Annotated in this window: 43 protein-coding genes and 1 pseudogene (1 of these 44 running past the window's edge); 15 read left to right on the plus strand and 29 right to left on the minus strand. The window is 56.7% G+C overall.

The annotated features are described in order from the left end of the window. The 5 genes in view from ACYVB2_RS08750 to ACYVB2_RS08770 are tightly spaced (at most 43 nt apart) and all read left to right on the plus strand, a layout consistent with a single transcriptional unit that may run on beyond the window. A protein-coding gene (locus tag ACYVB2_RS08750; protein WP_382431867.1) for an AAA family ATPase crosses the window boundary here: on the plus strand, positions 1 to 206 show its 3' end. It extends 946 nt beyond the left edge of the window; 206 of the gene's 1,152 nt are visible here — the last part of the coding sequence; the start codon falls outside the window, past its left edge; the stop codon is at positions 204 to 206. Further along, entirely contained in the window at positions 203 to 820 is a 618-nt protein-coding gene (locus tag ACYVB2_RS08755; RefSeq protein ID WP_382431865.1) for a hypothetical protein, read from the plus strand. The genes ACYVB2_RS08750 and ACYVB2_RS08755 overlap by 4 nt, the downstream gene beginning before the upstream one ends. Beyond that, on the plus strand, positions 817 to 1,371 hold the full coding sequence (locus ACYVB2_RS08760) for an RBBP9/YdeN family alpha/beta hydrolase (protein WP_382431863.1): 555 nt from the start codon (positions 817 to 819) through the stop codon (positions 1,369 to 1,371). Before ACYVB2_RS08755 ends, ACYVB2_RS08760 begins: the two co-directional genes overlap by 4 nt. Beyond that, the gene (locus ACYVB2_RS08765; protein ID WP_382431861.1) at positions 1,371 to 2,291 is read left to right on the plus strand and encodes a ParB/RepB/Spo0J family partition protein; all 921 of its coding nucleotides are present in this window, start codon (positions 1,371 to 1,373) and stop codon (positions 2,289 to 2,291) included. Before ACYVB2_RS08760 ends, ACYVB2_RS08765 begins: the two co-directional genes overlap by 1 nt. A gap of 43 nt (positions 2,292 to 2,334) precedes the next feature. Then, positions 2,335 to 3,072 carry a class I SAM-dependent methyltransferase gene (locus tag ACYVB2_RS08770; RefSeq protein WP_382431859.1) on the plus strand — a complete coding sequence of 246 codons (738 nt, stop codon included), beginning with the start codon at positions 2,335 to 2,337 and terminating at the stop codon, positions 3,070 to 3,072. Positions 3,073 to 3,186: 114 nt separating this feature from the next. Here the strand turns inward: ACYVB2_RS08770 and ACYVB2_RS08775 are convergent, their stop codons facing one another. Next, positions 3,187 to 3,888, minus strand: a complete 702-nt coding sequence (locus ACYVB2_RS08775; protein ID WP_382431857.1) for a response regulator transcription factor — start codon at positions 3,886 to 3,888, stop codon at positions 3,187 to 3,189. Next, positions 3,879 to 5,750, minus strand: a complete 1,872-nt coding sequence (locus ACYVB2_RS08780; RefSeq protein ID WP_382431855.1) for a sensor histidine kinase — start codon at positions 5,748 to 5,750, stop codon at positions 3,879 to 3,881. The genes ACYVB2_RS08775 and ACYVB2_RS08780 overlap by 10 nt, the downstream gene beginning before the upstream one ends. Before the next feature lie 372 nt (positions 5,751 to 6,122). On the opposite strand from ACYVB2_RS08780, the gene ACYVB2_RS08785 reads away from it, so the two are divergent. Then, positions 6,123 to 6,989 (plus strand): hypothetical protein, encoded by an 867-nt coding sequence (locus tag ACYVB2_RS08785; RefSeq protein ID WP_382431853.1) that lies wholly within the window; start codon positions 6,123 to 6,125, stop codon positions 6,987 to 6,989. Positions 6,990 to 7,126: 137 nt separating this feature from the next. On the opposite strand, the gene dinG is transcribed toward ACYVB2_RS08785, so the two are convergent. Further along, positions 7,127 to 9,319: an ATP-dependent DNA helicase DinG gene (dinG, locus tag ACYVB2_RS08790; protein ID WP_382431851.1), complete on the minus strand. Its 2,193-nt coding sequence runs from the start codon at positions 9,317 to 9,319 to the stop codon at positions 7,127 to 7,129. 75 nt (positions 9,320 to 9,394) lie between these two features. Between dinG and chrA the strand changes: the two genes are divergently transcribed. Both chrA and ACYVB2_RS08800 read left to right on the plus strand, forming a co-directional pair. Next, a complete protein-coding gene (chrA, locus tag ACYVB2_RS08795) occupies positions 9,395 to 10,597 on the plus strand; it encodes a chromate efflux transporter (protein WP_382431849.1) in 1,203 nt (400 codons plus the stop codon). 152 nt (positions 10,598 to 10,749) lie between these two features. Next, complete coding sequence (locus ACYVB2_RS08800) at positions 10,750 to 11,286, plus strand: phasin family protein (RefSeq protein ID WP_382431847.1); 537 nt, start codon at positions 10,750 to 10,752, stop codon at positions 11,284 to 11,286. Positions 11,287 to 11,350: 64 nt separating this feature from the next. Here the strand turns inward: ACYVB2_RS08800 and ACYVB2_RS08805 are convergent, their stop codons facing one another. The 3 genes from ACYVB2_RS08805 to ACYVB2_RS08815 are packed head-to-tail and all read right to left on the minus strand — an operon-like array spanning position 11,351 to position 14,552. Continuing rightward, a complete protein-coding gene (locus tag ACYVB2_RS08805; protein ID WP_382431845.1) occupies positions 11,351 to 11,893 on the minus strand; it encodes a hypothetical protein in 543 nt (180 codons plus the stop codon). Between the two features lie 24 nt (positions 11,894 to 11,917). Then, positions 11,918 to 13,120 (minus strand): hypothetical protein, encoded by a 1,203-nt coding sequence (locus ACYVB2_RS08810; RefSeq protein WP_382431843.1) that lies wholly within the window; start codon positions 13,118 to 13,120, stop codon positions 11,918 to 11,920. 10 nt (positions 13,121 to 13,130) lie between these two features. After that, positions 13,131 to 14,552, minus strand: a complete 1,422-nt coding sequence (locus ACYVB2_RS08815) for a sensor domain-containing diguanylate cyclase (RefSeq protein ID WP_382431841.1) — start codon at positions 14,550 to 14,552, stop codon at positions 13,131 to 13,133. Between the two features lie 1,132 nt (positions 14,553 to 15,684). Here ACYVB2_RS08815 and ttcA point away from each other — a divergent pair. Together ttcA and trhP are read left to right on the plus strand one after the other, a co-directional pair. Further along, a complete protein-coding gene (gene ttcA / locus ACYVB2_RS08820; RefSeq protein WP_382431839.1) occupies positions 15,685 to 16,599 on the plus strand; it encodes a tRNA 2-thiocytidine(32) synthetase TtcA in 915 nt (304 codons plus the stop codon). Between the two features lie 233 nt (positions 16,600 to 16,832). Then, the gene (trhP, locus tag ACYVB2_RS08825) at positions 16,833 to 18,230 is read left to right on the plus strand and encodes a prephenate-dependent tRNA uridine(34) hydroxylase TrhP (protein ID WP_382432158.1); all 1,398 of its coding nucleotides are present in this window, start codon (positions 16,833 to 16,835) and stop codon (positions 18,228 to 18,230) included. Here the strand turns inward: trhP and ACYVB2_RS08830 are convergent. Next, a complete protein-coding gene (locus tag ACYVB2_RS08830; protein WP_382431837.1) occupies positions 18,227 to 19,051 on the minus strand; it encodes a pyridoxamine 5'-phosphate oxidase family protein in 825 nt (274 codons plus the stop codon). The genes trhP and ACYVB2_RS08830 overlap by 4 nt on opposite strands. Positions 19,052 to 19,187: 136 nt before the next feature. Between ACYVB2_RS08830 and otnI the strand changes: the two genes are divergently transcribed. The 3 genes from otnI to ACYVB2_RS08845 are packed head-to-tail and all read left to right on the plus strand — an operon-like array spanning position 19,188 to position 23,611. Then, a complete protein-coding gene (gene otnI, locus ACYVB2_RS08835; protein WP_382431835.1) occupies positions 19,188 to 20,009 on the plus strand; it encodes a 2-oxo-tetronate isomerase in 822 nt (273 codons plus the stop codon). A gap of 42 nt (positions 20,010 to 20,051) precedes the next feature. Beyond that, the gene (locus tag ACYVB2_RS08840) at positions 20,052 to 21,587 is read left to right on the plus strand and encodes a methyl-accepting chemotaxis protein (RefSeq protein WP_382431833.1); all 1,536 of its coding nucleotides are present in this window, start codon (positions 20,052 to 20,054) and stop codon (positions 21,585 to 21,587) included. Positions 21,588 to 21,640: 53 nt separating this feature from the next. Beyond that, positions 21,641 to 23,611 carry a methyl-accepting chemotaxis protein gene (locus ACYVB2_RS08845; protein WP_382431831.1) on the plus strand — a complete coding sequence of 657 codons (1,971 nt, stop codon included), beginning with the start codon at positions 21,641 to 21,643 and terminating at the stop codon, positions 23,609 to 23,611. 64 nt (positions 23,612 to 23,675) lie between these two features. On the opposite strand, the gene exaC is transcribed toward ACYVB2_RS08845, so the two are convergent. Next, complete coding sequence (gene exaC / locus ACYVB2_RS08850; protein ID WP_382431829.1) at positions 23,676 to 25,196, minus strand: acetaldehyde dehydrogenase ExaC; 1,521 nt, start codon at positions 25,194 to 25,196, stop codon at positions 23,676 to 23,678. A 361-nt stretch (positions 25,197 to 25,557) separates the two neighbouring features. On the opposite strand from exaC, the gene ACYVB2_RS08855 reads away from it, so the two are divergent. Further along, positions 25,558 to 27,486, plus strand: a complete 1,929-nt coding sequence (locus tag ACYVB2_RS08855; protein WP_382431827.1) for a sigma-54-dependent Fis family transcriptional regulator — start codon at positions 25,558 to 25,560, stop codon at positions 27,484 to 27,486. Between the two features lie 9 nt (positions 27,487 to 27,495). Here ACYVB2_RS08855 and ACYVB2_RS08860 read toward each other — a convergent pair whose 3' ends face one another. From ACYVB2_RS08860 to ACYVB2_RS08890, 7 genes and pseudogenes are all read right to left on the minus strand, one after another. Beyond that, positions 27,496 to 28,311, minus strand: coding sequence for a hypothetical protein (locus ACYVB2_RS08860; RefSeq protein ID WP_382431825.1), 816 nt, complete (start codon positions 28,309 to 28,311; stop codon positions 27,496 to 27,498). Positions 28,312 to 28,398: 87 nt separating this feature from the next. Then, positions 28,399 to 29,463: a homocysteine S-methyltransferase family protein gene (locus tag ACYVB2_RS08865; RefSeq protein WP_382431823.1), complete on the minus strand. Its 1,065-nt coding sequence runs from the start codon at positions 29,461 to 29,463 to the stop codon at positions 28,399 to 28,401. 103 nt (positions 29,464 to 29,566) lie between these two features. Continuing rightward, complete coding sequence (locus ACYVB2_RS08870; RefSeq protein WP_382431821.1) at positions 29,567 to 31,129, minus strand: methyl-accepting chemotaxis protein; 1,563 nt, start codon at positions 31,127 to 31,129, stop codon at positions 29,567 to 29,569. A 204-nt stretch (positions 31,130 to 31,333) separates the two neighbouring features. Continuing rightward, positions 31,334 to 32,899 carry a methyl-accepting chemotaxis protein gene (locus ACYVB2_RS08875; RefSeq protein WP_382431819.1) on the minus strand — a complete coding sequence of 522 codons (1,566 nt, stop codon included), beginning with the start codon at positions 32,897 to 32,899 and terminating at the stop codon, positions 31,334 to 31,336. A gap of 107 nt (positions 32,900 to 33,006) precedes the next feature. After that, complete coding sequence (locus ACYVB2_RS08880; protein ID WP_460536196.1) at positions 33,007 to 34,410, minus strand: sensor histidine kinase; 1,404 nt, start codon at positions 34,408 to 34,410, stop codon at positions 33,007 to 33,009. 18 nt (positions 34,411 to 34,428) lie between these two features. After that, complete coding sequence (locus tag ACYVB2_RS08885) at positions 34,429 to 35,046, minus strand: response regulator transcription factor (RefSeq protein ID WP_382431815.1); 618 nt, start codon at positions 35,044 to 35,046, stop codon at positions 34,429 to 34,431. Then, positions 35,046 to 35,678 (minus strand): annotated as a pseudogene (locus ACYVB2_RS08890) (MarC family protein). The gene ACYVB2_RS08885 and the pseudogene ACYVB2_RS08890 overlap by 1 nt, the downstream one beginning before the upstream one ends. A 174-nt stretch (positions 35,679 to 35,852) precedes the next feature. Between ACYVB2_RS08890 and ACYVB2_RS08895 the strand changes: the two are divergent. Continuing rightward, the gene (locus ACYVB2_RS08895; RefSeq protein ID WP_382431811.1) at positions 35,853 to 36,545 is read left to right on the plus strand and encodes a dienelactone hydrolase family protein; all 693 of its coding nucleotides are present in this window, start codon (positions 35,853 to 35,855) and stop codon (positions 36,543 to 36,545) included. Between the two features lie 27 nt (positions 36,546 to 36,572). On the opposite strand, the gene ACYVB2_RS08900 is transcribed toward ACYVB2_RS08895, so the two are convergent. The 14 genes from ACYVB2_RS08900 to ACYVB2_RS08965 all read right to left on the minus strand — a co-directional run. After that, on the minus strand, positions 36,573 to 37,724 hold the full coding sequence (locus tag ACYVB2_RS08900) for a magnesium transporter CorA family protein (RefSeq protein WP_382431809.1): 1,152 nt from the start codon (positions 37,722 to 37,724) through the stop codon (positions 36,573 to 36,575). Positions 37,725 to 37,838: 114 nt separating this feature from the next. Further along, positions 37,839 to 38,345: a peroxiredoxin gene (locus ACYVB2_RS08905; protein ID WP_382431807.1), complete on the minus strand. Its 507-nt coding sequence runs from the start codon at positions 38,343 to 38,345 to the stop codon at positions 37,839 to 37,841. Between the two features lie 76 nt (positions 38,346 to 38,421). Then, the gene (gene rpsQ, locus ACYVB2_RS08910) at positions 38,422 to 38,691 is read right to left on the minus strand and encodes a 30S ribosomal protein S17 (RefSeq protein WP_382431805.1); all 270 of its coding nucleotides are present in this window, start codon (positions 38,689 to 38,691) and stop codon (positions 38,422 to 38,424) included. Between the two features lie 9 nt (positions 38,692 to 38,700). After that, positions 38,701 to 38,895: a 50S ribosomal protein L29 gene (rpmC, locus tag ACYVB2_RS08915; protein WP_382431803.1), complete on the minus strand. Its 195-nt coding sequence runs from the start codon at positions 38,893 to 38,895 to the stop codon at positions 38,701 to 38,703. A 17-nt stretch (positions 38,896 to 38,912) separates the two neighbouring features. After that, positions 38,913 to 39,329: a 50S ribosomal protein L16 gene (gene rplP / locus ACYVB2_RS08920; protein WP_382431801.1), complete on the minus strand. Its 417-nt coding sequence runs from the start codon at positions 39,327 to 39,329 to the stop codon at positions 38,913 to 38,915. Between the two features lie 3 nt (positions 39,330 to 39,332). Next, positions 39,333 to 40,205, minus strand: coding sequence for a 30S ribosomal protein S3 (gene rpsC / locus ACYVB2_RS08925; RefSeq protein ID WP_382431800.1), 873 nt, complete (start codon positions 40,203 to 40,205; stop codon positions 39,333 to 39,335). Between the two features lie 14 nt (positions 40,206 to 40,219). Then, complete coding sequence (gene rplV, locus ACYVB2_RS08930) at positions 40,220 to 40,552, minus strand: 50S ribosomal protein L22 (RefSeq protein ID WP_005796970.1); 333 nt, start codon at positions 40,550 to 40,552, stop codon at positions 40,220 to 40,222. A gap of 9 nt (positions 40,553 to 40,561) precedes the next feature. Next, positions 40,562 to 40,840, minus strand: a complete 279-nt coding sequence (gene rpsS / locus ACYVB2_RS08935; protein WP_024813777.1) for a 30S ribosomal protein S19 — start codon at positions 40,838 to 40,840, stop codon at positions 40,562 to 40,564. A gap of 10 nt (positions 40,841 to 40,850) precedes the next feature. Continuing rightward, entirely contained in the window at positions 40,851 to 41,675 is an 825-nt protein-coding gene (gene rplB / locus ACYVB2_RS08940) for a 50S ribosomal protein L2 (protein WP_382431796.1), read from the minus strand. 2 nt (positions 41,676 to 41,677) lie between these two features. Next, complete coding sequence (rplW, locus tag ACYVB2_RS08945; RefSeq protein ID WP_382431794.1) at positions 41,678 to 41,992, minus strand: 50S ribosomal protein L23; 315 nt, start codon at positions 41,990 to 41,992, stop codon at positions 41,678 to 41,680. Continuing rightward, on the minus strand, positions 41,989 to 42,609 hold the full coding sequence (rplD, locus tag ACYVB2_RS08950; protein ID WP_382431792.1) for a 50S ribosomal protein L4: 621 nt from the start codon (positions 42,607 to 42,609) through the stop codon (positions 41,989 to 41,991). Before rplD ends, rplW begins: the two co-directional genes overlap by 4 nt. Then, on the minus strand, positions 42,609 to 43,283 hold the full coding sequence (rplC, locus tag ACYVB2_RS08955; RefSeq protein ID WP_382431791.1) for a 50S ribosomal protein L3: 675 nt from the start codon (positions 43,281 to 43,283) through the stop codon (positions 42,609 to 42,611). The genes rplD and rplC overlap by 1 nt, the downstream gene beginning before the upstream one ends. A 199-nt stretch (positions 43,284 to 43,482) precedes the next feature. Further along, entirely contained in the window at positions 43,483 to 43,794 is a 312-nt protein-coding gene (rpsJ, locus tag ACYVB2_RS08960; RefSeq protein ID WP_003059431.1) for a 30S ribosomal protein S10, read from the minus strand. Between the two features lie 26 nt (positions 43,795 to 43,820). Next, positions 43,821 to 43,972 (minus strand): EF-Tu C-terminal domain-related protein (locus tag ACYVB2_RS08965; protein ID WP_460536226.1); only part of this gene is annotated, 152 nt, incomplete at its 5' end.

Raw genomic sequence — 43,972 nt, forward strand, 5'->3', positions numbered from 1 at the left:
TCAGTACCCACAGCGAAGCCTTACTCAGCAACCCTGGGATTGATGGACGCGGGGTGGTGTTGCTGGAATCAGGCCCGCAAGGAAGCACAGCACGTGCCTTGTTGGCAGATGAAGCGCAGATGTTGGAAGCTGGCTTGTCTGTGGCCGAAGTAGTCTTGCCCAAAACGCGCCCGGCACAGGTTAATCAACTGGGCTTGTGGCAATGACGCAGATAGCACTGGCCACTGAGGATATGTTGAGCGAAGCCGTAGGGCTGCAATTGCTTAGAGAAATCAACCTGTCCCCGCCAGATATTCAGTGTTTGCGCAAAGATGGTTTTGGCTATTTGCAATCGAAGATGTCCAACTGGAAAGCCTTAGCAAAAATCAAGCCGGTTTTGTTGATTACAGATCTGGATCAGGTGGCCTGCCCCAGTGAGATGTGTGAGGCTTGGCTGGGCACCACCCCCACACCGTCGGATCTCTTGCTGCGCATTGCTGTGCGTGAAGTGGAGTCTTGGGTGTTAGCAGACCACGACGCTATGCGCCAACTGATGGGCCCCAAAGGCAAGTTACCTATCCATCCGGATGAGTTGCCAGATCCCAAAAGTCATTTGCTGCAACTGGCTAAGCAGGCCAGTAGAGAGGTTCGGCAAGATTTGGTCAAAGAAAAAGGGGCCGTAGCCAGTCAAGGGATTGGTTACAACACACGGCTGGGAAGCATGGTGGCATCTTGTTGGAGCCCCGAACGTGCAGCCTCCCGTTCCCCTAGTCTGGCCCGTACTCGTCTGCGTCTACGCGAGTTGGCTGCGCGCCGTTTTTGGATAGAAGCATCACTGTGAGCATACTCCCCCGCATCCTCACCCTGCCCGGCTGGCAGAACTCCGGCCCCGACCATTGGCAAAGCCGTTGGGAGCACCTGCACGGCTACGAGCGCCTAGAGCAACACGATTGGCAGCGCCCCCTGCGCGGCGACTGGAGCGCCCGATTGCAAGAAGTGGTGGTCGATAGCCCCGGCCCGGTGCTGTTGGTGGCGCACAGCTTGGCTTGTATCTTGGTGGCTTGGTGGGCAGCCCATTCGCCCGATGCCTGCAAGGTACAAGGCGCTTTGTTGGTGGCCCCACCAGACGTGGAGCGCACCGACCTGCGCCAGCCGTTGCCCGGTTGGGCGCCCATCGCCCGCCAGCCTTTGCCCTTCCCTGCCGTGTTGGTCGCCAGCCGCAACGATCCCTATGGCAGCAGCACCCACGCACAGGCATTGGCCGATGCCTGGGGTGCAGGGTATATCGATGTGGGCGAGCGCGGCCACCTCAATGCCGAGTCTGGCTTAGGTGACTGGCCCGAAGGGCTGGCCCTGCTGCACACTCTTATCGCAACGAAAGACAAAGCCTGATGGCAACCAAAAAACCTAAGGGCTTGGGGCGCGGCCTCGAAGCTTTGCTTGGCCCTACCGCTCCTAGCCACCCCGCCTTGAGCAGCACGGCGGAACAAACCCCATCCACATTGCCCCTGACGGAGCTGATACCTGGGCAGTACCAGCCGCGCACGCGCATGGATGAGGGCGCACTGTACGAACTGGCTGAAAGCATACGCGCACAAGGCATCATGCAGCCCATTTTGGTGCGCCGCTTGGGTACTGGCCCGCACGCCGGGTGCCATGAAATCATTGCCGGGGAGCGCCGCTTCCGTGCGGCCAAACTGGCTGGGCTCGACACGGTACCTGTGCTGGTGCGCGATGTGCCCGATGAGGCTGCCGCGGCGATGGCGTTGATCGAAAACATCCAACGCGAAGACCTCAACCCGCTGGAAGAAGCCCAAGGTCTGCAACGCTTAGTGCGCGAGTTTGGCCTCACGCATGAGCAAGCTGCACAGGCTGTGGGCCGTTCGCGCAGCACGGCCAGCAATTTGCTGCGCCTGTTGCAATTGGCCGTGCCAGTGCAAACCATGCTGATGGCGGGTGATTTGGACATGGGCCACGCCCGTGCCTTATTGGCGCTGGACAAAGCCACACAAATCACGGCAGCACAACAAATTGCCGCCAAAAAGCTTTCGGTGCGTGAGGCGGAAGCCTTGGGTAAAAAGCTGGCGGCAAGTGCTGGCAAGACCAGCCCAACAGCCAACATCCGCACCAAACCACGCGATCTGCTGCGCCTAGAAGAAGAACTGTCCGACCTGTTGATGGCTGCCGTAGAAGTGCGTGTCAAAAAGCGTGTACGCCGTGCGGGGCAGTTAGACGATGTGGGAGAGCTGGTAATCCAGTTTGGCTCCACCGAAGCCCTCAATGGCCTGATTGACCGACTGCGCACGGCCTGACCATGTTTCACGTGGAACATTGCCACAGCCACCGGGCCTGCCCATGATTCGTTTACCTTGGCCCTTGCCTGCGGTGCTGGCGTGGTCTTCGGGCTGGCTGTTGTTGCTGTTGCTGCAACGGCTATTGCCGCCGCTGTGGGCACTGGTGCTGGCTACCGTGTGGTGTACGCTGGTCAGCCTGCTGGGCGATAGCTTTTGGCGCAGAGCATTGATTGTGCTGGGCTTTCCGCTCTCACTGGTGCTGACGGGCATGGCGAGTGTGCCGCAATGGGTGTGGCTGCTGCCGTTGGGTTTGTTGTTGGCGGTGTACCCGCTACACGCTTGGCGTGACGCACCACTGTTTCCAACGCCCGCCGATGCCCTCAACGGCTTGCCCGACCATGCTTGGCTGGAGCCGGGCGCGCATGTATTAGACGCTGGTTGTGGCTTGGGCGATGGCCTGCTGGCCCTGCGCCAAGCCTACCCCTTGGCCCACTGGCATGGCTTGGAGTGGAGCCGTCCGCTGCGCTGGCTGTGTGCCCGCCGTTGCCCTTGGGCCGAGGTGCGTCGGGGAGACATTTGGCAAGAGTCTTGGGGGCCGTATGCCTTGGTCTATTTGTTCCAGCGCCCCGAGAGCATGGCGCGTGCTTGGGCCAAAGCCAATGCCGATATGACCCCAGGGGCGTGGTTGGTCAGTTTGGAGTTTACCGTGCCCGACGTGACCCCATTCACCCACTACACCTTAGATGGTGAACGCACTGTGTGGATCTATCAAATTGGGCACATGCCCGCTGATCAGTAGTCTTGTGGGCAGGTGGGGCGCTGTGGCATCAAGCAGCACAGCGCCAACGTCTGCACACAGCCCGGTTGGGAGCGTTGCTTGAGCATGGCAGCACAGATGGTGCAGTATCCTGCATTAACTTTCTTGCAGAGTTATTTTGGTGGTTAACTTATAGCCATAATTACGCACAGCCTTGATGGGGTTGGCAATGCTCAGGCCATCAGATATTTTGGTTCGCAAACGACTGATAATGACAGGCAGATTGTCCCGTGACAAATGTGTTTTGTGTTGCGAGTCAAGGTGATGCAGGAGTATTTCTGTATCTATACATTGTTTGGGAGCCAAGGCCAGTTCGTATAGTAAATTGGCTTCAGTGAGCGTTAAACCAATCGGGGTTTCCATCGAAAATCCGAGTGTTAATTTTGACATATTGAGCTGTAGATTGTTGTGTGTCCACTGCTTAATGCGTCGAGTTAAATTGATCACTACCGCCTCTAATTCGCCAATATTTGTTGGTTTGGTGAGGTAAACATCGGCACCACTTTGGTAGCCTGCAATTTTATCCATGGGAAGCACACGGGCTGTTAATAATACAATTCCTATATCAGGAATGCCAATGCGTAATCTTTGGGCAATGCTCAAGCCATCTTCGCCAGGTAGATTTAAATCAACAATAACGATATTGGCTGGATGTTGATGTAATGCTATATCAAGATTCTCACCGCAATCAACTCCGCGCACATTCCATTCGGGGCGAGTTAAAAATGCAACCAACTCGTCGCGTACGATGTCATGGTCTTCTACTACAATAATATGTACTTTTGAGTCTATTGGCATGGCAGGCGCAGTTCAAATACTACCTTGTCTTCTTGTGCTCGGTAGCTGGCATCACCGCCATAAAGTCGAGCAATACTTTTAACTAAAAACAAACCTAATCCAGAGCCTGTTCGTTGGTGTGCTGCTTGTGCCCGGTAATACTTGGTAAACACCCGGTCTGGATCGGGCCAGCCCACTTTACCCACACTATTGTATATAGCAATCAAAAATTGTGATACAGGGTGGGGTTGTTCTCGTAATTTTACTTGAATGATAGAGTCTGCAGGGGAATAAGCAAGGGCATTATCAATCAGGTTCATGACCATGATTTTCAGTAGGTCTATCTCCACCTGTGCAGATAGATTTTCTGGCAATTCAATCTGAATTCGATGACATAGTCGATGCTCTTGAACCCATTGTGATAAGAGTATCACCACATCGTGTGGGGTTTTCTGAGGCAGCCAATCGCCCTGATCCAGTCTGTCTGCATGGCGGCAACGCTCTAACACAGCATTCATGCCATCCACAGATTCATAAATGTTATTGATGCGAATCAGTTGATCTTTCGGTTGCATGACACGACCACTCATCAATGTTTGTGTGGCAAGACGAATAGAGGCCAATGGATTTTTCAATTCATGCAACAACATGCTCATGAAGCTTGCACTTTCCGCACGGCGCTGTTGCTCCCATAATAATTGCGCTTGTGTTTGCTCAATTTCTTCATGCAATTGAATTTGATTACGCAATTCTAAATAGTCCCGTCTGGTGAGTGTTAAGTATTGCATGATTGAAGCAAATAAATTGAGTGCGATCACTGGATACAAATGCAGCTGGCTCATGGGAGCCCATCCCATGACGGGTAACATCACATATAACAGATAAAGCAGCAAGAAGCTGTAGTTAAAACGAATTAAATAACGAATTATTTTATCTTGAACTTTTATTTTGTAGCTGGCTATAAAGCTTAGTGCTATTAAAAGTAGCACCATTGTTGAGTTCAACTCCATCGCTTGCTGCACGCTATCATTGGCTATTTGCCAAAATAAGAATGGCGTTATAAAAGATAGGCAACCAATGAATATATTATTGATGCGTGGCCCTTGAAATACTGTAAAAAACCTATATGAATAAATAGAGCTGATGAGAAAATGCGAAACTAAAACAATCGATGTACTTTTGTTTGCCAGAGAGGGGTTGTCTGGCAAAGCAAATTTTGCATGAAACCCCATAAACGCAGCGGCCATGACAAGCGTTGTTATTTGAAAGATTCCGTTCAATCCCCATAAATGATCTTTGGTAATGGAAAATCGCTCTAATGAGAGTAATATAAGCACAAACAGGATGCCAACATAAACGCCGCTGCCCAGCATCAATAAGCTATCAAATTGTTCTGCTTCTGTGGTGGGCTGTACGGTCACAAACAAAGCCGTCGTGCTACTGGTTTGGAGGCGCACATATATTGTTGTAGGTTTGTCAGCAGAAGGTTCTATAGAAAAACTGAAGTTTAAATCATGTCGTTCGCGTTGATTAAAGGCAAAAGCATCTCCTTGTTGGCGCATCAGCCACTCTCCTGAGGCTTCAGAAGTATTTTTTGTGCGGCTGTATAAGCGTACGTCATCTAAATAAGCAGGGCGCACTACCACTAACAATTGTGCTAAGGCACTGGAATCTACAACGAGGCGTAACCAAGTAACCGATTCGGTGTAGCCTCGCGATAATACGACAGGTGCTGGTTTGAATTCTAGGGTTTGAACATCTTCAATAGTCAATGTTCCGGTGGGATCTACTAAAAAAGATCGTTCAATTACAAAATCTTTTGCAAAAACTGGTATTTGTAATGATATTAAAAATATAAAAATAATATATAATTTATGGCGCATTTTTAATATATTTATATATCTGCGGACGGCCCCTGTCTCCTGCCGTTGCTTTTGGGGGCTCGCCTGTGTGTCTGGCCGGGGCTGTGCAGCGTTGCGCTCGGTGCCGTTACTGGGCCGATAGAACGCCTGGATGCGCTCTTGCTTGTCCCTTCGCCATACCGGCCTTGGTTGGGCACAATCTTTCGATTGTAGCGGCCTGTTTGTAACAAAATGTATATAAAACAATCGCTCTGCCAAATTGAAATGTTGATTCTTTTTTCAAAAGAATCAACAAGTTACGAGTAAATTCGGCATCGTTGAGTGAGAACGGTTGCTTTTTCACTGCAATAAAAAGCAATGTTTTTCAAGGGTGTTTGTGTAACTTGCGTGTCTATGAGTTTGACTACCCCATTCCAACCTTACCCCCATACCCGCAAGGTGGCTGGTGTGCTGGCGTTCATCTGCACGGTTGTCTGCATTGGCATGGCTTCCAGCGCAGTCATGGAGCGGGCTACAACCCAGACGGAACAGTTGGTGATGCTGGCTACGGCGGTGGCACTGGTGCTCGGCAGCCACCTGCTCCCTGCATTAAGCCGACGCAATGTGGTGACCAAGGTGCTTTTTGTTGTGTGTATCGTGGCAACGGTCTACAACCAAGCCCATTTTTTTGCCAAGGCAACGTATCGTGCCGGTGAGCATCGGGCCAAGTCGGTCGCTGTGACGGGTCACACATTGGCACTGCAACAGGAACTAGACTCCATCACTGCCCGACCGTTGGCTAAAGTGGCAGCCGACTTAGCCAAGGCTACTGCACAGGACGCGGCCACCCAATCGGCACTGGCCCGTTGCCAAGTCAAAAACCCTGATAAATGCACTACGGCACAGGTATTGGCGGTTGGTACGGCGGCCAAGGTGCAGGCGTTACAAGTGGAAAACACCCAAGCCCATCATGCCGCTGATCTTCGCCGTCAGTTGGCTAACGCTGCGGCTGCGCATGATGCGGCACAGGTGTTGCGTGCGGCAGACCCAGTCGATGTTCAACTCGCTGCAATCACGGGATTGAGCGTAGAACACATAGGCACAATCGCAGCCGTACTGCAAAGTTTGCTCTTGGAATTGTTGGGTGCGGCATTGTGGACGGTGGCGCTGTCTGCTCCAGCAGCGGTGGCAGTCACTGCCCCAGCAGCAGAAAAGAGAGAAAGAAACACGACGTCGGTGAAAATTGCAGTGATCGGCAAAAGTAGCGTTGCTACTTCGTGAAAAACAGGGCGCCTTGCTTTTTTCTGAAAAATCATCCTCTTGGGCACGCATTTCTTTTTTGTAGTTGAGCTGCTACCGATAAATTTTCAGTGTTTTGTCAGCCAAGCAAAAACTGTGGCCCCCAATTTTTATTCGGATCAAATGGCTGGCCGCAGAACACGGGTAAAGGGCGGCAAACCCGCTAGTAAACGTTTGCCGTAGCTGGTTTGCGTCAGGCGCCGGTCGTAACAATAGACATGGGCCTGATCTTCTTCGCTGCGGATGGCCCGCCCAGCCCATTGGGCCAGCCGCATGGCGGTGGCGGGCACCACCAGTTCATTGAACGGGTCACGTTCTACGGTGCGCAACCATTCGGCACGGGCTTGGCCCACGGGGTCATCAGGGGGGGCAAAAGGCAACTTGGGGATAAACACGGATTCACACAAGCGCCCTGGCAAGTCCAGTCCCTCGCCAAAAGATTGCATTCCAAAGATGATTGATGCTTGCCCATCGGCCACCCGTTCGCGGTGGCGTTGCAACAATTGGGGGCGTGGCAGGGTGTTTTGCACCAATACCTGTGCTGCCAAAGTGGGTGGGAGTGCCTCTACCGCTTGGCGCATTTGTTCGCGCGAGGTAAAGAGCACCAAGGCACCATAGGGCACTTGGGCCAGATCCTGCAACAGAGCCGTCACCATTTCGGGGGTAAATTGGTCTGCATTTTTGGGATCAGCGTGGGTGGCCACAGCCACTAGCGTACCTTGGCGCGCATAGTCAAAGGGGCTGGGCACTTCTAGTGCCGTAGCGGCCTCGTCGGCATCCAGACCCGATTCGCGCAGGAAAAAATCAAACTGGCCGCAGCTGGTCAGGGTGGCCGAGGTGAGTATGGCTCCGCGCACCTGCTGCCAGAGCTTGTGGCGTAGTGTGGCACCGGGCAACAGTGGGCTGGCATGGGCTTGCAGGGCAATGTATTCCCCATCCATTGTCAGGGTGAACCATTTGGCATGGGGCACGGCCAGCGTATGGGGCGTGGCTGGGGGCTGTTGTAGCAGCAACTGGGTAGTGTCATGCACCGTTTGCAAGCGGGGCACCAACATGCCAATTTGGGCATAGTGGGTAGATAGGCGTTTGGCCTCGTCGGGATGCTCACGAATCTGTGCGCGCAGTGCCTTGGCAATGATGCTCAAACAATGGATAAAGCCCAGAGCTTGCTGGGCCAGTTGCTGCAGCGGCAACAGTAGCACCTCTGGTAGCACGCCACCGGGTAAGCGCACCCGCATGGGCATCTTGTGCTCGGGCCAGCGTTTGCGCCCCGTTGCGTCAGCGGGGGGGCGTAAGGCATCGCCATACAAATCCATCACTAAACGTGCCACATCTTGCAGGCTTTGGCGCAACTGTGAGGCATAGCCGGGGATATCGGCAATTTCAGCCAACTCCATCAGCGTACCGATGCGCGTGGCCCGCTGCGCCAGACGGTCAATCCAGAGCAGGCGGCTCAAATCCATACTGCAAGCAAACTGCTCTAAGGCTGTGGCAGGCAGGTGGTGTGCTTCGTCCAGCACCAGCAGGCAGTTGTCTAGCTCGGGCAACACCCGTCCGCCCAAGGTGGACAACAACAGATCATGGTTGACCACAATCACCTGCGCGGCCACCAGTTCCTTGCGCTTATCAAAGTAGCTGCACTGGCTAAACATGGGGCAATGCTTACCCGTGCAGGAGCCTGCCTCGGCAGCCACGGGGGCCCACAACTCGGGTGCGGGTGGTGTGTCCAGGGTGTCACGGTCTCCATCCCAAGTCTTGGCAGCCAGGCTTTGCGCCAGACTGGTGTAGTAGCGCAGGCGAGCCTCGGTTTCATGGGCGGGGCGGGTGGCACGGGCCGCCGTTTCTTCTTCGTAAAACAGGTCGTCCTCTTCGGGGAGTGCTGGCCCACCGCCAGCCAACTGTGCCAGTTTGAGCTGGCACACATAGCGTCCACGCCCCTTGGCCAGTGCAAACCGAAACGGCTGTGGCATTTGCGCCATCAGAGCGGGCAGGTCTTTATGGATCAATTGCTCTTGCAGTGCCACAGTGGCCGTGGAGATCAGTACCCGTGTGTTGCGTGCCAGTGCGATGGCAATGGCGGGGGCGCAATAGGCCAGCGATTTGCCCACCCCTGTTCCGGCTTGAATGATGGCAATGGCCCGCACCGGCGCTGCTCCTTCTGGCTCTGGACTGCCCAAGGTTGCTACGCTCAAAGTTTGAGCCACCTGCTCTGCCATGCGCCGCTGGCCGGGCCGGCTGCGCAAGCCCGTCTCTGATTGCACCACCTGATCGAAAGCTTGCAGCGCGGCGTCTGCCCATTCTGTAGAAGACATAAGGCAAGTGTGGCACAGAGGATGGGTACGGCGGGCTGGCACGCGTCTCGGTCATGCACAATCCGCCGTATGCGCATGAACGATACCCACCACACCACTGACCGTAGTGTTGGAGCTGTCTTCTTGGTGTTTTTGCGGCTTGGGCTGAGCTGTTTTGGCGGCCCGATTGCCCACCTCGGGTATTTTCGTGAGGAGTTTGTGGTGCGCCGCCAATGGTTGAGCGAGCGCAGTTATGCCGATTTGGTGGCCTTGTGCCAGTTCTTGCCTGGGCCAGCCAGTAGCCAAGTGGGTATGGCACTGGGGCTATTACGCGCTGGTTATGCAGGGGCGTTGGCGGCTTGGGCAGGTTTTACGCTGCCATCGGCTGTCGTCCTCATCTTGTGGGCCTTGGGGATTAGCCAGTATGGTGAGAGCATGCCTACGGGGGTGCTGCATGGCTTGAATGTGGTGGCGGTGGCTGTCGTGGCACAGGCTGTTTGGGGCATGGCCCGCCATCTTTGTCCAGATGTGCCGCGTATTACGCTGATGGCATTGAGCACTTGCACGGTGTTGGTGCTGCCATCTGCCTGGGGGCAAGTGGGCATCATCTTGGTGGGTGCCGTTGTAGGTCTGCTGCTGTTCAAACCGGTGCAGGAGCTGCCACACGATCCACTGCCTATCACCATCAGGCGCCAGACGGGCCTGTTTTGGTTGCTGCTGTTTTTGGTGTTGTTGGTCGGTTTGCCACTGCTGACCGCACTGTTTCCGCATCCGGTGCTGGCGATGGTTGATGCGTTCTACCGTGCTGGGTCTTTGGTGTTTGGTGGTGGGCATGTGGTGCTGCCGTTGTTGCAGGCCGAAGTGGTGCCCAATGGCTGGATCAGTGAGGCGGCTTTTTTGGCAGGGTATGGGGCGGCCCAAGCAGTGCCTGGCCCCTTATTTACTTTTGCTGCTTTTCTGGGGGCCTCCATGCACCAAGCACCCTCGGGTTGGCTGGGCGGCTGGATTGGCCTGTTGAGCATTTTTACCCCCTCGTTTCTGCTGCTGGCGGGAGCCTTGCCGTTTTGGGAACAGCTGCGCCGCCAGCCTCGTACACAGGCGGCACTGTCTGGTATCAATGCCGCCGTGGTGGGCCTGTTGCTCGCTGCCCTGTACCAACCTGTATGGACACATGCCATCTATACGGCGCAGGACTTTGCTTTGGCTTTGCTGGCATGGGTCGCACTCCTGTTTTGGAAAGTAGCCCCCTGGCTGGTGGTGCTGGGCTGTGGCGTGGCTGGCTGGTGCTTGGCCGGTTAAAAAATGTGACTGTGTTGAAAAAATGCTGCACTGCAACATTTTTCCCTTGCAATTTGGCTAAACCGCCTTACCATAAGAGTCATGTTGCGCCGCAACATTTTTCTTCCAGGCTGGGCTTGGGGTGGCGCACGAAACCTGATAGGAGTTTTCACATGCAAACCATCAACGCCCAAACCTTCACTGACGCTGGCAAAAACGCTGCCGCTGATTTTGCTGCTGCTGCCACCACCACCTTTGCTGGTTTTGAAAAGCTGGCTGAGTTGAACCTGGCTACTGCCAAGTCGGTGCTCAACGGTACGCTCAATTCGTTGCAAGCCGTGGCTGCTGCCAAGACCCCTGAAGAAGTGCTGTCGGCCCAGACCAATTTGGTCAAGCCTTTGGCCGAAAAGGCCACTGCCTATGGCCGCAGCGTGTACGAAATTGCTTCGGAAACCAGCTCGGAATTGACCAAGGCATCGAAAGAAAAGATGGCCGAAGCGCAAAAGACTTTCAACACGTCGCTGGAGTCGATGACCAAGAACGCTCCCGCTGGCAGCGAAGCCTTTGTGGCCGCGTTCAAGAACGCTGCTGCTACAGGTCAACAAGTGCTGGATTCGGCCCAAGCCGCTGCCAAGCAAGCCGTGGCCCAAGCCGAAGCCCACGTCACTGATGTGGTAGCCAAGACTGTCAAGAGCACTGCCAAGGCCTAATCCGCTTCGGTATCGGCCCTACATGCCATCCGTGGCCTGCTTTGCAGGTGCCGGATGGCGTTTTTTATGGCTGTGCGGTCACTGCGCGCACCACAGCCCGGCCCAGCGCCCGACAAACCCGAATCTTGCGCGCTAGCGGCCACCAGTCGTACAGAAAAATCTGTAAAGGCCGCCACAGTGCCACCCAGCCCAGAATGGTCAGACCCTCGCGGGCTACCGTAAAGTGTGTGTCTGGAATGATTTGCTTGCTGGCATCGGCAGCCAGCAGGCACACCGTTAAAAAGCTGATACCAATGAGCAAGCTGGTGCGGCCCTCGCGCAGCAGCCGGTGCAGTTCGCCCCGCACCAGTTCAGCCTTGTAGCTGAAGTAGTTGTGAATCGCCTCGGTGATCAAAGCGGCCGGATCACCTTCGGTGGGCCAATGCTGCAAATGCACGGTGATATGCAAATGGCTGTCGGAGGGCAGACCCTGCGCCCAGGTTTCAATAAAGACTTCGGCCTCGCGGTCGAGGTCTTTATTCAAAAAGGGAGAAGGGTCTAGGGAGTTGAATAATTGCCCCAGCTCGCGCACACGCAGTTGCAGGTGGTGGATGGGGCGTTTTTTCATCACCCTTGCGAGGACGCTGCCGCATCAGAAGGGCAAAAAGGACGTGACACGCAAGCCGACAACATGGTTGCGCTTGGCACCATTCCAGCCACCATCTTTGGCCAGCAGTGCATTGCCGTTGCTTTGGTATTTGTCATACGTTACGCCCACCACTATTTGGGGATGTACCTTGTAGTTGAGGGTGATTTCACTGACCAAGGTGATGTCACCCTTGGCACCACGCTGGTATGGCAGGTTATTGCTGGCGACCCTGGTGGCGGATTGGGAGCCTAAAGCGTAGAACCTGCCCATATCGTAGCGTATACCTATCAGGTAGTTGCGATCTTCGATTTGTGCATCGCCCTTGGAATAGCCGACGCGACCAAAGCCCGACCAGTGGGGGTTAAAGCGGTAACTGGCTGTAGCAATGACAGCGTCTACCTTGGGGGCTTTGTGGCCTGGCCCAGGCCAGACGGCATCTTTGTCGTAAAAACGAAAAGCATCTGTATGGTTGAAGGTCAACTGGTAGTGTTGTTGCTGATGCCGAAAATTGAGCTCCAACACATAGGCCAAATCCCCATGCACCAGATTGCGTGCGGCATGGATGGTTTCACGATCACCAAACGCATCCCCGACGATACCGGTGAATGACAGGCCATGGCTGTAGTTCTGTTGCACTACCAAGGCCCATGACGGAAACGGTGGTGCCACCACCCGAGTGGCGGCGTTGCCGTAATCGTTGCCATGCACCAAGTCGCCGCTAAAGAGGGGATTAGAGAGATACCAGTTGGCGGTATCAATCTTGCCCAGCATGACCATCGTGCCATTTTGGCGGTGCGTGATTGCCAATTCTTGCAGACCAGACTTGTCATCTACGCTCCTACGGTGAACACCGATGGTCTCGACCGTGTTGACACCAAAGCCCATGGGGTTGGTGAGCGAGTAGGCGCTGCCACCGCCCAGGGTGCGATTGTCGCTATAAGCGCCGTGAAACATCCAATCACCGTGTTTCAACCGCAGCACCAAAAAGTTGAGTAAACGCCCCCCGGTATTGGTGACGAGAGGTGGGCGAAATGGGCTGGGCCGGTTGCGCAGCGCCTCTTCGGTGCTTTTTTGCAAAGTCACATGGTTGATGAACAAACCACTCCAGCCCGCAGGGGGCTCCTTGGGGGGCTCTTGGGCCTGAACGGAAGCTCCACAAGCGCACAGGCTCGACACCATGAGGCGCAATAGTTGGGTGGTGTGCATGAGGAGAAACTCAAGCAGGGTTTGCAGAGCCGTCCACCAAAGGCCCATGAGGCTCTAACGCGGCTAGGGTGATTTGATTGCGTCCAGCCAGTTTAGATTGGTAGAGCATTTCATCAGCACGGGTCAGCAGTTGGCTGGGACTTTGGCCGTGGTCAGGAAAGATGGCAATCCCAGCCGACAATGTGACGCGAATGTGGAGATTGGCAAAAACAATTGGCATGGCCTCTAGTTGTGTCCGCCACGATTGAACCCGCTCCCATGCCTGCTGCGCAGACATGTTTGGCATGATGGCCACAAACTCCTCTCCTCCATAGCGGGCGATCAAGTCACTTTCACGGGCACCTTGCCGCAGTAACTGTGCCAGTGCCTTGAGCACTTCATCACCTGCTGCATGGCCGTATTGATCGTTCACCTGTTTGAAATGGTCCAGATCCAGCATGACAACGGCCAGCGGTTGCTCCTCGCGTCTGGAGCGCGCAAGCTCGCGTAGAAAAGTGGCATCTAGGTAGCGGCGGTTGTAGAGTCCTGTCAGGGGGTCACGGGTGGCCAGTTCTTGCAATGCCGTTTTCTCTTGTGCCGCTTGGTGCAGTTGATTCTCTAATTGCTGCTGCGACTGTAACAACTGGGCTTCGTGTCGTTTGCGCTCACTGATATCTCGGCCTATGCCTTGATAGCCTTTGATGTTGCCATCACTGCCATAGATGGGCACAGATGACACTTCGATCCAGACTTGGCCGCCATTTTTATGGCGCATGGGCAACTCGTACTGAAAAGCCACGCATGGCGGTGCCGCCATTTTGATGGCACGACGGTCTTTGAGTTTGGTGTCCAGAATGGCTTGTCCTTGCGGTGTCAAACTCTCTTGCACAGCCGTGCCAATCACTTCTTCACGAGAGAAACCCCGTGTCTGTTGATCGGCCCTGTTGATATAAGTAAAATTTAACAGTGCATCTGTGCGCCAGACGATGTCGGCCATATTTTCGGCCAGCATGCGAAAATGCTCCTCACTGGAGTGCAACTCTTCTTTCTGGCGAAGAATGGTCCACTGGTGCCGAGCCGAAATACCTGCCAACAGCAGCAGAAAAAAATAGCCTACCGTTAGCTCTATGGTGCGCCATTGCCATTGCTCAAGCATGCGGGATTGGTCAATGCCATACGCTACGATCAACGGAAAATTTCCGGTTTTGCTAAACCCCAACAAACGTTCATGCCCATCTATATCTGATTGGGCCACATTGCTTGCTTCTGCGGTTGGAGCATGCAAAACGGCTGGAATTTGGAAGTTGGCAATGTGATTATCCGAGACCTTGGGTATCTGTGGGTGACGGGCAAGGATGGTGCGAGATTCGTCTAGCAGCGCCACAGAATCGCCCGGACTCAGACTGAGTGAGTTGAGCCAATTTTGTGCAATTTGAAGTTCGATCACTCCCATGACACCACCTTGGAAATCACCTGTTGGTGATCTGAGGTGTCGAGACAACACCAGCACAGGTTGTCCTGAAGCAGACTTTGTGCCTGGAACATAGCTGACCATAGGGCCAGAGCCGTGGTGCCTTTTGCGGGCCTCACAAACCTCTGGTTTTGATCGGACGCCGGTATTTTTTCCGGTGACTGTGGCAGTAAAAGTGCAATTGCTATCAAAAATAACAATGCTAAAGAAATCAGGAACGGTATCGGCTTTTTCCTTCAAAAGCTGTGTCAATTTTTGAAAATGGCTTTTGCTGGGATCAGGATAAATAATGTCTTCTTTTTCTAATCTTCCAAGAACATCCCGCAAGACATAATCGGTTGCCATGATTTTTGAGCTAAAGGACTGGCTAATAATTTGGCTGCGTTGCATAGCGCGATAGGCAGCATTTGACAAGACTTTGTCGTATTCTTTCTTTAAATCTATGAGTAGCCAAATGCCAGATAATGCAAGAAATGCCAATAATGTGCCATAGACCCAGAAAAATGGCGAACGAACCCGCAGTTGCCCAAATGCTGGTGCCAGTATGCCCAACGCCTGAAAAATTTTTGCCATCAACTTTTTAATCTATTAACACCCTGAAAAAGCCGTCACCAACCTGCAAAAAATCTCCTAACACCACCAAACCATGTTCTATGTCTATCTGGTCTGCTACTCTACACCCAGTAACAAAAAAATGCTTCCTTGTGGTGTGGGGGTGTTGAGAGCGGTTGGCGGTTGCCAATATCTGCATGGCGATACCAACAGCCTGACAGCCTGTGTTTGTCCGCAACCGTGGTGCCGTCTTTTAGGCCCAAGTCGATACTTGCCAACGCCTACGGCTGTTTTTACTGAACGAATCGCCCCGCAGGGCGTAATCGGCCCAACCGTAGCTGTCCCTAAGGCTGAATTTTTGGCCCACAAACTGAAGTGGCTCTGCCTTGTCTGGGGTATGCACACCCTTGAATGGAATCCAACCCAACAAATAACGGGACGATTGGGGGTTGCACGCATACCAATGCCGCTGTGTTGAATGGTGCCATCGCATGGGTGGAGCCCCGAACCTCGGACAATAGGCGCTTGACTCTTCTATCCATTCTCAAGCCCCTGCCCCCCGATGAACGCCTCTTCTGATTCCTTGGCCCCCGATAGCACCAGCACTGTCCACGAGCAGCAACGGCTAGAAAAACGACTGTACCGCCAAGTGCGCCAAGCGGTGGATGATTTTGGCCTGATTGAAGACGGCGACCGCATCATGGTGTGCCTGTCGGGCGGCAAAGACAGTTATGGTTTGTTGGATTTTTTGTGCAAGCTGCAACGCCGGGGCGCACCACGCTTTGAGATTGTGGCGGTGAACCTCGACCAAAAGCAGCCCGGTTTTCCGGCCCATGTGCTGCCGGAGTACCTGACACGTATTGGTGTGCCCTTCCATATCGAAACGCAAGACACCTACAGCGTGGTGAAAAAGCATATCCCCGAAGGCAAAACCATGTGCAGCTTGTGCTCGCGCTTGCGTCGGGGCATTTTGTACCGCTTGGCCGATGAGCTAGGCTGCAAAAAGATAGCTCTGGGCCACCACCGCGACGATATGCTGCAAACCTTCTTCTTGAATATGTTTTTTGGCGGCAAGCTCAAGGGGATGCCACCCAAGGTGGTGAGTGACCGGGGCGACCATTTGGTGATTCGCCCATTGGCCTACGTGGCCGAGGCCGACTTGGCCCGCTGGGCTGAGTTGCGCGCGTTTCCAATTATTCCCTGCACCCTGTGTGGTAGCCAAGACAATTTGCAACGCCAGCAAATCGGCCAAATGCTGCGCGACTGGAAAACCCAGTATCCCGGGCGCATCGAGAACATGGCCGTGGCGTTACAAAACTTGGTACCTTCGCATTTCATGGACAGCCGCCAGTTTGACTTTAAGGTGCTACAAGCCACTGGCGTGGCCGACCCGGCGGGCGATAAGGCTTTTGACCCAGAAGAGTTTCCGGCCTTTGCGCCCAGTGCTTTTGTGGGCGTGCCCGTTGTGCCGCAGTAAGCAGCGGTGGCCAGAGTGTTTTTGCCGGGGCATCGCAGGCGCTCTGGTGCGGGTGCAGAGAAATAATTCGACGCTGCTGTCAGGGTTTTGCTGTGGATACAGTGGCTCTTCGCATAGCCTGCATAGAAAAATTGGCAATGGGGTCTTTGGCAATGGCCCTGCGCACAGCCGCACGAACCTCGGACAATAGCGCCTTGTTGCCCCTTTCCTCTTTGACCGTGCTGCCCCCCCCAATGACCCTCAAAAGCCCTGAACTGCTGCTGCCTGCTGGCTCACTCGACAAAATGCGCGCTGCCTACGATTTTGGCGCCGATGCCGTCTATGCGGGCCAGCCGCGCTACAGCCTGCGCGCCCGTAACAATGAATTCCGCTTAGAGCAAATCGCCCAAGGCATTGCCGAGGCGCACCAGCGTGGCAAAAAGTTCTTTGTTACCAGTAACCTGATTGCGCACAACGACAAGGTGCGCACCTACCTGCGCGATATTGAGCCGGTGATTGCTTTGCGCCCAGACGCCCTCATCATGGCCGACCCCGGCCTGATCATGATGGTGAAAGAGAAATGGCCTGAACAGGCGATTCACCTGTCGGTGCAGGCCAACACCACCAACTGGGCGACCGTCAAGTTTTGGCAAAAGATGGGCGTGGAGCGCATCATTCTGTCGCGTGAGCTGAGCTTGGATGAGATTGAGAAAATCCGCCAAGAATGCCCCGACATGGAATTGGAAGTGTTTGTGCATGGCGCGCTGTGCATTGCCTACTCGGGCCGCTGCCTGCTGTCGGGCTACTTTAACCGCCGCGATCCCAACCAAGGCACTTGCACCAATGCTTGCCGTTGGGAATACAAAACCCACGATGCCGCCCTGGACTCCAGCACCGGCGAGGCCATTGCCACACGCATGGAGGGCGACTTTAACTTTGCTGCCGCCCAACAAGAGGCCGAGCAGGCTTTCTCCTCCTGCGGCGACGGCCAGCGCCATCCCGCGGCTGACAAGGTGTACCTGATCGAAGAGATTGGCCGCCCCGGTGAGCTGATGCCCATCATGGAAGACGAGCACGGCACCTACATCATGAACAGCAAAGACCTGCGTGCCATTGAGCATGTGGCCCGGTTGACGCAGATTGGTGTCGATTCTTTGAAGATTGAAGGCCGCACCAAGAGCCTGTATTACGTGGCCCGCACGGCGCAGGTGTACCGCCGCGCGATTGACGACGCTGTTGCGGGCCGCCCGTTCAACCCCGAATTATTGTTGGAGCTGGAGGGTTTGGCCAATCGGGGCTATACCGGTGGCTTGTTGGAGCGCCGTCCTAGCCAAGATTACCAAAACTACATCACCGGCCACTCTATTGCCCACCGCAGCCAGTTTGTGGGTGAAGTGCATGCGGTGCAAGATGGTTGGGCCGAGGTGGAAACCAAAAACCGCTTTGCGGTGGGCGATCTGATCGAGATCATCCACCCCAGTGGTAATGTGCAGTTGCGCTTGGAGCACATGCGCAATGCCGAAGGCCAGCCACTGCTGGTGGCCGCGGGCAATCCGTTGCGGGTTTGGATTCCGCTGGAAGAGCGTTATGCGGGTGCGCTGCTGGCACGCGTGTTTGAAGCGGCTCCTGCGGCAGAGGCTGTTAGCGCCTAACCTCCACTGAACGGGCGGGCTTGCCCTGAACAGACCAGCCCCGCCCGTTGCAGGTGAAACATCTCCAGTACCGGACTCAAGAAGAAGCCCACTTCCCACGGGTTTTTGAGGATAAAGGAGCGGCGCACCTGCTCAAACAGGGGGCTGTGGGCCGGTATTTGGTGCGCTCGCATTTCCATGATGGTGTAGTTCCATTCGATGGATTGCTCAAAGGTGAATTTGGCGCGCTCGTCAATAGTGAAAAAGCAATGTGGGTTGCGGCGCAGTTGCTTTGCCTTGAAGCTGTCGGGCATGGAGATCAGAAACACATCGTCTTCTGCACTGGACAGAAACGCCAACACTGTCGTGTGGGGCTGGCCTAGGGCCAAGGTGGTGAGCACACCCACCTTGTTATCGTTGTCTTTGGCCTCTACCGGCGGAATGCCCTGCAAAGGGCTGGGCGGTAGTGGGTGTTCTGGGCGGGCATCGGCAGGAAAGGTGTAGCCCGGTGCCGTCAGGCTGTCTACCACCTGCACGCCGTGGATCAGGGTGTATTCCAGCGGCTCCAGCACCAGCCAGTTGTCTTCAGCAGCTTGTACACGGCCTTTGTACGAGGTGCGATACACGCGCAGTTCTGCATCGAGTTCATCCACGCCAGTGCGGTTATCCAGGTGGACGGTGACCAATGATCCCACCGCCAGTTGGTGTCCACGCGGAATGAAGATATGCAGTGCATTGTTGCGCCGGGGGTAGACCACACCGATGTGGTGAACCACCCCAGTGGACTGGTAGCTGGCCAAAATGCCCAGCAGTTGTTCGTTCAGGTAGTCACGCAAGGCCATGGGGCTCTCCGGTAATGGAAATGGGTGCAAATAATTTGCTTAAAAGGCTTTGTTGCTATATAAATAATAGCAAATGATTGCTGCCAGATAATCAATATAAGCCGATTGAATTGCCCCTTCCTTGCCATTGTTTGTTATGTCCCAGTTTGCCGCCAACCTCAGTTGGCTCTATCCCCATCTTCCTTTTCTCGACCGTTTTGAAGCTGCCGCCCGTGATGGCTTCACTGCCGTGGAATACCTGGCTCCCTATGGTTGGGAGGCTGGTGAGCTTGCCGCCCGCTTGCGCACCAATGGCCTGCGCCAAGTGCTATTCAATGCCCCCGCTGCTGGGTTGACGCCACCCGAGATGGCTGCTGCATGGCAAAGTGGTGCCCGTGGCACAGCGGCTTTGCCGGGGCAAGAGGCGGCCTTTCGTGCTGGTGTGCAAGAGGCACTGCGTTATGCAGCGGTGTTGGACTGTCCACGCATCCATGTGATGAGTGGCATGGTGCCGGTGGGGGCTGATGTAGCAGCCATGCAAACCACATTGATCGACAACCTGCGGTGGGCTTGCATGCAGGCAGCCGCCCAAGGCTGCCAATTGCTGATTGAGCCGATCAACGCACGCGACATGCCGGGCTATTTTTTGCAGCGCCAAGCCCAAGCCCATGCTGTGCTGGATGCGGTGGATTCGCCCCACCTCAAGGTGCTCATGGATCTCTACCACTGCCAAGTAGCCGAGGGCGATGTAGCCAGCAAGCTGCGCCAGTATTTGCCTACAGGCCGGGTTGCACATATACAGATTGCCGGAGTGCCCGAGCGCCAAGAGCCTGATATAGGCGAGCTGCACTACCCTTATCTGTTCGATGTGCTGGATGCTTTGGGCTACGCTGGCTGGATAGGCTGCGAATACCGGCCCGCTGGCGATACCTCTAGCGGCTTGGGTTGGCGCCCGCGTGACAGCACCCCTCGGCCCTGACTGGCCCCCAATTTTCTTCTCGACTTTTTCTTGATCGCTTTGATGACTATGCGCTTTACCACCCGGTTGATTCTTTACACCGCTGCACCGGCCCTGTTGTTTGTGCTGGCTTTGGCTGCCAGCTGGTGGGGGCTGATGCGCACGCAAAACGATTTCAATCGCTACATTGGCACCGAGCAGGCCATTGTCTCGGGGCTAGAGGAGCTGTATGCCCAAGGCTTGCAGGGGGGGCAGGCATTGCGCAACATTGTGCTCAATCCGAGCAACAAAAATGCTTACGACAACGTGCGTGCTGCCGCAGAGGCCTATACCCAAGCCTACGACAACACCCTGCGCTATGCACAGGGCACGCCGTTTGAGACACCCTTGCGTGCGCTGGCACAGCAACGCAGCCAACAGGTAGCCCTGCAAAACCAAATCATGGAGTTGGCCCGCAGTGATGCCAGCGCCGCTGCCGCCGCCATCAATCAGCAAGAGATTCCGGCGTGGCGGGCCATGCGTGCCACTCTGATGGAGCAAATCAGTGCCGCCCGCAAAACCGCAGCACAGGCCCATGCCCAGACCCAAGCGCGCGCCGACCGTATTCAGATGGTTGTTTTGGTGCTGGCCTTCACAGCCGTGTTGGTGGCTGTGGTGTTGGGCGTGCTCATGGCCCGCACCTTGCAGCGTGAATTGGGCGGCGATCTGGCCCAAGCCCGCCAAGCACTGTGCCAGATGGCCCAAGGCCATCTGAGCAGCAATGTGTCGTGGCAGGGGCAGCCTACAGGGCTGATGGCCGATTTGCAAGCGGTGCAAACCTATTTGCGCCAGTTGGTGGGCCAAGTGCGCAACACCACCATGCACATCACCAGTGCTGCCACCGACATCGCCCAAGGCAACCATGACCTCTCGGCCCGCACCGAACAGCAAGCCTCGGCCATTGAGCACACGGCCACCATCATGGGGCAGCTCACCTCTATCGTGCGCCAAAATGCCGACAACGCCCACCGTGCCAACTCGCTGGCCGTCAATGCCTCCACTGTGGCGGTGCAGGGTGGGCAGGTGGTCGAGCAGGTGGTGCACACCATGGGCGAGATCAACCAAGCATCGCGCCAGATTGCCGACATCATTGGTGTGATTGATGGCATTGCCTTCCAGACCAACATTCTGGCGCTCAATGCAGCAGTAGAGGCCGCACGGGCGGGTGAGCAAGGCCGGGGCTTTGCCGTAGTGGCCTCTGAAGTGCGCAGTCTGGCTGGACGCAGCGCAGAAGCTGCCAAAGAGATCAAGACGCTGATTCAGACCAGTGTAGACCGAGTGGCCCAAGGCAGCCAATTGGTGGATCAAGCGGGCGAGACCATGACCGATGTGGTCTCTGCCATCCAGCAAGTCAGCGCCATTGTGGGGGAGATCAGTAACGCCAGCAATGAGCAAAACACGGGCGTGGCACAGGTAGGGCAAGCCATCGTACAACTGGATCAGGCTACGCAGCAAAATGCACTGCGGGTGCAGCAAAGCACAGCCACAGCCGATGGACTGCAACAGCAGTCCGAGCAATTGTTGCAAGCGGTGGCCGTGTTCCGGCTAGACCCGACCTGACGACCAATAAATAGCCACTGGCTTTATCCCTCAAAAAAACAGGAGACAACCCTATGCCCACCCCATCCACTGACCAATCCCTGGCGCGCAGGGTGACACTTCTAGCGATTGGCATGATAGGGCTGGTGCTGGTGTTGGTGGCCCTGACCATCTCTATCCTGACTGAGCGTGAAACCCGTCAGCAGGTCTATCACACAGTACAAGACCGGGTAGACAACTTGGTGCAGGCGCTGGATGCGGTGGAGGAGACCAGCCGTGAAACCGTGGTGCGTGCCTTTCGCACCTTTCGCCAGTCCTTTCAACCCACCATGCGGTTGGTCGAGTCCAGTGGCGAGCTGCAAAGCTTTGGCGTGGCTGTCAACAACGATTTTGGTTTGTTAGACAAGTTCAGCCAAGACACTGGCGGTGTGGCAACCCTGTTTGCCCGCAAGGGGCAAGATTTTGTCCGTGTCACCACTTCGTTAAAGAACGACAAAGGCGAACGCGACCTGGGCACCTTGCTCGATCGTGCCAGCCCCGCCTATGCGCGTGCGCTGGCGGGGCAAGATTACACAGGCCGTGTCACACTGTTTGATAAGCCCTACATGACGCACTATTCCCCGGTCAAAGACGATTCGGGGGCTGTGGTGGGCATTGTCTTTGTCGGGCTGGATATTTCGGCGTTTCACCAGAATCTGGTCAAGGAAGTGCAGGACACCCACTTTTTTGACAATGGCGGTGTGTATGTAGTGCAGCCCGGCAAAACGGCAGAAGAAGCCCGCTTTGTCATTCACCCCACAGCCAGTGGCAAACCCGTCACTCAAGTCTATGCGCAAGCGGCGCCTTTTCTCCAGGCGCTCTCCCAAGCGCCACAACAACCATTGCATGAAGGCGTTTTGCCATTGCGCGGTGTAGAGCTAGACGACCCTTGGGTGCTGATGCGCCCAACCCAAACCCACGGCTGGTGGGTGGTGGCCGAAGTCTCTGATGTCCAGGCAATGGCTAGCCATCGCAAAGTGGTCTGGTTGGTTTGGCTGGTGTTGGCGCTGGCGGTGGCTGCATTGGGTCTGGGGTTGTTCTTTCTGCTGCGCCGCAGCATCAGCCATCCCCTGCAAGAGCTGGCCCACACCATTACTCTGGTGGCCCAAGGCGATCTGACCCACCCTTTTCGCAGCAGCCGCACCGATGAAATTGGTACGTTGGTGTATGAGATTGAAGGCATGCGCCAGCGGTATTTGCACATGCTGCAACAGGTGCGCCAGGCCGTCGACAGCATCTCTACCGCCAGTGCCGAAATTGCCAGCGGCAACCACGACCTCTCTCACCGTACGGAGCAAGCGGCCAGCAGCTTGCAACAGACGGCACAAAGCATGGAAGAGATCACTGCCACGGTGCGCCAGTCGGCCGATGCCGCACAACATGCCAATCAGATGGCTAGCTCGGCAGCTGTGGTCGCCACGCGCGGCGGTCAGGCCGTGGGCGAGGTGGTCTCTACCATGCACGATATTCACACCAGCTCACGTCAAATTGCCGATATTGTGGGCGTGATCGATGGCATAGCCTTTCAGACCAACATTTTGGCCCTCAATGCAGCGGTGGAAGCCGCCCGGGCTGGTGAGCAGGGCCGCGGGTTTGCCGTGGTGGCTTCGGAGGTGCGCAGTTTGGCCGGTCGCTCTGCCGAGGCGGCTAAGCAAATCAAGACCCTGATCGATACATCGGTGCAAAAAGTGGAGTCTGGCACCCGGCTGGTGCAACATGCAGGCAACACCATGCAGGAGATTGTGGACGCGGTACACCGTATGGGGGACACCATGGGCGAAATCAGCAGTGCTGCCGGTGAGCAGTCTGATGGTATTGCCCAGGTCAATATTGCGGTCAGTCAGCTTGACCAGATGACCCAACAAAACGCCTCGTTGGTGCAGGAGTCAGCCACAGCGGCCCACAGTCTGCGAGAGCAGGCACACCGCCTGCGTGATGCGGTGCAGGTGTTCAAACTGACTGAACAGTCGTCCCTGCCAGCCCTGCAAGCACCCAGCAGAGCCTGAGCAGGGTAGTGAGCGGCACGCCTTGGTGGGGGGTAAGACCACAGGCGGCCACTCAGGCCCGCTCTTAGAAGAAGCCCAGTTTCTTCTCGCTATAGCTCACCAGCAGGTTTTTGGTTTGTTGGTAGTGGTCTAGCATGACCTTGTGGGTCTCACGGCCAATGCCCGACTCCTTGTAGCCCCCAAAAGCGGCATGGGCGGGGTAGGCGTGGTAGCAGTTCGTCCACACGCGGCCCGCTTGAATGGCACGGCCCATGCGGTAGGCCAGATTGCCATTGCGCGTCCAAACGCCAGCGCCCAAACCGTAGGGGGTATCGTTGGCAATGGCGAGCGCCTCGGCTTCGTCCTTGAAGGTCGTGACGGCCAGCACCGGGCCAAAAATTTCTTCTTGGAAGATGCGCATCTTGTTGTGGCCCTTGAACAGCGTGGGCTGGATGTAGTAGCCACCGGCCAAGTCGCCTTCAAGCTCGGCGCGGGCACCACCGATCAGGCATTCGGCCCCTTCTTGGCGGCCAATTTCCAAATAAGACTGGATTTTTTCCATCTGCACCTGTGAGGCCTGCGCACCCATCATCGAGTTGGTATCGAGCGGGCTGCCTTGCTGGATAGCGGCCACGCGCTGCAATACGCGCTCCATAAAGCGGTCGTAGATGGATTCTTGAATCAGCGCCCGGCTGGGGCAGGTACACACTTCACCTTGGTTGAAGGCAAACAGCACCAAGCCTTCGATGGCCTTGTCCAGAAAATCATCGTCTTTGTCCATGATGTCGGCAAAGAAGATGTTGGGCGATTTGCCGCCCAGCTCCAGCGTGGCTGGAATCAGGTTTTGCGCGGCGGCTTGGGCAATCACACGGCCCGTGGCGGTCGAGCCAGTAAAGGCAATTTTGGCAATGCGCTTGCTGGTAGCCAAGGGCATACCGGCTTCGCGGCCCAAACCGTTGACGATATTCAACACGCCCGGTGGCAGCAGGTCGGCAATCAACTCGGCCAAAATCAGGATAGAAATGGGCGTGGACTCGGCGGGCTTGAGCACCACGCAGTTGCCTGCGCCCAGTGCTGGGGCCAGTTTCCAAGCGGCCATCAAAATCGGGAAGTTCCACGGGATGATTTGGCCCACGACGCCCAGTGGCTCGTGGATGTGGTAGGCCATCGTGTGTTCGTCAATCTCAGAGATGCCGCCTTCTTGCGAGCGCAGGCAACCGGCAAAATAGCGGAAATGGTCAATCGCCAGTGGCAGGTCGGCATTGAGCGTTTCGCGGATGGCCTTACCGTTGTCCACGGTTTCGGCGTAGGCCAGCAGCTCCAAATTTTGCTCTAGGCGGTCGGCAATCTTCAGCAGGATATTGGAGCGGGTTGCGGCATCGGTTTTGCCCCAGCTGGCAAAGGCGGCATGGGCGGCATCCAGTGCCAGATCAATGTCTTCTGCTGTGGAGCGCGCTGCCTGGGTGTACACCTGACCATTGATGGGTGTGACCACATCAAAATACAGGCCACCCACCGGAGCTTTCCATTGGCCGCCAATAAAGTTGTCGTAACGGGGCTTGTACTGAATCTTGGCGCCTTCGGCGCCGGGGGCTGCATAGATCATGGTCTTGTCTCCGTGAAAGTTCTGAACGGTTGCGCTGCCCGCAGGCAGTAGCACCGCCATGCCTTGCGCAAGACCTGTGCCAGCATGGGCCACTGCCACAGAAAGGCCACAAAACCTCGGGTATTCCCCCATGCAAGGGGCTGTATCTTGGCCCGAACTCGGGCTTTTTTCTGGGTGTGAGGTACCTGTCTACTGTCTGTGGTGGTGCCGTTGTCCACACCTGTTCCTGGACAGGTGTTCCAAAGTGCAACACCTGTCCGCAAGCTGGGTGTTTCCCAGATGCACAGGGGCGGCCATGCCCGATACACTGGCTCTCTCTTGCCCTATTCGCAGGCCGCCCTATCTGCTATCGGAGACACCCATGCGCGCCCCACCCCTGTTGCCCGCGACCTTGTTGCGCCAAGCCCGGCACCAATTGGTAGAAAGTGGCTGCTGCCCCCCAGACATGCTGGATGCACGGTTGGCGCGTTCTTGGCAGCGCAGTTTTTCGGCAGGCCTGCAACCCTTGGGCTGTGCTGCCGAACTTGACCCACTGCCCCCGCGCACGCTGCAACAGATGCAGGTGCAAAACCACGGCCTGATTCGCCACTCTTTGCCCATCATGGAATACCTGTTTGCCCAGGTGCGCCAGAGCCATAGCATGGTCATCTTGGCCGACAGCCAAGGAGTGTTGATGCACACCTTGGGTGATTTGGACTTTTTGAGCAAGGTTGAACGGGTGGCCTTGGCCTGTGGTGCTTCATGGCACGAAAGCCAGCGCGGCACCAATGCCATTGGCACGGCTCTGGCCGAAGTCGATGGCATTGAAGTCCATGGCGCCGAACACTATTTGGAGCGCAATGGCTTCCTGACCTGTGCGGCCGCTCCCATTCTTTCGGCCACAGGAGAGCTGGCGGGCATTTTGGACATTTCGGGAGACCAGCGCAGCCGCCATCCCCACACGTTGGGACTGGTGTCCACGGCGGCCCGCATGATCGAAAACAGTTTGCTGCTGTCGGGTTGCCAACACCACACAGTGTTGCAGCTGCATCCGCAGCCCGAGGGGTTGGGCACCATTGCCCAAGGCTTGATTGCGTTGTCTGATGCGGGCTGGTTGGTAGGGGCCAACCGGCCCGCGTTGCAGTTGTTGGGGCTCAGGGCTACTGCCTTGGGCAGCACATCGTGGGGCCAATGCTTTGCTACCGCCTTGCAGCAGGTGCATGGGCATCCACGCACAGCGGGTGGCCCCTTGCTGCTGCGCACAGGGGCCGGCCATTTGCTGTATGCCCAAGTGCAAGCACCCCGCAGCAATTTGTCGGTGCCTGTCACCCCAGCCCCAGCAGTCACTACTGCCGATGCTTTGGCCCAACGAGATACCGGCGATCTGCGTTGGCGCAATGCCGCCGACAAAGCGCGGCGCATGGCGGCCAAGTCTATTCCGCTGCTGGTATTGGGTGAGTCGGGCGTGGGCAAGGAGCTGTTTGCCAAGGCGGCCCATGAGGCATCGCCCCGGCGCGATGCCCCCTTTGTGGCTATCAACTGTGCTGCCTTGCCCGAGCACTTGATCGAATCAGAGCTGTTTGGCTATGCACCGGGGGCGTTTACAGGCGCTCGCAAACAAGGCTCTCCAGGGCGCTTGCGTCAGGCCCAAGGCGGCACCGTATTTTTGGACGAGATTGGCGACATGCCCTTGTCTTTGCAAACCCGGCTGTTGCGTGTGTTGCAGGAGCGCCAAGTAACGCCGCTGGGTTGTGGTGATCCTGTGGCAGTGGACTTTTGGCTGATTTGCGCCACCCACCAGCCTTTGCGGGCTGCAGTGGAACAGGGGCGTTTTCGCAGTGATTTGTACTACCGCATCAATGGCCTGACGGTGCAACTGCCTGCCTTGCGAGAACGCACAGATCTGCATGCACTGACACACCACCTGCTGGCCGAACTTGATGGCCCACCGGGCTTGCACCTAGACCCCACCTTGATGCAGGCATTGGCCCGCTACGACTGGCCCGGCAACTTGCGCCAATACAGCAATGTGCTGCGCACCGCTGTGGCCTTGTTGGAGCCGCACGAGCAGTGCATCTCTTGGAGCCACATGCCCGACGATGTGTTGCAAAGCCTACAGGTCTTGCAAGACAGCACCCCTACTCCTCCGCCACCGCCCTCCGTGTTGCCCGCTGCCAGCTTGCAGACACTGTCCCAACAGGCCATTGCGCAGGCTTTGCAGGCCCATCAGGGCAACGTTTCAGCGGCTGCGCGGCAATTGGGCATCAGCCGTCAAACACTTTACCGCCGCTTGCGAGAGCATGGACATTGACATCCTGGCTCAGCGTCGTGGTGGTGGGTCGGGAACAAAACGGCCTTCTCCCGGAAAGGGGTTGGGCTCTTGGGTTGCTGGATTGGGTTGCCAAATGTCTCGCAGGGCAATCCGGCGTCGCTCCAGTTGTGCCAAGCTGGCGTATTGAATCTGCAAGGTCTCGGCGGGGCGGCGACTGGCCCGCCGAAAATGCGTCTCCCGTACCGGCGAATGCACCTGCTCCCCATGCCCAGTGCCCATGTCTGAACGACTCTCGGCTGCAGGCGCTGGCGCCATAGGCGCACTCTTGGCACTGTCATGGCGTTGGTAGCGCGGCGGCGGTGGGGCAACTTCTTCAAAGACAGCAAAACCCAGCACCCCCGTGTTGCCTCCTTGGCCTGTGCGTTCGGCATACGAATCGTCGGGCGTGGTAAAGACAAACTGGGCCACCGTATCCAGCGACTTGCGCCAGCCCTCAATAAACACCGTGCTCTGTGGCTCGATGATGTAGCCGGTCTGCTCTGCGGCGGCAGGCTCGCCAGTGAGCACATTGAGGCCATCGACCGAAGCCACCACCAGCAAGCGGCCACCCGTATGGTTGCGTAACAGCAAGGCATAAGGCTGCCCATGTTCACCCCCCACATACCAGCGGCGCTGCTTCTGGAAAATAGGCAGGTTTTGGCTGCGGCGTTGGTGGCTCACCACCTCTACCGACAGCAATTGCCCTTGGGCTGTAGTCAGGGCATTACGGTATTGCACAGGTGCCGGACGATAGGCATGGGCCACAGAGCCCCATCCACCCCACAGACCCGCACTCAACCAAGCAAGACTTTGGCGACGCTGCATGAAAGATCCCCCAAAAAGTGACAGGAGGTTTTCAGTATAGGCAGCAGGGGGGCTGATGCACAGCCCCCTCCAGCCCCAGGGCACCCTTCAGGCTTGTGCCGGGTAGAACATCTGGCGTGTAGGCACTTGGGCCACTGCCTTGGCAATGGCACCAATATGGTCGGGCGTGGTGCCACAGCAACCCCCCACAATATTGACCAAGCCTTCGGCGGCAAATTCATGCACCAAGCGGCTGGTCACCTCGGGCGTTTCATCAAAGCCCGTATCGCTCATCGGGTTGGGCAGTCCAGCGTTGGGGTAGCAGCTGATAAAGGTATCTGGCGCAGCCCGGTTCAACTCTTGGATATATGGGCGCATCAGTGCAGCACCCAAGGCGCAATTGAGGCCCACCGCCAGTGGCTGCGCATGGCGCACGCTGTGCCAAAACGCTGTCACCGTTTGGCCCGACAAAATGCGCCCCGAGGCATCGGTCACGGTGCCACTGATGAGGATGGGCAGGCGCTCGCCCGTTTGCTCAAACGCCTCTTCAATGGCAAACAGTGCCGCTTTGGCATTCAGGGTGTCAAAGATAGTCTCTACCAGCAACACATCGGCACCGCCTTCTATCAGTGCCAGTGTCTGCTCGTAGTAAGCGGCCCGCAACTGTTCAAAATCTACATTGCGCGCGCCAGGATCGTTCACATCGGGGCTGATGCTGGCCGTTTTGGGTGTTGGCCCCAAGGCACCAGCCACAAACCGTGGGTGTTCAGGGGTACTGAATTTATCGCAAGCCGCACGCGCCAGTTGGGCCGAGCGCAGGTTCATCTCGTGGGCCAGTTCTGCCATGCCGTAGTCTTCTTGGGCAATGGTGGTGGCGCCAAAAGTGTTGGTCTCAATCAGATCTGCCCCGGCAGCCAAGTAGCGTTCATGGATGTCGCGAATCACATCGGGGCGGGTGAGCGAGAGCAGCTCATTGTTGCCCTTCACATCGCGTGCAAACGCCTTAAACCGCTCCCCGGCCCCATCTGGGCCACTGTAGCCTTCGCCCCGGTATTGGGCTTCGCCCAACTTAAAACGCTGGATCATGGTGCCCATGGCGCCATCCAAAATGACGATGCGTTGGGCCAAAAGGGCCGGAAGCTGGGCGGCACGGGTGTAGTGGGGTGCTTGCATGGGCAGATCGCAACAGAAAAATCAGGGTAAATAAAGGCCAGCAGCCCATAGGCTGCAAGCCACCGATTGTCCCTGCTTCGCTGCGCCCTTGTCTTGTGCAGGCTTAGCGCAGGCGAAACACGGCCAGCGTACGCCCCAATACCCCAGTGTTTTGGCTCATGGCTTGGGCGGTGGCTGCGGATTGTTCCACCAAGGCAGCGTTTTCTTGCGTGACCTGATCCAAGTTCATGACCGCCTCATTAATCTGTAGCAGCTCGTCAGATTGTTCTTTGGTCACGATCCCCATTTGGCCCATCAGGGCATTCACATGGGTCACTGACTCGACCACTTGGGCAATCGTCTCGCCCGCTGCTTGCATTTTTTCGGCCCCACGTTGGGTGTGTGCCCCCGATTCACTGATCAGGTTGCGAATTTCCCGTGCCGCTGTGGCGCTGCGCTGGGCCAACGCCCGTACCTCTCCTGCCACTACGGCAAACCCCCGGCCTTGTTCTCCTGCCCGTGCCGCTTCCACGGCGGCATTCAAGGCCAGAATATTGGTTTGAAACGCAATGCCTTCGATGGTGGAGATGATCTGCACCATCTGTTGTGATGACTGCGTGATGGATTGCACCACAGTGCTGATCTCGCCCACGGCTTGGCCGCCAATGCGGGCCAGTGTGGCACTGTGCTCGCTTTGCCGCAGCACCTCTTGGGCCGTTGCGTTGGACTGGCGCACCGTGCTGGCCAGCTCTTCCATGGTGGCTGCGGTTTGTTCCAGATTGCGGGCTTGGGCTTCCGTGCGCCGGGCCAGTTCTTGGGCGCCTTGGGCTACATCGTGGACGATATGACCAAAGCCGCTGATCTCGGCCCGTGCATCATGCACCACCGCCCACAGGTTCACCCGTATTTGCTGCAAACGTTCCATCAGCAAGGCCATCGGGTGGCGTCCATCGACCTGATGGTATTTGTCCGAAACGCTGCAACTGGCAATCTGGCTGGCCAGTCGGTTGGCATCGGCTACAGCCAGCGTAATGCGCCGGTGAAAGCGCCACAAAATCAGCGCCGCAATCACGGCCCCCAGCCCCCCTTGCAAAGCCAGTGCGGGCAGGCCTGTCCAATCCAAGGCCCAGGGTAGCAGTGGCAGTGCCAGCAGCAGCAACAGCATGGCCGCCAGACGTTGGGTGAAAGTGGCGCGCTGCATGCGTCCCACCCAGTCGCGCCAGCCATTCATGCGCACATGGCCCGAATGCAGCCGGAAGGTTTTCCGTCCGGATGCCCGCTCTTGGTGAATCCGGGCGTACAACGCTTGGGCTTTTTGCACTTCCTCGCGGGTGGGTTTCATGCGCACCGACATATAGCCCATCGGCTTGCCGTTTTCCATCAGTGGTGTGACGTGAGCGCGTACCCAATAAAAATCACCATCCTTGCGCCGGTTCTTCACCAGACCAATCCAGCTGCGTCCGTGGCCAATGGTGTTCCACATGTCCTTGAAGGCCTCTGGGGGCATGTCTGGGTGGCGCACAATGTTGTGCGGCTGGCCCATCAGCTCCTCCATTGAGAAGCCACTGACCCGGATAAAAGCGGCATTGCAATGGGTCAACCGTCCTTGCGGATCGGTGGTAGACATCAGAAACTCATCGCTGGAGTAGTCAAACTCCTGGTTGCTCACGGGCAAATTGGTACGCATTCTGGGGCAATCACTTGGCGAATCTTGATACAGCGCAGTAGATGCCAAAACGCCCACAGACCCCCTTGCCTCAGGGGACAATGACCATGTGAGCACTACGGCCTTTGATTCTATGAAGGAACCCAGACCAGTGTCTCACCTGATGGGGTTGAGATGTAACAATTTGCCGTGCCACCCACCAGCCCACACCCCCGTTGATGGCCTTTAACCCAGCCGAAACACGGCCAGCGTGCGCCCCAAAAAGCCAGAGTTCTGGCTCATGGCTTGGGCCGCTGCTGCCGACTCTTGCACCAATGCGGCATTTTGCTGTGTCACATGGTCTAAGTCGGTCACGGCATCATTCACCTGTGAAATCCCCAGTGCCTGTTCTTTGGCTGCCACGCCCATTTCATTGATCAGGGTGTTTACATGGGCCACCGATTGCACCACTTGGGCAATCGTTTCGCCTGCTGTGTCCATTTTTTCGGCCCCATGTCGGGTATGGGCGCCAGACTCACGGATCAACTCGCCAATTTCTCGGGCAGCTGTGGCGCTGCGTTGGGCCAGTGCCCGCACCTCGCTGGCGACCACGGCAAAGCCCCGGCCCTGCTCACCCGCGCGGGCGGCTTCTACCGCTGCGTTCAAAGCCAAAATATTGGTCTGGAAGGCAATGCCCTCAATGGTGGCAATGATTTGCCCCATTTTTTGTGATGATTGGGCTATGGATTGCACCACGGCACTGATCTCACTCACCGCCTCACCACCGTGGCGGGCCAAGGTTGCACTGTTCTCACTTTTCTGGAGCACCTCTTGCACCGTTTGTGCCGATTGGCGCACCGTGCTGGCCAGCTCTTCCATGGTTGCTGCGGTTTCTTCCAAACTGCTGGCTTGGGATTCAGTGCGCCGGGCCAACTCTTGTCCACCTTGGGCTATATCACTGGCAATATGACCAAATCCGTTGATTTCGGCCCTGGCATCGCCCACAATCGCGCGCAGATTCACTTGGATTTGCTGCAAACGCTCCATGAGCAGTGCCACGGGATGGCGGCCATCAATGCGGCGATAGGGGGCGGACAAACTACAGCCCGCAATGTCATTGGCAAGTTGGTGGGCATCGTTCAGCCCCTGTGTGATACGCCGGTGAAAGCGCCACAGTATCCAACCGCACAGCACGGCCCCTAGCCCGCTTTGCAAAACTACCGCCTCCAGTGTGCTCCAACCCAAAGCCCAAGGCAGCAAGGGCACAGCCAGCAAAGGCACCACCAGCATGGCGGCCAGGCGTTGGGTGAAAGTAGCACGCTGTAGGCGCCCCACCCAGTCGCGCCAGCCGTTCAAACGCACATGGCCTGAATGCAGCCTAAAGGTATGCCGCCCCGACTCCCGCTCTTGGCGGATGCGGGCGTACAACGCTTGGGCTTTTTGCACTTCCTCGCGGGTGGGCTTCATGCGCACCGACATATAGCCCATGGGCTTGCCGTTTTCCATCAGCGGCGTAACGTGGGCACGCACCCAGTAAAACGAACCATCCTTGCGCCGGTTCTTGACCAGGCCAATCCAACTACGGCCATTGCCAATGGTGTTCCACATGTCCTTGAAGGCCTCTGGAGGCATGTCTGGATGGCGCACCAAGTTGTGTGGTTGGCCCATCAACTCGTCCATCGAAAAGCCACTGACGCGGGCAAACGCAGCATTGCAATGTGTGATCCGACCTTGGGGGTCGGTGGTCGACATCAAAAATTCATCACTGGAGTAATCGAACTCCTGGTTGCTCACAGGCAAATTGGTACGCATTGTTAAGCTTTATCAGCGGGCTAATCTCAATGCGGAACAAGTAAATATGAAAACAATTGGAAACACTATTGCCCCCAGGGGCAATGACCTTGTGCAGAGCACTTGGTTCAATGTGGGGCAGGCAGTTTCAGTTCGACCTGTGCGCCGCCCTGTGGGTGGTTGGCAATCTCTAGCGTGCCCCCGTGGCGCTCGGCAATGGTTCGTGAAATGGAAAGTCCTAAGCCCAATCCATCGGCCTTGGTGCTAAAAAAAGGTTGACCCGCTTGGGCTATTGCCTCTAGGGTTAAACCGGGGCCGGTGTCGCAGAAATGCAACAGCATCCAGCCTGGCACGGGGGTTGCCGTCACTGTTATTTGGCGCGGCTCTGGTTGGCCCATCATGGCCTGAATGGCATTGCGGTACACATTGAGTACGATTTGCGAGAGTTGAATATCATCCCCTTGCACCCATACCGCTGTGGGGGGCAGTACAAAAGCAAACTCCACGTTGCACCGGCGGGCCTCGCAGGCCAACAGCTGCGCCACGTCTTGCACCAGCTGGCCCAATTCCACAGGTTTGTATTGCTCTGGCACGGGCCGGATAAAGCTGCGAATGCGCTCAATAATGTGGCTGGCCCGCTGGGTGTTGGCCTCAATGTGGTGCAACAGCTTGTGCAGTTGTGCTGTATCCAGACGGTTTTGTGCCAGCCCATGCAGGCCCATCTGGGCATCGAGCAAAATGGCCGTCAGGGGTTGGTTGAGTTCGTGCCCCAACGAGGCCGACATGGCACCTAGGCTGCGTTGGCGGTCAAGCTGGGCAATTTGGGCGCTCAACCGCTCGTTTTCTGCTCGTTTGGCGCGTTCTGCCGCTGTAGCCAAGTCATTGTGTCGGGCGCGCTCCAAAAAGATGCCAATAAAGCCCACACTGCCCACCACCGAGCTGATCAGACTGGCACCGATAGTGAATAAGCTGTCCCAGCCACCAAACAACGCATTGGGTTCGGAAACACCGTTCACCACTGCCAAACTGCGCAACACCAGCGCACTGCCCACCGCCAGATAGGTGCCTGCAACCCAGTGGGCGCTGCGCGAGGTCTCACGCCGCCCAATCTGCCAACACAGCAGGCTGATATAAAAGAAAGTAGCCGCTAAGGTGGTGGATGACCACAGAAAGCGCAGGGTTGGATACTCATCCAGTCCAAGCCGCAGGCATTCATATCCAATCACAAACCCTGCCCCTAGCCCTAGCAGCCATTGCCTGCGCCAGGGTGGGCGCTGTAGTTCATAAAGCAATGCTTGGGCACGCACCAGATTAGCCAAGAACATCAGCCCATTGGCCAAAGGGTAGGCCGCCCATTCTGCAATGTGTGGGCGCAACCCCAGCAGCACCACCCCCACACCAAACAGCGCACTGCCTGTACACCATAGCCACGCCGAACGTGAGCGCAGGCCCGACAGCACGGCCCAGGCCACCGTAGGCATGACCAAATACATCAGACCCACCAGCAGGTAAGCCGTTGGCAGATTGAACATGCGCAGGAGGCTCTAGCGTTACAGGCTTTGGTCTGGCAGGTCGCGCATCTTCTCGGCCAGCTCTAGCAGCGAGGTGGCACCCATCTTGTCCATCACCCGCGCGCGATGCACCTTGACGGTTTTCAGGCTGCACTGAAAGTGGTCGGCAATTTCTTTGTTCATCAGCCCCTTCACCACCAATTGGCAGATAGCCCGTTCGCGGGGCGTCAAACTCTCGTAGCTGCGCTGCACATCCATCGTGTCGCGGTAGGTCTTGAACTGCTCGCGGTCACGGGCCATCGCCTGTTGGATGGCCCGCAGCAGGTCATCCATATTGAAGGGCTTGAGCAGAAAATCAATGGCGCCCCCCTTGAAGGCATCAATCACTTCCTGCGTTTGGCTCTCCCCCGAGATAAACACAATGGGCGTGCTGCGCCCCAGCCGCAGCAATTCGTGTTGCAGAGCCAACCCGTTCATTTGTGGCATGCGCATGTCCAAGAGCAACACCGCCGGTGCAATCGGCAGTGAGTGCTCCAGAAAAGCCTGCGGTGAGGTGTAGGACTCTACGCTGTAGTCCAGATACTCCAACATCCGCGACAACGAAGCGCGCACCGCCACATCGTCGTCCACCAAATAAATATGGCCTTGAATGCCCATTACCCCGCCAATACCGGAAATAGTTTGACCAAACCCAGGGCCATCACCTCGACCGACAGTGCCGCCAAGATCAACCCCATGATGCGTGTCATCACATTGATACCTGTTTGGCCTAACACCCTGGCAATGGGTTGGGCCAGCGAAAAGCACAGATAAGTGGCGGCGGCAATCACCAAGCCATAGCCCACCAATGCTGTGTGTTGCCAAAAGGTTTGCGCCCTATCGGCATAAATCACCACGGTTGACATGGTGGCTGGGCCTGTCAGCAGTGGAATAGTCAGTGGCACCACGGCGATGCTGGCGCCAGCGGCGGCTTTTTCCGCCCCTGCCTCTAATTCATTGGCATGGGGTTTGGCCTCGGCAGGTTGGGCGTTGAGCATGTTCATGGCACTGCTCAACAGCAGCAGCCCACCACCTACCTGAAAGCTTTGCAAAGAGATGCTGAAGAACTCCAAAATCTAGAGGCCCAGCAAGGCGCAGGTTGCAATCACGCAAAATACACTGAATGCGGCTACCTGAATGGTGCGCTGGCGTTGTGGTGCCGAAAAGCCGTGGGTGTAGTGGATAAAGAATGGCACGATGGCCAATGGATTGACCACAAACAACAGGGTGAAAAGTGGCTTCAAGTCCATGCACTCTCCTGGTAAGGCGAGATCGTCTGGGCTTGGAGGTGTGCAAGCGCAGGGGTGGATAGCAACATGCTTTTCCTACAAGACATAGGACAACCCGCCAGTGTGCCGTATTCAATCATCTGGCTGCTGTATTTTTCTCTTTTCTCTTTGATTTAGAACAGAAAGTCTTCACTTATGCAAAGTCAATGGATCGCACTGGAATCAAATGATGGCTTCCACTGCCCTGCTTGGGAGGCTACGCCTACTGGCATGCCCCGTGCGGCAGTGGTGGTATTGCAGGAAATCTTTGGTGTCAACAGCCACATCCGTGCCGTGACCGAACGTTTTGCTGCCAGGGGCTATTTGGCCGTGGCTCCGGCACTTTTTTCCCGTGTCCAACCCGATGTGGATTTGGGTTATGGCCCAGATGCCATGCAAACGGGTATAGCCCTCAAGACCGCGACAGAGCAATTGCCTGGTGTGGGCGTTTTGGCCGACATTCAAGCCGCTATTGACCATGCTGCTGCCCGCAGTGGCCGTCCGGTCGGTGTAGTCGGTTTTTGTTGGGGAGGATTGATGGCTTGGCGTGCTGCCTCGGCACTGGACGGGCTGTCGGCTGCGGTCAGTTATTACGGCGGTGGCATGACGAGCTTGGCCGAAATGGCCCGTCAGCCGCGTTGCCCCGTGCTGGCCCATTTTGCCCGCCAAGACCGTTGGATTCCTTTAGAAGGTGTGCAGCTTTTTGCGGCCCAGCACCCCGAGGTGCAATCGCATGTCTACGATGCTGACCACGGCTTCAACTGCGACCAGCGTGCTGCCTACGATGATGCAGCCGCAGTCAGTGCGCGCAACCGAACGCTGGCCTTTTTTGAGCAGCACCTGTCTTGATGTAGGGGGCGCAGTGTGCCGTGGCGTTCAGTGCATAGGCTCTCTGGGGGTGTTTGCCAAATAGCGTTTGCGCCAAAAAAAGACAATCAAAGATAAAGCCATGACCAACATGGCCCCCATGGCCCACCAAAAGCCGTGTTGTCGGTGAATCAGGGGTAAGAATTCGAAGTTCATACCAAAGATGCCTGCAATCAGGTTCAGCGGCAAAAAAACGGCCGTCAAGGCTGTCAGGGTGCGCATGATGTCGTTGGTGCGGTTGCTTTGCACTGAAAAGTGCATTTGCACCGTGGTTTCAGTGCTTTGTTCTAAGCGGCGCACATGGTGCACCACGCGCTCAATGTGTTCCAGCACGTCACGGCTGCGCACCTGTAGCAAATCACGTTCGCGCAGTTCTGCCGCTGTGGCGGGGGCAGGCCAGGTTTGCAGGGCATCAATCCAGTCTTGTATGGCGCTGCGTTGGTCTTCGCAGATTTCATCCAAGTGGTGCAGTGCCAACCGGGTGTCCAGCAGGGCATTCCAATTGACAAATCGGGTGCGGGGTTTGAGGAGCTCACTTTGCCAGTGGTCGAGCTGGCGTGTCAGTTCACGGCGCAAATCCAGATAACCATCCACCATCAGATTCACCAGCCGCAGCATCAGGTCTGCTGTACCGGTGGGGAGCCGTGTTCCTTGTCCAGCACCCACGATGCGCCCATCGGATGTTTCAACCCCCATCGTGGCGGCCGTGGCTAACAAGCGAGCAGCATAGGCCTCACGCACCGAGCAATCGTTTGGGTGTACCGTGAGAACGATTTGATCAAACACAGCAAACCCCACTGGGTTGGTGTCGATACGGCGCAAGACCGGAGGGCCGTTGTGTTTACGTGGCGGAGATGAGGGCGTGTCAGGCTGGCTACTAGGCACTGTGGAACTTGCCGAAGCCAAACGGCGAAACACCAGCAGATCGTATTGTGATGTGTAGTCATAATGCGATGGCAGCTGAGGATTGAGCAGGTCAGAGATGTGCAACTCCACCAGCTGAATGCCTGTCAGGCTCTGCAACATGTGCTGGATACCCGACAACTGGCTCTGAAACGCTGGCCGGGCACAGGCCACCCAGAAAAAACCTTGAGCGGGAAGCTGTGTGGGCAAAGACTCCAGCTCCCGAACGCCCCCTGCATGAAGGTGAAAGATCCGCATAGCACTTGTGTGGGAATAGAACAATGCCTCCAACGCCAGTACAGCTTTGGAGGCATTTGCAGAGCAGAAGCCTGCCACAGGCAGACAGCCTGTAGGCGATGGGGGGACAAAAAATCAGTTGCGCACTTGATTCAGCAAGGTAGCCGCATCGCTCACGGCCAATTTGCCACCCTCTTCTACATTGAGCTGGACCACTTGGCCATCCTTGACCAGCATGGAATAGCGATTGCTGCGCAAGCCCAAGCCCTTGCCCGTCAAATCCAGTGTCAGGCCGGTGGCCTTGGTAAAGATGGCATCGCCATCGGCCAGCATCCGCACCGCGCCAGCGGTTTTTTGGTCACGCGCCCAAGCTCCCATCACGAAGGCATCATTGACTGCAATGCACCAAATTTCGTCTACACCTGCAGCCTTGAACGCTGCTGCTTGGGCCACAAAGCCAGGCACATGCTGTGCCGAGCAGGTGGGGGTAAAAGCACCAGGAACCGCAAAAATAGCAATGGTCTTGCCTGCTGTCGCCTTTTGCACATCGACCGCGTTGGGGCCAAGGCTACAGCCATTGCCCTCCACTTCGATGTATTCCATCAGGGTGGCTGCGGGCAGGGTGTCTCCAACTTTGATCATGTGATGCTCCAAAAAGAAAAACGACCCACATTGTGGGTCGTTTTGGGCAGCTATGCTGGCTGATGGGCGCTTAGGCTTACAGCAAACCAGCCTTTTGTACCAAGCGGGTAGCAACCCAGTTCTTGGTCTTGGACAGAGGACGGCTTTCGGTGATCTCGATCACGTCGCCGACATGGTACTCATTGTTCTCGTCGTGCGCGTGGTACTTGCTCGACTTACCAACAATCTTGCCATACAACTCATGGATGACACGACGCTCGACCAGCACGGTCACGGTCTTGGCACGCTTGTCGCTGACCACCTTGCCAATCAAGGTGCGCTTGAGGGATTTTTTAGCTTCCGTCATGTGGGCTCCTTACTTGGCGGCTTGCTTTTCAGCAAGAATGGTCTTGGCACGGGCGATGGCACGGCGCGTGGCGCTCAGGGTGCCTGTGTTGCCCAGCTGTTGGGTTGCCTTTTGCATACGCAGGCCGAAATGGGCTTTTTGCAAAGCCTTGATTTCTTCCTTGATACCGGCAACGTCTTTTTGGCGCAGTTCAGTAGTATTCATATCAGTTTCTCCTGAAATCACTGGCCAACCATGCGTGCCACGAAAGTGGTACGCAGGGGCAGCTTGGCAGCTGCCAGACGGAAGGCTTCGCGGGCGAGTTCTTCGGGCACGCCGACGATCTCGAACACAATCTTGCCGGGCTGGATTTCGGCCACGTAGTACTCAGGGTTACCCTTACCGTTACCCATACGCACTTCGGCGGGCTTGGTAGAAATGGGTTTGTCTGGGAACACGCGGATCCAGATGCGGCCACCACGCTTAACGTGACGGGAAATCGCACGACGTGCCGATTCGATTTGGCGCGCAGTCAAGCGGCCACGGTCGGTACACTTCAGGCCGAAGTCGCCAAAGGCCACGCTGTTGCCACGGGTGGCAACACCGGTGTTACGGCCTTTTTGCTCCTTGCGGTATTTGCGGCGAGCAGGTTGCAGCATGTTTTATTCTCCTTTTCCGTCCGCTGCTGTAGCGGGCGCGTCTGTTTTACGAACGCGCTTAACGGCATCGGCACCAGCACCGGCGGGTTTGTCGCTGCCATCGGCAGGGGCGGCATTGCTACCGGTAGGGCGGCGGCCACCACGGCCTGCACCGGCACGGTCGCCACCGGGGCGGCCATCACGGCGGGGGCCACGTGGGCGACGCTCTTCTTCGGGGCGGGGTGTCTCGACAGCGGGCAGGTCATTGCGGCCTAAGGTATCACCCTTGTAAACCCAGACCTTCACGCCGATCACACCATAGGTGGTCTTGGCTTCGGAAGTGCCGTAATCGATGTCAGCGCGCAGGGTGTGCAGTGGCACACGGCCTTCGCGGTACCACTCGGTACGGGCGATTTCGATACCGTTCAGGCGGCCCGACGACATGATCTTGATGCCCAAGGCGCCCAGACGCATGGCGTTCTGCATAGCGCGCTTCATGGCACGGCGGAACATAATGCGCTTTTCGAGCTGTTGGGTGATCGAGTCAGCGATCAGCTTGGCATCGATTTCGGGCTTGCGCACTTCTTCGATGTTCACAGCCACTGGCACGCCCAGGCGAACGGCGAGTTCCTTCTTCAGGTTCTCGATGTCTTCACCCTTCTTGCCGATCACCACGCCCGGACGAGCCGAGTAAATGGTGATGCGGGCGTTTTTGGCGGGGCGCTCGATCAGGATACGCGAGACCGATGCGTTTTTGAGCTTGGCCTTCAGGTACTCACGCACCTTGATGTCTTCAGCCAGCATGCCAGCGAAGTCACGGTTGCTGGCGTACCAGCGGCTTGCCCAGTTACGGCTGACCGCCAGGCGGAAGCCGGTAGGATGGATTTTCTGTCCCATAGTCTTCCTTGGCCTCAGTTGCCAACCGTCACGTACACATGGCACGTGGGTTTGCTGATGCGGTTGCCGCGACCTTTGGCGCGCGCGGTGAAGCGCTTGAGCGTGGTGCCTTGTTCGACGTAGATGGTCTTGACCTTCAATTCGTCGATGTCAGCACCATCATTGTGTTCTGCATTGGCAATGGCCGATTCCAGAACCTTCTTGACGATGCCAGCAGCTTTTTTCTGCGTGAATGTCAGGATGTTCAGGGCTTGGTCCACTTTCTTGCCGCGAATCAAATCGGCGACCAGACGGCCCTTGTCCACCGACAGACGGACGCCCCGGAGGACTGCACGTGTTTCAGACATGGTCGTTCCTTATTTCTTCTGGACTTTTTTGTCCGCGGGGTGACCCTTGAAGGTGCGCGTCAGGGCGAATTCGCCCAGCTTGTGGCCCACCATCTGGTCGGTGACATACACCGGCACGTGTTGCTTGCCGTTGTGCACAGCGATGGTCAGACCGATGAACTCGGGCAGAACCATAGAGCGACGCGACCAGGTCTTCACTGGCTTCTTGTCCTTGGTGGCAATGGCTTTTTCGACCTTGGCCAGCAAGTGATGGTCAACAAACGGACCCTTTTTGAGAGAGCGAGTCATTTGCTACCCCTTACTTCTTACGACGCGACACAATCATGTTTTGTGTGCGCTTGTTGTTGCGGGTGCGATAACCCTTGGTCAGATTGCCCCAAGGATCGACAGCATGACGGCCTTCACCCGTACGACCTTCACCACCACCGTGGGGGTGATCGACAGGGTTCATGGCCACGCCGCGCACTGTTGGGCGAATACCCATCCAGCGTTTGACGCCAGCCTTGCCCAGTTGGCGCAGGCTGTGCTCTTCGTTGGCAACTTCACCGATGGTGGCGCGGCACTCGATGTGAATCTTGCGCACTTCACCCGAGCGCATACGCACTTGGGCATAGGTGGTTTCACGGGCCAGCAGAGTGGCCGAAGCACCAGCCGAGCGGGCGATTTGCGCACCGGCACCGGGCTTGAGCTCGATGCAGTGGATGGTCGAACCCACGGGGATGTTGCGGATGGGCAGGGTGTTGCCAGCGCGGATAGGCGCTTCGGAGCCGGACATGAGCGTGCTGCCCACTTCCAGACCACGGGGAGCGATGATGTAACGACGCTCACCATCGGCATAGCACACCAAAGCGATGTGGGCCGTGCGGTTGGGGTCGTACTCAATGCGCTCTACCTTGGCGGCAATGCCATCCTTGTTGCGCTTGAAGTCCACCACGCGGTAGTGGTGCTTGTGACCACCGCCCTTGTGGCGTGTGGTGATGTGACCGTTGTTGTTACGGCCAGCCTTTTGGTGCTGGGGTTCCAGCAGCGGGGCGTAGCCGTCACCCTTGTACAGGTGGTCACGGGTAACCTTCACCACAGCACGTTGGCCGGGCGAGGTGGGTTTCATTTTGATGACTGCCATGATTAAGCGGCCTCCCCGGACAGGTTCAGCTCTTGACCGGGCTTGAGCGTCACATAGGCCTTGCGCACATTGTCGCGACGGCCGATGGTCTTGCCAAAACGCTTGGTCTTGCCTTTGGTATTAACCACAGACACGCCCTTGACCTCAACCTTGAACATCAATTCCACAGCGGCCTTGATTTCGGGTTTGGTAGCGTTCTGCAGCACCTTGAATGTCACAGCATTGGACTTTTCTGCAACCATGGTGGCCTTTTCGGACACGATGGGAGCAACCAGCACCTGCATCAGACGACCTTCGTCAAACTTGGGGCTACTCATGCGAACATCTCCTTGAGCTTGTCGATTGCGCCCTTGGTGACGATGACCTTCTTGTAATGCACCAGCGACACGGGATCGGCATAACGAGGCTCGACCACGAGCACGTTGGCCAGATTGCGCGAAGCCAGGTACAGGTTTTCGTCAACTTCTTCAGAAATGACCATGACCGATTGCAGGTTCATGGCCTTGAACTTGTCGGCCAGCACCTTGGTCTTGGGCGATTCGAGCTTGAGCGAATCGACCACAGCCAGGCGGCCTTCACGAGCCAACTGCGAGAAGATGGTGGCCATGCCAACGCGATACATCTTCTTGTTGATCTTCTGGGTGAAGTTTTCGTCGGGCATGTTCGGGAAAATCCGACCGCCCCCACGCCACAGTGGCGAGGAAGTCATACCAGCACGCGCGTTGCCAGTACCCTTTTGCTTAAAGGGCTTCTTGGTGGAGTGACGAACCTGTTGGCGGTCTTTTTGAGCACGGGTGCCCTGACGGCCATTGGCGCGGTAAGCCACAACAATCTGGTGTACCAGATCTTCGTTGTAAGGACGATCAAACACGGTTTCGGGGGCATCAAACTTGGATGCGGCCTGACCTTGATCATTCAGGAGTTCGAGCTGCATTAGTTCGCTCCTTTGGCAGCGGTGGCCTTGACAGCGGGACGCACGGTCACGAACCCACCCTTAGAGCCGGGAATGGCGCCCTTGATCAAGAGCAGTTGACGCGCTTCGTCGATGCGAATGACATCGAGGTTTTGCGTGGTCTTGGTGACGTCACCGAGGTGACCCGTCATGCGCTTACCGGGGAACACGCGACCGGGGTCTTGTGCCATACCGATAGAGCCGGGCACGTTGTGCGAACGGCTGTTACCGTGCGAAGCACGTTGCGAGGCCATGTTGTGGCGCTTGATGGTACCGGCGTAGCCCTTACCGATGGAAGTGCCCTGCACGTCCACTTTTTGGCCTACGGTAAACACATCAGTGACCGGCACGGCAGCACCGGCGGCATACTTGCCAGCGGTTTCAGCGGTAACGCGGAATTCTTTGATGATTTCGCCAGCTTCGACACCGGCTTTGGCCAAGTGGCCAGCTTCTGGCTTAGTGACACGCGAAGCTTTGCGCGCGCCAAAAGTGACTTGCAAAGCCACATAGCCATCGTTCTCTTGGGTTTTAACCTGGGTCACGCGGTTGTTGGACACATCCACCACTGTGACGGGCACTGCGTCCCCATCATCAGTGAACAGACGCATCATGCCCACCTTGCGGCCCAGCAACCCCAGGGAGTTGCTCAGACTCATTTGTTTCTCCAAAACTTCCACCGCCGCGACTTCAATTGGCCTTGGCGTTGCACACAAGTGCATGAAAGACGGTTGATAAAACTCCGCCCTTTGCGCAATGCAAAGGGCGAAGCCGCAAAGTATAGCGCGAACTGCTTTTGCAAGCAAGTTCGCGCTATGGCTTCACGGGTTCGGCGCATATTGCGCCGAAGGGCGTTGCTTATTGCAGCTTGATTTCGACGTCCACGCCAGCAGGCAGGTCGAGCTTCATCAGCGCGTCCACGGTCTTGTCGGTAGGATCGACAATGTCCATCAGGCGTTGGTGGGTGCGGATTTCAAACTGGTCGCGGCTGGTCTTGTTGACGTGGGGCGAACGCAGAATGTCGAAACGCTTCATGCGGGTCGGCAGGGGTACGGGGCCCTTGACGATAGCGCCAGTGCGCTTGGCAGTGTCAACGATTTCGGCGGCAGACTGATCGATCAGTTTGTAATCGAAAGCCTTCAGACGGATGCGGATCTTTTGCTTGGACATGGTTATCTTCCTTGTGCTTGCAATGATTACGCGAGGATCTTGGCAACCACACCAGCGCCGACGGTACGACCGCCTTCGCGGATAGCGAAGCGCAGACCTTCTTCCATAGCGATGGGGTTGATCAGCTTGACCGTGATTGACACGTTGTCACCAGGCATCACCATTTCTTTGCCTTCGG

It is taken from the genome of Giesbergeria giesbergeri, assembly GCF_054779375.1.

Bases quoted from the DNA above. Each gene is read 5' to 3' on its own strand.
- ACYVB2_RS08775 (WP_382431857.1), bottom strand. From the start codon at position 3,888: ATGCCAATAGACTCAAAAGTACATATTATTGTAGTAGAAGACCATGAC.
- rplP (WP_382431801.1), bottom strand. From the start codon at position 39,329: ATGCTGCAACCTGCTCGCCGCAAATACCGCAAGGAGCAAAAAGGCCGT.
- ACYVB2_RS08785 (WP_382431853.1), top strand. From the start codon at position 6,123: ATGAGTTTGACTACCCCATTCCAACCTTACCCCCATACCCGCAAGGTG.
- rpsQ (WP_382431805.1), bottom strand. From the start codon at position 38,691: ATGACGGAAGCTAAAAAATCCCTCAAGCGCACCTTGATTGGCAAGGTG.
- rplW (WP_382431794.1), bottom strand. From the start codon at position 41,992: ATGAGTAGCCCCAAGTTTGACGAAGGTCGTCTGATGCAGGTGCTGGTT.
- ACYVB2_RS08905 (WP_382431807.1), bottom strand. From the start codon at position 38,345: ATGATCAAAGTTGGAGACACCCTGCCCGCAGCCACCCTGATGGAATAC.
- ACYVB2_RS08845 (WP_382431831.1), top strand. From the start codon at position 21,641: ATGCCCACCCCATCCACTGACCAATCCCTGGCGCGCAGGGTGACACTT.
- ACYVB2_RS08870 (WP_382431821.1), bottom strand. From the start codon at position 31,129: ATGCGTACCAATTTGCCCGTGAGCAACCAGGAGTTTGACTACTCCAGC.
- ACYVB2_RS08880 (WP_460536196.1), bottom strand. From the start codon at position 34,410: ATGTTCAATCTGCCAACGGCTTACCTGCTGGTGGGTCTGATGTATTTG.
- rplC (WP_382431791.1), bottom strand. From the start codon at position 43,283: ATGAGTCTGAGCAACTCCCTGGGGTTGCTGGGCCGCAAGGTGGGCATG.
- ACYVB2_RS08855 (WP_382431827.1), top strand. From the start codon at position 25,558: ATGCGCGCCCCACCCCTGTTGCCCGCGACCTTGTTGCGCCAAGCCCGG.
- ttcA (WP_382431839.1), top strand. From the start codon at position 15,685: ATGAACGCCTCTTCTGATTCCTTGGCCCCCGATAGCACCAGCACTGTC.
- rpmC (WP_382431803.1), bottom strand. From the start codon at position 38,895: ATGAATACTACTGAACTGCGCCAAAAAGACGTTGCCGGTATCAAGGAA.
- ACYVB2_RS08830 (WP_382431837.1), bottom strand. From the start codon at position 19,051: ATGGCCTTGCGTGACTACCTGAACGAACAACTGCTGGGCATTTTGGCC.
- rpsS (WP_024813777.1), bottom strand. From the start codon at position 40,840: ATGACTCGCTCTCTCAAAAAGGGTCCGTTTGTTGACCATCACTTGCTG.
- ACYVB2_RS08805 (WP_382431845.1), bottom strand. From the start codon at position 11,893: ATGAAAAAACGCCCCATCCACCACCTGCAACTGCGTGTGCGCGAGCTG.
- ACYVB2_RS08875 (WP_382431819.1), bottom strand. From the start codon at position 32,899: ATGCGTACCAATTTGCCTGTGAGCAACCAGGAGTTCGATTACTCCAGT.
- ACYVB2_RS08840 (WP_382431833.1), top strand. From the start codon at position 20,052: ATGACTATGCGCTTTACCACCCGGTTGATTCTTTACACCGCTGCACCG.
- ACYVB2_RS08810 (WP_382431843.1), bottom strand. From the start codon at position 13,120: ATGCACACCACCCAACTATTGCGCCTCATGGTGTCGAGCCTGTGCGCT.
- rplB (WP_382431796.1), bottom strand. From the start codon at position 41,675: ATGGCAGTCATCAAAATGAAACCCACCTCGCCCGGCCAACGTGCTGTG.
- ACYVB2_RS08885 (WP_382431815.1), bottom strand. From the start codon at position 35,046: ATGGGCATTCAAGGCCATATTTATTTGGTGGACGACGATGTGGCGGTG.
- ACYVB2_RS08770 (WP_382431859.1), top strand. From the start codon at position 2,335: ATGATTCGTTTACCTTGGCCCTTGCCTGCGGTGCTGGCGTGGTCTTCG.
- rplD (WP_382431792.1), bottom strand. From the start codon at position 42,609: ATGCAGCTCGAACTCCTGAATGATCAAGGTCAGGCCGCATCCAAGTTT.
- exaC (WP_382431829.1), bottom strand. From the start codon at position 25,196: ATGATCTATGCAGCCCCCGGCGCCGAAGGCGCCAAGATTCAGTACAAG.
- ACYVB2_RS08865 (WP_382431823.1), bottom strand. From the start codon at position 29,463: ATGCAAGCACCCCACTACACCCGTGCCGCCCAGCTTCCGGCCCTTTTG.
- rpsJ (WP_003059431.1), bottom strand. From the start codon at position 43,794: ATGTCCAAGCAAAAGATCCGCATCCGTCTGAAGGCTTTCGATTACAAA.
- ACYVB2_RS08860 (WP_382431825.1), bottom strand. From the start codon at position 28,311: ATGCAGCGTCGCCAAAGTCTTGCTTGGTTGAGTGCGGGTCTGTGGGGT.
- rpsC (WP_382431800.1), bottom strand. From the start codon at position 40,205: ATGGGACAGAAAATCCATCCTACCGGCTTCCGCCTGGCGGTCAGCCGT.
- ACYVB2_RS08780 (WP_382431855.1), bottom strand. From the start codon at position 5,750: ATGCGCCATAAATTATATATTATTTTTATATTTTTAATATCATTACAA.
- ACYVB2_RS08800 (WP_382431847.1), top strand. From the start codon at position 10,750: ATGCAAACCATCAACGCCCAAACCTTCACTGACGCTGGCAAAAACGCT.
- ACYVB2_RS08755 (WP_382431865.1), top strand. From the start codon at position 203: ATGACGCAGATAGCACTGGCCACTGAGGATATGTTGAGCGAAGCCGTA.
- chrA (WP_382431849.1), top strand. From the start codon at position 9,395: ATGAACGATACCCACCACACCACTGACCGTAGTGTTGGAGCTGTCTTC.
- rplV (WP_005796970.1), bottom strand. From the start codon at position 40,552: ATGTCTGAAACACGTGCAGTCCTCCGGGGCGTCCGTCTGTCGGTGGAC.
- dinG (WP_382431851.1), bottom strand. From the start codon at position 9,319: ATGTCTTCTACAGAATGGGCAGACGCCGCGCTGCAAGCTTTCGATCAG.
- ACYVB2_RS08765 (WP_382431861.1), top strand. From the start codon at position 1,371: ATGGCAACCAAAAAACCTAAGGGCTTGGGGCGCGGCCTCGAAGCTTTG.
- otnI (WP_382431835.1), top strand. From the start codon at position 19,188: ATGTCCCAGTTTGCCGCCAACCTCAGTTGGCTCTATCCCCATCTTCCT.
- ACYVB2_RS08900 (WP_382431809.1), bottom strand. From the start codon at position 37,724: ATGCGGATCTTTCACCTTCATGCAGGGGGCGTTCGGGAGCTGGAGTCT.
- trhP (WP_382432158.1), top strand. From the start codon at position 16,833: ATGACCCTCAAAAGCCCTGAACTGCTGCTGCCTGCTGGCTCACTCGAC.
- ACYVB2_RS08815 (WP_382431841.1), bottom strand. From the start codon at position 14,552: ATGGGAGTGATCGAACTTCAAATTGCACAAAATTGGCTCAACTCACTC.
- ACYVB2_RS08895 (WP_382431811.1), top strand. From the start codon at position 35,853: ATGCAAAGTCAATGGATCGCACTGGAATCAAATGATGGCTTCCACTGC.